The organism is Paenibacillus sp. T2-29, from assembly GCF_052921365.1.
In genome coordinates this window covers 57,672-110,704 of the sequence record NZ_JBREVE010000014.1, presented here as the reverse complement: position 1 = coordinate 110,704, position 53,033 = coordinate 57,672, and the positions used below count along the sequence as shown (strand labels likewise).

The 53,033-nt window shown below is 45.3% G+C and carries 44 protein-coding genes, 1 rRNA gene, 1 pseudogene and 3 riboswitches (1 of these 49 only partly in view); of the genes and pseudogenes, 27 read left to right on the top strand and 19 right to left on the bottom strand.

Annotated features, from left to right (window positions below; all coding sequences use genetic code 11):
- Positions 1–110: ribosomal RNA gene (gene rrf, locus ACU1JV_RS25850) — 5S ribosomal RNA — on the top strand; the annotation flags it as partial.
- Between the two features lie 173 nt (positions 111–283).
- Here the strand turns inward: rrf and ACU1JV_RS25845 are convergent.
- Entirely contained in the window at positions 284–442 is a 159-nt protein-coding gene (locus tag ACU1JV_RS25845) for a hypothetical protein (protein ID WP_013369026.1), read from the bottom strand.
- A gap of 293 nt (positions 443–735) precedes the next feature.
- On the opposite strand from ACU1JV_RS25845, the gene ACU1JV_RS25840 reads away from it, so the two are divergent.
- From ACU1JV_RS25840 to ACU1JV_RS25820, 5 genes are all read left to right on the top strand, one after another.
- Complete coding sequence (locus ACU1JV_RS25840) at positions 736–2,067, top strand: extracellular solute-binding protein (RefSeq protein ID WP_413987372.1); 1,332 nt, start codon at positions 736–738, stop codon at positions 2,065–2,067.
- Positions 2,068–2,199: 132 nt separating this feature from the next.
- Positions 2,200–3,090 (top strand): carbohydrate ABC transporter permease, encoded by an 891-nt coding sequence (locus ACU1JV_RS25835; protein ID WP_013369028.1) that lies wholly within the window; start codon positions 2,200–2,202, stop codon positions 3,088–3,090.
- Positions 3,091–3,095: 5 nt separating this feature from the next.
- Positions 3,096–3,929 carry a carbohydrate ABC transporter permease gene (locus ACU1JV_RS25830; protein WP_014599411.1) on the top strand — a complete coding sequence of 278 codons (834 nt, stop codon included), beginning with the start codon at positions 3,096–3,098 and terminating at the stop codon, positions 3,927–3,929.
- A gap of 30 nt (positions 3,930–3,959) precedes the next feature.
- The gene (locus tag ACU1JV_RS25825; RefSeq protein ID WP_413987373.1) at positions 3,960–5,756 is read left to right on the top strand and encodes a sensor histidine kinase; all 1,797 of its coding nucleotides are present in this window, start codon (positions 3,960–3,962) and stop codon (positions 5,754–5,756) included.
- On the top strand, positions 5,737–6,921 hold the full coding sequence (locus tag ACU1JV_RS25820; protein WP_413987374.1) for a response regulator transcription factor: 1,185 nt from the start codon (positions 5,737–5,739) through the stop codon (positions 6,919–6,921). Before ACU1JV_RS25825 ends, ACU1JV_RS25820 begins: the two co-directional genes overlap by 20 nt.
- Before the next feature lie 72 nt (positions 6,922–6,993).
- Here the strand turns inward: ACU1JV_RS25820 and ACU1JV_RS25815 are convergent, their stop codons facing one another.
- Positions 6,994–7,899: a LysR family transcriptional regulator gene (locus tag ACU1JV_RS25815; protein WP_413987375.1), complete on the bottom strand. Its 906-nt coding sequence runs from the start codon at positions 7,897–7,899 to the stop codon at positions 6,994–6,996.
- 160 nt (positions 7,900–8,059) lie between these two features.
- Between ACU1JV_RS25815 and ACU1JV_RS25810 the strand changes: the two genes are divergently transcribed.
- The 6 genes from ACU1JV_RS25810 to ACU1JV_RS25785 all read left to right on the top strand — a co-directional run bounded on the left by ACU1JV_RS25810 (position 8,060) and on the right by ACU1JV_RS25785 (position 14,697).
- Entirely contained in the window at positions 8,060–8,650 is a 591-nt protein-coding gene (locus tag ACU1JV_RS25810; protein WP_013369033.1) for a flavin prenyltransferase UbiX, read from the top strand.
- Positions 8,651–8,678: 28 nt separating this feature from the next.
- Positions 8,679–10,097, top strand: a complete 1,419-nt coding sequence (locus tag ACU1JV_RS25805; protein ID WP_025363806.1) for a non-oxidative hydroxyarylic acid decarboxylases subunit C — start codon at positions 8,679–8,681, stop codon at positions 10,095–10,097.
- A 41-nt stretch (positions 10,098–10,138) separates the two neighbouring features.
- Positions 10,139–10,363 (top strand): non-oxidative hydroxyarylic acid decarboxylases subunit D, encoded by a 225-nt coding sequence (locus ACU1JV_RS25800; protein ID WP_016818874.1) that lies wholly within the window; start codon positions 10,139–10,141, stop codon positions 10,361–10,363.
- A 71-nt stretch (positions 10,364–10,434) separates the two neighbouring features.
- Positions 10,435–10,896, top strand: coding sequence for a pyridoxamine 5'-phosphate oxidase family protein (locus ACU1JV_RS25795; protein WP_413987376.1), 462 nt, complete (start codon positions 10,435–10,437; stop codon positions 10,894–10,896).
- A 163-nt stretch (positions 10,897–11,059) separates the two neighbouring features.
- Entirely contained in the window at positions 11,060–12,220 is a 1,161-nt protein-coding gene (locus ACU1JV_RS25790; RefSeq protein WP_413987377.1) for a serine hydrolase domain-containing protein, read from the top strand.
- Positions 12,221–12,360: 140 nt separating this feature from the next.
- Positions 12,361–14,697 (top strand): Ig-like domain-containing protein, encoded by a 2,337-nt coding sequence (locus tag ACU1JV_RS25785; protein WP_413987378.1) that lies wholly within the window; start codon positions 12,361–12,363, stop codon positions 14,695–14,697.
- Positions 14,698–14,808: 111 nt separating this feature from the next.
- On the opposite strand, the gene sdaAA is transcribed toward ACU1JV_RS25785, so the two are convergent.
- Both sdaAA and sdaAB read right to left on the bottom strand, forming a co-directional pair.
- Entirely contained in the window at positions 14,809–15,708 is a 900-nt protein-coding gene (gene sdaAA / locus ACU1JV_RS25780) for an L-serine ammonia-lyase, iron-sulfur-dependent, subunit alpha (RefSeq protein ID WP_413987379.1), read from the bottom strand.
- A complete protein-coding gene (gene sdaAB / locus ACU1JV_RS25775) occupies positions 15,698–16,387 on the bottom strand; it encodes an L-serine ammonia-lyase, iron-sulfur-dependent subunit beta (RefSeq protein ID WP_346835081.1) in 690 nt (229 codons plus the stop codon). Before sdaAB ends, sdaAA begins: the two co-directional genes overlap by 11 nt.
- A gap of 211 nt (positions 16,388–16,598) precedes the next feature.
- Positions 16,599–16,713: riboswitch (glycine riboswitch) on the bottom strand.
- 214 nt (positions 16,714–16,927) lie between these two features.
- On the opposite strand from sdaAB, the gene ACU1JV_RS25770 reads away from it, so the two are divergent.
- The 8 genes and pseudogenes from ACU1JV_RS25770 (at position 16,928) to ACU1JV_RS25735 (ending at position 25,580) form a co-directional block, all read left to right on the top strand.
- Positions 16,928–18,532, top strand: coding sequence for a DUF6359 domain-containing protein (locus ACU1JV_RS25770; RefSeq protein WP_413987380.1), 1,605 nt, complete (start codon positions 16,928–16,930; stop codon positions 18,530–18,532).
- A 328-nt stretch (positions 18,533–18,860) separates the two neighbouring features.
- Positions 18,861–19,892, top strand: a complete 1,032-nt coding sequence (locus tag ACU1JV_RS25765; protein WP_013369043.1) for an ABC transporter ATP-binding protein — start codon at positions 18,861–18,863, stop codon at positions 19,890–19,892.
- The gene (locus tag ACU1JV_RS25760; RefSeq protein ID WP_013369044.1) at positions 19,870–20,796 is read left to right on the top strand and encodes an ABC transporter ATP-binding protein; all 927 of its coding nucleotides are present in this window, start codon (positions 19,870–19,872) and stop codon (positions 20,794–20,796) included. Before ACU1JV_RS25765 ends, ACU1JV_RS25760 begins: the two co-directional genes overlap by 23 nt.
- A 13-nt stretch (positions 20,797–20,809) precedes the next feature.
- Positions 20,810–21,778, top strand: coding sequence for an oligopeptide ABC transporter permease (gene opp4B, locus ACU1JV_RS25755; RefSeq protein WP_013369045.1), 969 nt, complete (start codon positions 20,810–20,812; stop codon positions 21,776–21,778).
- Positions 21,779–21,815: 37 nt separating this feature from the next.
- On the top strand, positions 21,816–22,715 hold the full coding sequence (locus ACU1JV_RS25750) for an ABC transporter permease (RefSeq protein WP_016818864.1): 900 nt from the start codon (positions 21,816–21,818) through the stop codon (positions 22,713–22,715).
- A 43-nt stretch (positions 22,716–22,758) separates the two neighbouring features.
- Positions 22,759–24,579, top strand: coding sequence for an oligopeptide ABC transporter substrate-binding protein (gene opp4A, locus ACU1JV_RS25745; protein WP_013369047.1), 1,821 nt, complete (start codon positions 22,759–22,761; stop codon positions 24,577–24,579).
- A gap of 80 nt (positions 24,580–24,659) precedes the next feature.
- Positions 24,660–24,818, top strand: a pseudogene (locus ACU1JV_RS25740) (LysR family transcriptional regulator); the annotation flags it as partial.
- 6 nt (positions 24,819–24,824) lie between these two features.
- Positions 24,825–25,580 carry a LysR family transcriptional regulator substrate-binding protein gene (locus ACU1JV_RS25735; RefSeq protein ID WP_413987381.1) on the top strand — a complete coding sequence of 252 codons (756 nt, stop codon included), beginning with the start codon at positions 24,825–24,827 and terminating at the stop codon, positions 25,578–25,580.
- A gap of 27 nt (positions 25,581–25,607) precedes the next feature.
- Here the strand turns inward: ACU1JV_RS25735 and ACU1JV_RS25730 are convergent, their stop codons facing one another.
- The 4 genes from ACU1JV_RS25730 to ACU1JV_RS25715 form a co-directional block, all read right to left on the bottom strand.
- Entirely contained in the window at positions 25,608–26,258 is a 651-nt protein-coding gene (locus tag ACU1JV_RS25730) for an amino acid ABC transporter permease (protein ID WP_013369049.1), read from the bottom strand.
- A 14-nt stretch (positions 26,259–26,272) separates the two neighbouring features.
- Positions 26,273–26,932: an amino acid ABC transporter permease gene (locus ACU1JV_RS25725; protein WP_040102312.1), complete on the bottom strand. Its 660-nt coding sequence runs from the start codon at positions 26,930–26,932 to the stop codon at positions 26,273–26,275.
- A 71-nt stretch (positions 26,933–27,003) separates the two neighbouring features.
- Complete coding sequence (locus tag ACU1JV_RS25720; RefSeq protein WP_413987382.1) at positions 27,004–27,834, bottom strand: transporter substrate-binding domain-containing protein; 831 nt, start codon at positions 27,832–27,834, stop codon at positions 27,004–27,006.
- Positions 27,835–27,879: 45 nt separating this feature from the next.
- Complete coding sequence (locus ACU1JV_RS25715) at positions 27,880–28,617, bottom strand: amino acid ABC transporter ATP-binding protein (protein WP_017427181.1); 738 nt, start codon at positions 28,615–28,617, stop codon at positions 27,880–27,882.
- Positions 28,618–28,946: 329 nt separating this feature from the next.
- Here ACU1JV_RS25715 and ACU1JV_RS25710 point away from each other — a divergent pair, with 329 nt between their 5' ends.
- Complete coding sequence (locus ACU1JV_RS25710) at positions 28,947–29,411, top strand: cupin domain-containing protein (RefSeq protein ID WP_013369054.1); 465 nt, start codon at positions 28,947–28,949, stop codon at positions 29,409–29,411.
- A gap of 7 nt (positions 29,412–29,418) precedes the next feature.
- Here the strand turns inward: ACU1JV_RS25710 and ACU1JV_RS25705 are convergent, their stop codons facing one another.
- The 5 genes from ACU1JV_RS25705 to ACU1JV_RS25685 form a co-directional block, all read right to left on the bottom strand.
- Positions 29,419–30,195 carry a GGDEF domain-containing protein gene (locus ACU1JV_RS25705; RefSeq protein WP_413987383.1) on the bottom strand — a complete coding sequence of 259 codons (777 nt, stop codon included), beginning with the start codon at positions 30,193–30,195 and terminating at the stop codon, positions 29,419–29,421.
- A gap of 51 nt (positions 30,196–30,246) precedes the next feature.
- The gene (locus ACU1JV_RS25700) at positions 30,247–30,897 is read right to left on the bottom strand and encodes a class D sortase (RefSeq protein ID WP_231124515.1); all 651 of its coding nucleotides are present in this window, start codon (positions 30,895–30,897) and stop codon (positions 30,247–30,249) included.
- 106 nt (positions 30,898–31,003) lie between these two features.
- The gene (locus tag ACU1JV_RS25695) at positions 31,004–34,615 is read right to left on the bottom strand and encodes a collagen binding domain-containing protein (RefSeq protein ID WP_413987384.1); all 3,612 of its coding nucleotides are present in this window, start codon (positions 34,613–34,615) and stop codon (positions 31,004–31,006) included.
- Positions 34,616–34,974: 359 nt separating this feature from the next.
- Entirely contained in the window at positions 34,975–35,784 is an 810-nt protein-coding gene (locus tag ACU1JV_RS25690; RefSeq protein ID WP_165083803.1) for a transglutaminase-like domain-containing protein, read from the bottom strand.
- A 12-nt stretch (positions 35,785–35,796) separates the two neighbouring features.
- A riboswitch (cyclic di-GMP riboswitch) is annotated at positions 35,797–35,878 on the bottom strand.
- Positions 35,879–35,918: 40 nt separating this feature from the next.
- Positions 35,919–35,997: riboswitch (cyclic di-GMP riboswitch) on the bottom strand.
- A 107-nt stretch (positions 35,998–36,104) separates the two neighbouring features.
- A complete protein-coding gene (locus tag ACU1JV_RS25685) occupies positions 36,105–36,842 on the bottom strand; it encodes a helix-turn-helix transcriptional regulator (RefSeq protein WP_434954352.1) in 738 nt (245 codons plus the stop codon).
- A 721-nt stretch (positions 36,843–37,563) separates the two neighbouring features.
- On the opposite strand from ACU1JV_RS25685, the gene ACU1JV_RS25680 reads away from it, so the two are divergent.
- A complete protein-coding gene (locus tag ACU1JV_RS25680) occupies positions 37,564–38,820 on the top strand; it encodes a DUF445 domain-containing protein (RefSeq protein WP_413987533.1) in 1,257 nt (418 codons plus the stop codon).
- A 141-nt stretch (positions 38,821–38,961) separates the two neighbouring features.
- Positions 38,962–42,024 carry a hybrid sensor histidine kinase/response regulator gene (locus tag ACU1JV_RS25675; RefSeq protein WP_413987385.1) on the top strand — a complete coding sequence of 1,021 codons (3,063 nt, stop codon included), beginning with the start codon at positions 38,962–38,964 and terminating at the stop codon, positions 42,022–42,024.
- A 108-nt stretch (positions 42,025–42,132) separates the two neighbouring features.
- Here the strand turns inward: ACU1JV_RS25675 and ACU1JV_RS25670 are convergent, their stop codons facing one another.
- Complete coding sequence (locus ACU1JV_RS25670) at positions 42,133–43,284, bottom strand: response regulator (RefSeq protein ID WP_413987386.1); 1,152 nt, start codon at positions 43,282–43,284, stop codon at positions 42,133–42,135.
- Positions 43,285–43,484: 200 nt separating this feature from the next.
- Positions 43,485–44,159, bottom strand: a complete 675-nt coding sequence (locus tag ACU1JV_RS25665) for an NAD(P)H-dependent oxidoreductase (RefSeq protein ID WP_413987387.1) — start codon at positions 44,157–44,159, stop codon at positions 43,485–43,487.
- A 187-nt stretch (positions 44,160–44,346) separates the two neighbouring features.
- Between ACU1JV_RS25665 and ACU1JV_RS25660 the strand changes: the two genes are divergently transcribed.
- A complete protein-coding gene (locus ACU1JV_RS25660) occupies positions 44,347–44,730 on the top strand; it encodes a winged helix-turn-helix transcriptional regulator (RefSeq protein ID WP_013369064.1) in 384 nt (127 codons plus the stop codon).
- A gap of 96 nt (positions 44,731–44,826) precedes the next feature.
- Here the strand turns inward: ACU1JV_RS25660 and ACU1JV_RS25655 are convergent, their stop codons facing one another.
- Positions 44,827–46,074 (bottom strand): stalk domain-containing protein, encoded by a 1,248-nt coding sequence (locus ACU1JV_RS25655; RefSeq protein ID WP_413987388.1) that lies wholly within the window; start codon positions 46,072–46,074, stop codon positions 44,827–44,829.
- A gap of 317 nt (positions 46,075–46,391) precedes the next feature.
- Here ACU1JV_RS25655 and ACU1JV_RS25650 point away from each other — a divergent pair, with 317 nt between their 5' ends.
- The 3 genes from ACU1JV_RS25650 to ACU1JV_RS25640 all read left to right on the top strand — a co-directional run bounded on the left by ACU1JV_RS25650 (position 46,392) and on the right by ACU1JV_RS25640 (position 49,419).
- A complete protein-coding gene (locus tag ACU1JV_RS25650; RefSeq protein ID WP_413987389.1) occupies positions 46,392–47,375 on the top strand; it encodes a hypothetical protein in 984 nt (327 codons plus the stop codon).
- A gap of 141 nt (positions 47,376–47,516) precedes the next feature.
- Positions 47,517–48,962, top strand: coding sequence for a hypothetical protein (locus ACU1JV_RS25645; protein ID WP_413987390.1), 1,446 nt, complete (start codon positions 47,517–47,519; stop codon positions 48,960–48,962).
- A 136-nt stretch (positions 48,963–49,098) separates the two neighbouring features.
- Positions 49,099–49,419, top strand: a complete 321-nt coding sequence (locus tag ACU1JV_RS25640) for a hypothetical protein (RefSeq protein ID WP_413987391.1) — start codon at positions 49,099–49,101, stop codon at positions 49,417–49,419.
- 153 nt (positions 49,420–49,572) lie between these two features.
- Here the strand turns inward: ACU1JV_RS25640 and ACU1JV_RS25635 are convergent, their stop codons facing one another.
- The 3 genes from ACU1JV_RS25635 to ACU1JV_RS25625 form a co-directional block, all read right to left on the bottom strand.
- Positions 49,573–50,322, bottom strand: a complete 750-nt coding sequence (locus tag ACU1JV_RS25635; RefSeq protein WP_413987392.1) for a YcnI family copper-binding membrane protein — start codon at positions 50,320–50,322, stop codon at positions 49,573–49,575.
- Positions 50,323–50,352: 30 nt separating this feature from the next.
- A complete protein-coding gene (locus tag ACU1JV_RS25630; protein WP_413987393.1) occupies positions 50,353–52,071 on the bottom strand; it encodes a copper resistance CopC/CopD family protein in 1,719 nt (572 codons plus the stop codon).
- 254 nt (positions 52,072–52,325) lie between these two features.
- A protein-coding gene (locus tag ACU1JV_RS25625) for a bifunctional diguanylate cyclase/phosphohydrolase (RefSeq protein ID WP_058831371.1) crosses the window boundary here: on the bottom strand, positions 52,326–53,033 show its 3' end. It continues 1,143 nt past the right edge of the window; only the last 708 of its 1,851 coding nucleotides appear in the window; its start codon lies off the right edge, out of view; it ends in the stop codon at positions 52,326–52,328.

Sequence of the window (53,033 nt, the reverse complement as noted above, 5' to 3'; positions counted from 1 at the left end):
GCGATAGCGGAGGGGTTCCACACGTACCCATCCCGAACACGACCGTTAAGCCCTCCAGCGCCGATGGTACTTGGACCGCAGGGTCCTGGGAGAGTAGGACGCCGCCAAGCACAAAAAAGAGCACAGCCTTAATGGCTGTGTTTTTTTGTATATCCGATTCATTTATCATTCATATGAAAGGCTCATGGCATGCCTTTGGTTAAAAGCACTACAATATTCTGGTTGTTCCTTGTATAGTGCTGCCTGACGTGCTGCTTCAACTGACATCCAGCACTGTGCGATGTTAATCTATTTCAACCTGTTCTGCCTGGAGGGCACTTAAGGCTTGAAGTTTACGGGTAATTTCCTTTTGCCACTTTGTATCTCCGACTTGTACGGCAAGATTGAGAAGATCCAAATAATCATCGATATGCAGGGAGGTTTTACTAAAAGCTTCTTTCACTGCGGTCCTGCCTCCTTTAAAGTCTATGTGTATTATCTTTTAATAATGATAATCATTATCAAACTATGATCTTATTCATATTATGCCTGTCTTCTAGATAAATTGCAAGTTATGATATGAATGAATTTTGAAGCACGCAAATGAGGGCTTAAAAAAACAAACCCTTCTCCTTAAGTTCACGCATTGTTCACGTCTTTTCTATGGAACATAATGAAAAGAACAAGCGGGCATTGAGTGTCCACCGACTAGGAGGATAAATTGCGCAATGCTTCAACCAGAGGAGGAATAGGAACATGAGCAGAATAAAGATGAAAGCGTTTGCTGTTGTGGCGGCGGGCGCCTTGGCATTGACGCTGGCAGCTTGTAATAACGGACAGAGCGCAGGTCCGGGAAATTCAGGGGAAAAGGGTGGAGGCAATGTAACGAAGGATGTGACGATTACTTTTCAAAACATCAATCCTGATCCGAGCACCCCTTCGTACAAAATGATTAAGCAGATTGTAAGTCAATACGAGCAGGATCATCCTCATGTCAAAATTGAATTGGATTCGTTAAATACAGATCAGCAAAAGCTCAAGCTAAAAACACAAGCAGCAGCGAAGGAAGTACCGGATATTACGATTGTAAATCCGGCTGCACAGATGAAGCCATTTGTAGATGCCGGGCTATTGGCACCATTAAATGATGTAGCTGATAAAGAGGGGTTAAAAGATACGTTTCAGGATGGCCTTCTTAATTACTATAGCTTCGATGATAAACTTTATGCTTTTCCGGATGGTAACAATATAGAAGTGGTCTTTTTCAACAAAGAGCTGTTCGAGCAGGCGGGAATTCAAAAGTTGCCGACTACCTTTGATGAGCTGATTACGACGGTCAAGACACTAAAAGCGAAGGGAATTACTCCAATTGCTATTGGGGAAAAGGATTCATGGACCGGTTCCCTCCTTTTTATGAATATTCTGTTGCGTACGAATGAAGGACCAAACTTCCTCAATGATGTGCTGGATGGCAAAAAGACGTTTAACGACCCGGCTTTTGTGGAAGCTGTGGATGCGTTCCAGGAATTGGTGCAGGCTGGGGCTTTCCCGGATGGAGCCACATCTATTGACTATAATGCAGGCGGTAATATTTTTAAAACAGGAAAAGCTGCGATGTATATCATGGGCACTTGGGAAACAGGTTCTATTGATGCTTCCCCGGTAGCGGGTAAGGTCGGAGCGTTTCAGTTCCCTACGGTGAATGGCAAAGGGAATGTAAATGAGTATGTCATCGCGCCAGGTAGCGCGTTTGCGGTATCTGCGAATAGTGAACATTTACAGGAGACGAAGGACTTTCTGCACTATTTTATTACAGAGATGCCCAAGATTCAGTTTGATCTGAAAAATGCAATTGGCAGTGGTCAGAAAATGAAAGGCGATCTGAAGGAAGCGGGTTATTCCGAACTAGCCATTAGTCTCAATGAGCTGTTCAAAAATGTAAAAGGAGGAGACCTCGCTTTTGATAATACGATGAATCCGGCTATTGCGCAGGCGCATCTAAGTAGCATTCAAAACCTGTTTGTGCAACAAGAAGACTCTGCGCAAGTTGCGAAGGAACACCAGAACACTTTTGAAGCCAATAAATAAGTGAGGATTTTGCAAAATCCTGAAGTAGCGGACTCTAGGGGAGGGAGCGAAGGTACTCTTCCCTGATTCGCAATCACATATGGTTAAGCATCCCCAGAAGATACTCCGAATCAACACAAAGGAGATTAGAGCATGAATGTACTGAAGGTGCCGGCACGCACAATTGCCGTTTTCGTGCTGCCCTGCCTGTTGCTGTATACCTGTATGGTATTTGTTCCGATTCTGGTATCTGTGTATTGCGGGTTGCTAGATTGGAACGGAATTGCAGAGGCGAAGTTTGTGGGGCTAGCTAATTTCAAACGAATTTTTACAGCCGATCCAGTGTTCTGGCCGTCCGTGAAGCGGACGATGATGTTCGCTGTATTTTCCATGCTGGAAATTCCACTCTGTCTGCTGCTGGCGATTTTACTCAATCGTTATGTGCGTAAGGCAAATACATTGGTAACGATGTATTTTCTGCCGGTCATTCTATCGGTGGTCATTATCGGGCAGTTGTGGAAAACGATCTATAATCCGGCCTCGATGGGTGGGATGCTGAACGGTATTTTGATGGCGGTCGGGCTGGAAAGCTGGACACGCTCTTGGCTGACGGAACCACAGATAGCGATGTATGCTCTATATTTTGTATCGTTGTGGCAATATTTTGGCTACCATTTGCTTATCCAGTTTACCGGTGTACAAAATATACCCAATGAGCTGTATGAAGCAGCTAAAATTGATGGGGCAGAAGGATTCAAAGCAGACCGTTACATTACGTTGCCACTCATTGTGCCTATTTTCAAAATATCTATTGTATTAGCCTTTATCGGGTCCTTGCAATCGTTTGATTTGATCTGGGTGATGACGGGTGGAGGACCGGCCCATGCGACGGATACAGTATCCACGTATATGTACAATATGTCCTTTTTATCTATGAAATACGGGTATGGCAGTGCATTGGCTTCGTTTCTCGTAGTAATCTGCTTGTCATTTACAATTGTGATAAATTTTGTTTTCAAACGGATCGAAAATAAGGTAAGCTAAAGGAGATGGGACTGTTGAACGCCTTGAAAAAAACGGGAGTCTTCTCCCTGTTGGCTGTCTTAGTGGTCACGCAGCTGTATCCACTCTTTTGGTTGTTGACCTATTCGTTGAAGACGAATGAAGAGATATTAAGTTCAAGCTTCTTTGCACTCCCTCAAGTGCCCCAGTGGCACAACTATCAGGAAGCCTATGAATCGGGGAGCTACTTGCGTTATTTAGGAAACAGTGTGCTGGTGACTGGGGTTACGATGATGTTCGTCATTGTATTAAGCTCGATGACTGCTTATGCAATTACACGTTTTCGCTGGCGTTTCGGGGCTGTTGTACTGACGTTGTTTTTGGTCGGGATGATGATCCCCATGCAAGCTACACTGCTACCGCTGATGGTGATGTTTAAAAACGTCCATATTCTGAATACGTATTTCTCGCTGATTTTACCCTACATTGCTTTTCAGACACCGATTGCGGTCTTCATCCTATCCGGCTTTATGCGGTCCATTCCCCACGAAATTGAAGAATCCGCCTACATTGACGGAGCGAGCATTTATCGTATCTTCCGCAGTGTAATCTTACCCATCTCGATTCCGCCTATCATGACAGTGTGTATTTTAACTTTCATTAATATCTGGAATGAATACATTATGGCTGCCACCTTTATCTCGTCCGAAAAGCTAAAAACTCTCCCTTTCGGCGTTTATACGTTTGTCAGCCAGTATTCTGTGAACTACGGCAATATTGGTGCTTTTCTAGTTATGGGAGCCTTACCGGTCATTATTATTTATTTTGCCCTGTCCGAAAAAATCACCAAGGGCATGGTTGCAGGAGCGGTTAAAGGATAGGCGGCCGATGCGAAAGGAGCGCACGGAGGTATGATGCGCCGTTTTCAATCCATTCAATACCGCTTGTTTGTTCTGTTCCTATTGAGCATGTCCAGCATTGTGCTGGCGGTCAGTCTATTATTTTACAACCGTACTACAGTGCAGTTCCATGATAAGATCAGCGAGCTTGCACGTAAAAATGTATCTCAGACAGCAGGACTGTTCGAATTGCTGCTCGACAGCTATAACAGTCTTTCCAAGTCGATCAGCAACAATATGGATTTGGTTCGTCTGCTGACGACAGATCATAGTGATTTACCTGCTGTCAATTACATCAACGAACGTACGATTACAAATATCCTTGGAGCCATCTACTATTCGCGGGAGGATCTAATCGGCATTCATGTCATCACAGACACAGGCAAGGTATACAATTATGGCAATTATATGAATGTCATTGATACTCATTACGAGCATACGGAATGGTACAGGGAAATTCGAAGATCGGCGGGCAAAATTGCATGGCTGGGTGTTTATCCTCACTCTGTCATCGACCAAGTGGAAACCAGACCTGTGTTTGCATTCGGACGGCAGCTCTATGATCTGGATGAACACAAGCCGATTGGTATTGTTCTGTTTGAGGCTGAACCACGTTCAGTATTGTCCGCTCTCCACAATTTGCGGCTGAGCACTAATAGTCAGGTATATCTGTTGGGCCATGAAAATCGAATTGTATCGGCTACTTCTTCTGATCCGCCACCAGATTTGCGAAATCTACAGCAACAGGTCCCGGAGGAGGATGTAATTGTAGATCGGAATAATGAGAGAGTTGTAATCGCTTCCAAACTTCCGTTTGCCGATTGGTCGGTGATTAGTGCGACACCCAGTGAGGATCTGAACGTAGAACTGGCGCAAAATCAAAGATACTTATTTATCGTGGCACCTATACTCATTATGGTGTCAGCGCTAATTGCGTCCATCGTCTCTAGGAGCATCTCCCATCCGCTCAAACGAGTTATTCGGGAAATGAAACGGGTAGAGACAGGCAATTTTCGTCACACGGTAAACATCGAATCCTATGAAGAAATCAACCAGTTGGCTACTTCTTTCAACCATATGGTAAGACAGATTGCAGAACTGATTGAGTTAGTGCGTATATCATCGGTCAGCGAAAAAAATGCGGAGCTGCACGCTCTACAGACGCAGGTTAATCCACATTTTCTGTACAATACGCTGGATATGATCTATTGGATGCTGGATGAAAAGGGACAGGATCAGCTCGGTGAGGTGGTTCTCTCCTTATCCCATATGTTCCGTTACAGCAGTCACTGGGAAGAGGGAGCCGATGTAAGTCTTCGAGAAGAGGTAGAGCAAGTCGGCCACTACCTCACCATTATCCAAGCTCGGCTGGAGGGCAGGGTATCTGTTGACGTCAACATTGAGGAACAATGGCTGGATATCCGTTTGCCCAAAATGACCTTACAGCCGTTAATTGAAAATGCGGTGAAACACGGGCTGGAGCCTCTTCATGCAGATACAGGTGGCAAACTGCTCGTCAGAGCGGAGGAGTATGGCGGTGTATTGAGTCTGCATATCATAGACAATGGTGTAGGGATGGAATATGAACGATGGGAGGTGGTCCAGGTCGCTTTGGCAGAACCCGGCAAACAGGCGGGCAGCGGGCAGGCGGGAGGCATCGGCCTGCAAAACCTAAATTTACGGCTACGGCACATGTTCGGAGAAGAGTACGGCCTACGGATATCCAGCACACCAGGGGCCGGAACGACAGTCACTGTAAGTGTGCCTCTGCCACAGAAGGAGGAGAAACATGAATATTCTGATAGCTGACGATGAAAATATGATTCGACAGGGGATTCGGCGTACTATTGGCCAAGCTCTACCAACCTGCGGCATTCATCTCGCTGCTTCCACCGAGGAAGCAGCAGGCATTCTGGCGGAGCATCCTGTGGATATTGTATTGACTGATATCCTGATGCCCGGTATGGATGGTCTGGAGTTCATGCGTATTTCCAAGCGAAAGCATCCTCATCTGCAGTGGGTTGTCATTTCGGCCCATTCCGACTTCCAATATGCGCAAAGAGCAGTAAAGCTGGGTGCCAAAGACTACCTGTTAAAGCCAATCGGCAAAAAGAAGCTACTGGAATGCATTGAAATGTTAGCAGCCGAAGCGCTCGTGGCCTCGCAACAGGCGAACGAGGGCAGGCTTCTTAAATCCAATATGGTTTATTTACGTGAAGCTGTTTTCCAACGTTATGCACTCGGATTGGATACGGGGAAGCTGGATATACAGCCTTTCGTCGAAAATTATCCAGAATTCCATCTTTTTATGGTTCGCATGGAACCTGATCACAAGCAGACACATTTGGAGCATTTTATGATTGAAAATGTACTGTCCGAGCTCATTGAGGCTGGAGGCAGCGGTTTTGTCGTCAGTCTAGACCGCCATAGTCTGCTGGGGATTGCAAGGCTAAGGGATGAAGCAGAGGCTGCACGGTTAGAGATGTTGCTTGAATCCCATTTGAAGCGTTATGTCAGAGTGCCTCTGCAAATTACACGTTCAGGTGTCCACCACAATTTCTCATCCATACCTGAAGAGGTGGCACGACTAAGACGAACGCCAGAAGAGATTGCAGCCGCAGCAGCGGATACAGGAGAATGTCTCCGCAAGGGCATGCATACAGTTGATGTAGCATTGCAGTATATTCGGGCTCACTTTACAGAGGAGCTGTCACTGGAAAAAGTGGCCTCAATCGTATTTTTAAATCCGGTGTATTTCAGCCAGCTATTCAAGCAAAAGACGGGACAAGGCTATAAGGATTACGTCATTTCCTTGCGTATGGAAGAGGCGAAGCGGCTGCTAAATGATCCTCATCTGCGGCTGGCTGATATTTCCGAGCGGATCGGCTATCAAGATATGAGGCATTTTACACAGGTATTTCGGCGCAAATGTGGAATGACTCCGACCGAGTATCGGCATCAGGAAGTCAAGTAAGGCGATATCAACGACTGAATGAAGGAAGTTTATCCAGCATCAGACTGTTTCAGGAGTAGAGCGGTAGGGCATCTACTCGGAAACAGTCTTTTTTGTGTTTTCAGCTTGTAGCAGTTCAACCAATTTGCGAGCTGCATTGGATAAGTAACGATCCTTGCGCCATACGACGGCAGGCCGTGTGAAGGGGAACGGCTCCTTGATGGAGAGTGTGCGAAATCTGTCCCCGTATTCTTGTCCCAAGCCAGCGTCTGGAATGATGGTAATTCCCATGCCTGTGGAAACGAGCGAGAGAATGGTCGATATTTCAGGACAGTCCAGTATGACGCGCGGAACAAGATGGTGTTCCTGAAATTTGCGTATGACGGTTTCGTATAGTCCGTGTCCTTCTGTTCGGCGTCCCAACAAGAGGTCATAGCTGGCAGCTTCCTGTAACGTAATTTCCCCACTGGGATGACGATCTGCCCATTCAGACGGAAGTACGGCAACAAAGGAGACGCCCTCCAACTCAATTGAATGGTACGATTTGTCATCTACCGGAAGCAGCAACAGGGCCAGATCCACTTTATTTTGGTGCAGCAGCTCTTCCAGATGATGTGTGTCTCCGTGTCCTATTTTAATGTATACCTCTGGATAATCCTGATGAAAGTGACTGAGTTGTTCAGTAATCAGAGACATACAGGCGGATGACGTGCCTATGGCAAGTGTGCCGGTTACTCTGTTTTCAAACTCCCCAATTTCTCTACAGGTGTCCTCCATTTCAGCCAATAATCGTTTGGCGCGTGTATACAGTGTATATCCGGCCTCGGTAACTTCCCACTTTTTTCCTTCACGGTAAATCAGCTTTACACCAAGCTCGCCCTCCATATTTTTGAGTTGTTGACTCAGTGGAGGCTGGGCCATGTTGAGCGTTCTGGCAGCCTTGGTGATTTGCCCTTCCTCCACGATGACACAGAAGTAATGCAGATGCTTCATGTCCATTGGGATTCCTCCTCATTTCTAAACACCGCTTCGATTTGAATACTTTTAAAATATGCATTACATATATTATATATATTTTTCGTGTGCAGGGAACGGGCGTATAATTTTTGACAGTAATGCATGGGTGAATATAAAACGATGGGATGGAAGGAGGGGACATATGAAGAAAATCATTGTAGGAATATCGGGAGCGACAGGGTCAATCTTTGGTATCCGTATATTGCAACAATTACGGGAGGCTGGAGTCCAAAGCCATCTGGTGCTATCCCCGTGGGCTATTGCCAACATTCCCTATGAGACAGGCTACACGGTGAAGGAAGTGGAGGCAATGGCGGATGCAGTCTACTCGTATAAGGATCAGGCCGCACGTATTTCTAGCGGCTCCTTCCGGGTAGATGGTATGGTCGTCGCTCCTTGCAGTATGAAGACTCTTGCCTCTATTCGTATCGGTATGGCGGACAACCTGCTTACCCGATCAGCGGATGTGATACTGAAGGAGCGAAAGAAGCTGCTGCTCATGACCAGAGAAACACCATTAAGCAGTATCCATCTGGAAAATATGCTGGAGCTGTCACGTATGGGCGTGATGATCCTGCCGCCGATGCCTGCCTTTTATAATCATCCTGCAAGTATCGAGGAATTAGTGGATCATATTGTTTTTCGCGCATTGGATCAGTTCGGTATTGTCACAACCGCAGCCAAACGCTGGGATGGGATGAAGCAGAATGACTCCAGGCTGCACCAGAATTGAGAAATCGAAAGACGAAGGAGAATGAATGATGGCTTATAAAGACTTTCGCGATTTTCTACACACCTTGGAAAAGGAGGGACAATTACTCACGATCAGCGATGAGGTAAAGCCGGAGCCGGACCTCGCAGCAGCTAACAGAGCATTAAACAATCTTGGAGATAAGACGCCTGCTCTCTTTTTCAACAACATCTATGGATATACGGATGCTCGTATTGCAATGAATGTGATGGGCTCCTGGCCCAATCATGCCCTCATGATGGGAATGCCCAAAAATACGCCGCTCAAGGAGCAGTTTTTTGAATTTGCCAGACGCTATGAACAATTTCCGGTGCCCGTGAAGCGGGAAGAAGCCGCTCCTTTTCATGAAGTCGAGATTACGGAGAATATTAATTTGTTTGATATTTTGCCGTTGTTTCGTTTGAATCAGGGGGACGGAGGGTTTTATTTGGATAAAGCAATTCTAATTTCACGCGATCTGGATGACCCGGACACCTACGGCAAGCAAAATGTCGGCTTATACCGGATGCAGGTGAAAGGCAAGAACCGTTTGGGCATCCAGCCTGTACCACAGCATGATATTGCGATCCATATCCGTCAGGCTGAGGAGCGTGGCGAAAATCTGAAGGTGGCTATTGCCCTCGGATGTGAGCCTGTGATTACAACGGCTGCTTCTACGCCGCTGCTGTACGATCAATCCGAATATGAGATGGCGGGCGCCATTCAGGGTGAGCCTTATCGTGTGGTCAAAGCGAAGGATGCAGATCTGGATCTGCCTTGGGGAGCCGAGGTCATTTTGGAAGGCGAAGTGTTAGCAGGTGAACGTGAGTATGAAGGTCCATTCGGTGAATTCACAGGTCACTATTCCGGCGGTCGCGCGATGCCAGTCATTCAGATTAATCGTGTATATCACCGCAAACAGCCTATCTTTGAGCATCTGTACATCGGGATGCCTTGGACGGAAACGGATTATATGATCGGTGTGAATACAAGTGTACCGTTGTTTCAGCAGCTTAAGGATGCTTTTCCTAATGAAATCGTAGCTGTTAATGCCATGTATACGCATGGGCTGGTCGCTATTATTTCCACGAAAACCCGGTATGGCGGCTTTGCGAAGGCTGTGGGAATGCGTGCGTTAACGACTCCGCATGGATTGGGGTATTGCAAGCTGGTGATTGTGGTGGACGAGGAGGTCGATCCGTTCAATCTGCCGCAAGTCATGTGGGCTTTATCCACCAAGCTTCATCCAAAGCATGATGCTGTCATTGTTCCTGGCTTGTCTATTTTACCACTTGACCCCGGCTCTGATCCGGCAGGTATGACGCACAAAATGATACTGGATGCGACGACACCTGTAGCACCGGATATTAGAGGCCATTACTCGCAGCCGCTCGATTCCCCGCTGGGTGTAGCGGAATGGGAGAAAAAGTTGAGCCAAATGCTTCGCTAAATATTTTTAAAAACAAAGAAAGATTAAAGGAGTGCTGACAGATGCATATTTGTCCCCGTTGTGAGTCCAATCGTTCAGAAGTCGTTTCCCATTCGCCGGTTAAAGGTGCCTGGGAGGTTTTGTTGTGCCCTGTATGCCTGTTCACATGGCGAACCTCAGAACCGGATAGCATTACTGATCCAGCAAAGTATAAATCGGCGTTCAAGGTAAACCCCCAAGATATTCCGGATGCTGCTCATGTTCCTCCTATTCCAGAGCGGATATAGGGTCGTTCGTAAGTAGCCGTAAATTATGGTATTTTGAAGTTATAGGCCAAATGTAAAGGGGATTATACTTCATGCAGACGCCAAGGATCGGTAAGGAGCTGTTCACGCTGCTGAACGGCAAGGAGTTGGAGCACAAGCAACAAGAAGCAATGATGCTGTTGACGGTTACAGAAGATCAGTGGCCGCACATAGCAATGATTAGCGTGGGTGAGATTGTAGCGCTGGACGAGGAAAATTTACGTCTGGCACTGTGGCCGGGTACGACCACGACTGGCAACATGATCCGTACGGGGAAGGCGACGCTTGCAGTGTTCACCGGCGGGCAGGCGCATTATGTGCGGTTGTCGCTGGAACATCTGCCCGCTTTGCGTGAAGCCAAGCATGTGCGTGAGCGATTTGCGGCACGGGTTTTCGCAGCTAGAGAAGATTCGGCTCAATATGCGGATATCTTGACAGGTGTCACAATTCGCCTCAAGGAGCCGGAATCGGTGATCCATCGCTGGAAAGAGACGGTGGCAGAGTTGTTGGTATAAAGCTATCTGAGTATGACAAATCATCTTTGTAATTACCAAGTTTACCGTTAAAATAGATGCAAGGGAATAAGCGCTTACAAGGAGTCAGGTTGAGCTTGTTGGAACAGGAATTAGAGCGTGAGGGGAAGCTTGTTTCTTTTGAAGGAAAATAGGAGGGATGAAAATGTCTCGTTTTGACAAGGTAGATCAGCTATTGCAACGATTCTTAGCAAATGGGCCGGCAGGGTGTGGTTGTGCCATTGCACAAAATGGTCAAGTGTTGTATGAAGGGTATCATGGATATGCTGATCTGGAAGCCCAAAGACCAATCACTGAGGATACAGTGTATCGCTTGTTTTCCATGACAAAAGTCGTTGTCTGTGCGGCTGCACTTATGCTGTACGAACGTGGGCAATTTTTGTTGAATGAGCCTTTATATGAATATCTTCCCGAATTTCGTAATGCGCATGTATTCAAAACCGCTCCTAACGGATACACCTACGTGGATAAGGCAGAAAAACCCATTTTAATTAAGCATATATTCAATATGAGTATAGGTCTTCCTTACGCTTCCGAGTCTTCAGAAACAGGAAAAGCTATGCAGAAGGCCATTGCAGGATTAAAGGAGAAGCAGGGGAAATATGACCTACGCGCAGAAATTAAAGCGCTTTCTGAAGTTCCGCTTGCATTTGAACCAGGAACACGATGGTTATACGGATATGGCCATGATCTTGTTGCTGGTCTTATTGAAGTCATTTCAGGTAAATCATTAGGGCAATTTTTGAAGGATGAAATCTTTGATCCGCTTGGAATGAACAATACAGGTTACCGTTATCGTGGAGATATTGAATCGCGGATGGCTTCCATGTATCAACGGACAGACGCCGGAAAACTTGAAAAAATTGAGGGTTTCCTGGATGAATATCATCAGCCAGATGCTATATATGAAGGTGGAGGCGCAGGTTTATATTCGACAGTCAAAGATTACCTCACATTTTCACAAATGATGTCAAATGGCGGCACGGTAAACGGTGTGAACTTATTGGGGAGAAAAACTATTGATTTAATGCGTACAAATCATCTGAATACAGCTCAACTATCGGATTTCACCAATTCATACCATACAGGTTATGGCTATGGACTGGGTGTACGCACGTTAATGGATAAAGCGGCTGGGCATGCAAACAGCTCGATTGGAGAATTTGGCTGGACGGGAATGGCAGGCACCTGGGTTTCTATAGATCCGAGCGAACAGTTCTCCGTCGTTTATATGCATCAGCTTGATCCCAATATGGAAGAGTACCACCATTTAAGAATTCGTGCAGCAGCTTACAGCTGTCTGTAAAAGTACCGATTCTAGTTAATAAGGACCAAATTTTCTCTAAAGTCTAAACTATTCTTTTCCATATGACGACATAAAACGTAGGTGTAGGGATTTTACGAAATCCTTAATTTTTAGCTTTGAAAATAGGAGGGAATTAGATTTTGAAGAATAGATGGTCCGGTTTTCTGGCGTTGGTCATCCTGATTTCAAGTTTTACATCATATGCAGGGTTTGCATCTGCAGCAGAAGCGGTGCTTTCCAAGATTGTCCTTTCGTCTAACGAGGTAACTTTGCAACAGGGGGATACAGCTGCGTTGACGGCAACGGCTGTTTATAGCGATGGGACAACCTCAAATGTAACCGTAAGCACGGATTGGAAAAGTGATAATACAGCTATCGCTACGGTGTATAACGGTACGGTTTCAGCCAAAGCTGAAGGGGAAGCGACCGTGGTAGCGACCTATAAAGACAAGGTACAATCCGTTCAGGTACATGTAACGAAAAAGGTTAAGGCGCTGACATCCAGTGTACAAAGCCTGAGCCTGCGTTCAAGCGGCACAGGACAGATTGATCTGACAGCGACTTACAGTGATAATACAACAGCTCAGGTTTCAGGTGATGCGACCTGGACTTCGGATAATCAGAAGGTAGCGACTGTAGTCAACGGATTAGTTACTGCTCAGGGAGCAGGTTCAGCTAATATTAAGGCTGTATATGGACAACAGACCGTAACGATTGCTGTACAGGTAGAGCAGGTTAAACGGCTGGATGCCAGTACATCAGAGGTTTCTCTTTTGTTAAAAGATACGGAGAAGGTTAAATTGACAGCCACGTTCCCGGATGGATCGACTCAGGATGTTACAGAGTCTGCCGAGTGGAGCTCCAGCAATACAGCCGTGGCAGATGTTCTGAAAGGCACTATTACCGGCTATAGCACAGGGAAGGCGACAATCACAGGTAAATATGGCACGATGTCCGCTACGATTGCGGTGGATGTGGATCAGACGAATAAGCTGAAAGCCAGCGAAACCAATATTTTTCTCCGTTTGGATGAATCAAAAAAAATACAGGTATCTGCTGTGTACCCGGATGGTACGGTAACAGATATCACAGATAAAGCTGCTTGGACATCAAGCGATGAAAAAATTGCAACAGTGAATAAAGGAACGATTATGGCCATTGGAGCGGGGTCGGCTACAGTGACCGCTAAGTACGGAGATAAGACGGTTTCGATCAAGACAGATATTGAAACCTCTAGATTTCTGGATTTAAGCGAGGACAAGCTGAGCTTGAATGCTAAGGAATCCAAAAAGCTCAAGCTGACCGCAACCTATGTAACAGGGACGGAAGAAGATATCACAAGTAAAGCAGAGTGGAAGTCCAGTAATGAAGATATCGCTTTTGTCAGCGGGGGAGAAGTCACAGGTTATAAAACAGGTGAGGCAACGATCACAGCTTCTTATGGCGGCAAAACAGCCACAGCTACCGTATCCGTAAACGTACCTGGTGATCTATCTTTGTCCTCTAAAACGGCAACGATAGATATTAATGAGGACTATACTGCGACTCTGACGGCTACTTATGCGGACGGGCGTAAGGAAGATGTTACAAAGGATGCAGAATGGACTTCAAGTGCGGAAGATATTGCTTCTGTGTCCAAGGGAACGATTACGGGTAAAGCGGCCGGTAAAGCGGTTATTACCGCAACCTATAACGGCAAAAAACTGACGATAAACGTACAAGTGGGCCTTGTAGACCGTTTGGAAACAGACTCGCGCGTAATTGCACTCGGTGCTCAGGAAACGAAGCAGCTGAAAGTATCAGGCGTTAAGAGTGGCGGTACAAAAACAGACGTAACCAAGGACGCCACTTGGACTACTAGCAATGTAAAAGTAGTTGAAGTTAGCGAAGGTTTGATCAAAGCTAATGCTAGCGGTAAGGCAACGATCACTGCTTCATATGGCAAGCAAACCATTACATTTACGGTAGAAGTAGACGTAGCGCAAAAGATTGAAGCGGATGCCATTGCGTTATCACTGAAATCCGGGGATCAAAAAACGATTGCGATTGTGGTTAAATCCAGTGATGGTAAAGAAAAGGATGTTACAACTCAAGCTGAATGGAAAACGTCCAATTATAAGGTAGCCACCGTCAAAAAGGGTCAGGTTACCGCGGTCAGCTACGGTAAAGCTAACATTCAGGCGAAGTTCGGCGGTAAGGTGATCAGCGTGCCTGTTGATGTTGATACGCTTAAATATCTGCAAACGGACGAAGTCGCCTTGACTTTGAAGGCAGGGCAGCTGGCTAAGGTTACGGCTACAGCCACGTATAAGGATGAGTCGGAGAAGGATGTTTCCAAGCCGGCTGTCTGGTCCTCATCCAGAATTATCGTTGCGACCGTCAAAGACGGTAACATTAAAGCACAGGGTAAGGGCAAAGCTGTAATTACAGTAAAATATGCTGGTAAAATGACGAAGGTACAGGTAACCGTTCAGTAATCTGTAACCGACTGAAAAGAAAAAGAGCAAGCATACGTCTAGGGACGGCATGCTTGCTCTTTTATTTTTAAGGGACGTACTCGCTTCTTAATACAGAGGAGGTTACCCCAATTATGGCTTATCCTTTTTGACCGATGTGTTGCGAGTAAGGGATTCGGTCAAACGCTTGCCAGTGGGGGTCTGGGCCAAGCCGCCTTTGGCGGTCTCGCGGTGCTTTGACGGCATTGCGCTGCCGACTTCAAGCATCACGTCAATGACTTCGTCAGACGGAATGGCGCTGCGCACACCCGCCAAAGCCATATCCGCTGCGGCAAGTGCGGTCACGGCTCCCAGCCCGTTGCGCACGATACACGGAATCTCGACGAGTCCGGCGACGGGGTCGCATATTAGGCCGAGCGTGTTCTTGAGCGCTAGGCCTACGGCGTGAACAGCCTGCTCAGGTGTGCCACCGCGTAGCTCGACCATAGCGCCAGCGGCCATCCCGATGGCTGAACCAATCTCAGCCTGACAGCCTCCCTCCGCGCCGGAAATGAAGGAATTGTTGGCGATGACGTAGCCAATGGCTCCGGCTGAGAACAAGCCGTGCACCATATGCTCATCATCCCAGCCGAACCGCTCCTGCGCACTAATGAACACACCGGGGATGACTCCGCATGAACCTGCAGTGGGCGTGGCGACAATGCGCCCCATGGACGCATTAACCTCCGACACGGAGAGCGCATAAGCCATGGCGAGCGCGGAGGCATCGCCGGAGCAGGTTTCCCCTGTCCGCAGATATTCGGCTAAGCGCTTGCCGTCGCCGCCCGTTAATCCACTGCGGGATACGGTGTCTTGCGTCTGACCACGATGAACAGCCTCTTTCATGACTTCATAATAATCAGACATTTGGCGGAAGATTTCTTCTTCCGTTGTATTCGTCTCTTGTACCTGCTCTTGAATCATCAGGCGGCCAATCGTGGTGGATTCCTCAGCGCATATAGCGCTGATTTCATGCAGATGGCTAAATCGCATCAGATTCAGCTCCTTTTTTCAAATTAATCATTTTAATTTCGTACATATGTGGTAAGGATTGTAGTTTTGCGATTAATTCAGCCGTAGGAGGACTGTCCGTTTCGATAGCTGTAAGTGCTTCTCCATCCCGACCTTTGCGATCCACGTGCATATAGGCAATGTTAATGTCAGCAGCGCCGAGCGCTGAAGTCACCGCACCTAATGTACCGGGCTTATCCGAGTGAAGAAGCACCAACGTAGACAGCTCTCCGGTCAGGTTGACTCGGAATTCGTTGAGCTGCTGGACATGGATGCTGCCACCGCCGATGGAGGAACCCAGCAGTGTACGCTGATCCTCACCCTTCCACAGCTCAAAACGGACGGTGTTCGGATGGGGGGCGGGTAGTCCGCTGACGGCAAATTCCACGATCATCCCGGCCTGCTCCGCCCATTGCTCGGCATCTGGAATTCGGTGGTCGTCTGTATCGTAATTGAGCAGTCCTGCGATGAGCGCCAGGTCTGTACCGTGTCCTTTGTATGTGTCGGCGAAGGAGCCGTACAGTGTCATGCGGGCACGGTCAGGCTGCGTCCCGAGCCAGTGACGGGCAACGCGTGCAAGCCGCACCGCGCCTGCAGTGTGTGAACTGGAAGGTCCGGTCATGGCCGGACCGATAATGGAAAATACATCTTTGAAACGCATGGTGTGGCCCCCTGTATGTTCTAGTACCATAGTATATGGTATTTCCGCGTTTTTGCGCGGCTATGACGGTTCCTAATGCTGACGTACAATGTGAGCGCAAAAAAGGACAGGATAAGGAAGTTTCCCTTATCTCTGTCCTCGTTACCTGAGAGTTTCGTGCGGTGTCCTTACCGCCTTACCCCTTGGGTGGCTTGCGCTCTCTCCAGAGTTGCGTCAGATGACGATACATGGACCTGAGAGATTATCCGCCAGCCGGGTGTTGGCGTCTTGCTCCTTCGGTGCCGCCAGCGTGTAAGCCCCTGGACAGACTCTCCCGTCATCTTCATTCGCGTATACCGTTCTACATATCTTTCTTAGCGTAATGTATGCTGTGCTCGGTGTCAATCGCAGGGTTCAATTTTTACATAAACAAGCGAGTTTCCGATAAATAAGAATAAAATTTACATAATTATGGATGAAATCAGGAAGGAATTAGAAGATTGATAGCTAATCTGATAGAGGACAATTACATTTATGAAATTATAGGAGGGATATTGACGTATGGTAAAAGGCTTGCGGTTCACAGGTTCACGCTTGAAAGGGGTGCTGCATCTGGCAGCGATCGTATCGCTGCTGATCGGGATCTTCGTTCCATTCGGTCAGGTCAAAGCGGAGGGAGCACTGACAGTAGCCGAGGCACTCCAGCGCCAAGGCAGTGGAGGCACAGTGACGGTGGAAGGTTACATCGTCGGACATGCTACCGGATCGAAAACGGCTAATTTTTCTTCTCCGTTTGCGAATGATTTTAACGTACTGATTGCCGACCAGGCCAATGAACGAAGCACGTCTAATCTATTGGATGTACAGCTGACATCAGCGTACAGAGGGCAATTTGGGCTAACAGGCCATCCTGAGCTGATTGGCAGCAAAATCCGTGTGACGGGTACACTTGGCACCTACAATAATTTTGGTGGAGTGAAAAGTCCAAGCACTGTTGAACTGGTGAACGGAAGCGAGCCGGGGGAACCAGGTGAACCTGGCGAACCTGAACCTGGAAACCCGGGTCAACCCGGTACTACACTGCCGGATGGCAAAGGCAAAAAGGTGCTGTTCGATAATACACACGCACAGACGGCTGGGGCAGCAGATTGGGTCATTGAAGGCGCCTTCTCCGACTTTGCCAATGGATTGCGTAATGTAGGTTTTACAGTGGACCAACTGAACCGTCCCATTCCTTTTACTTATGGAGAACAGGCCATAACCTATGATAAGCTGCGCCAATATGATGTGTTCATCATCGGTGAGGCGAATGTTGCCTTTAAGGCATCCGAGCAGGCTGCCCTGCTGCAATATGTGAATAACGGGGGAAGTGTCTTCTTCATCTCCGACCACTATAATGCGGACCGTAACAAAAACCGTTGGGATTCCTCTGAGGTTATGAATGGCTACCGTCGTGGAGCCTATACTAATCCGGCCAAAGGGATGACTACAGAAGAAGCAGCATCACCGGCGATGCAGGGGTTAACTAGCTCCGATTGGCTGGCAACCAACTTTGGTGTTCGTTTCCGTTATAATGCGCTTGGCGACGTGAATGCTACGGACATTGTAACCGCAGATCAATCCTTTGGCATTACCAAGGGTGTACGCTCGATTGCCATGCATGCGGGATCTACGCTGGCTATTATTGATCCTACCAAAGCCAAAGGAATTGCCTATATCCCTACAGGTACGAAAAAATGGGGTAATGCTGTAGACCAAGGTGTCTATAACGGTGGAGGCCGTGCGGAAGGGCCTTATGCTGCGATCTCCAAGGTGGGTCAAGGCAAGGCAGCATTTATCGGTGATTCATCCCCTGTAGAAGATGCTACACCGAAATATGCGCGTGAAGAAAACGGACAGTCGAAAAAGACATATGATGGTTTCAAGGAAGTGGACGATGCCACCTTCCTGGTGCAAACGGTCCAATGGCTTGCGTGGAAGCAGGACTACACCAAATTATCCGATGTGGCAGGTTTAACGCTGGATCAACCGACGAAGCTTCTGCCGTTTGAGGAGCCTGCGGCTTCCACAGAACCGCAACCCGAGCCTTGGTCTGCTCCAGCAGCAGGCTACAAATGGTACGATCCAAAAACGTTCAAGTCGGGCTCTTATGGAGCGGCTTCGTAATAAACGTAAAGAATTCAGTGTGAGTGGTTGGGTGCTAGTTAGCCGTTTGATCCTCTGTAGGGGATCAAACGGCTTTTTTGTGATGAAAATTAACCTGTGGTTGGTTATTTGATTACATTTTGTGCCAGGAAAGTCGCGCTACTGCTGGATCATTGATTTTTTAAATGATGTTGATAGCATAATCTTAATTGATATATCCATATACTGGTGATAGGATGTATTCAAATTATTCCGACAAAAACGGTATGTAATGTTCATGAGAGGTTTTAAACATCAAACATGGTGAGAATAAGCGGGACAAGACCATGGAGAATGGAGGAAGCGCGCATTGAATATCAAACCCGTGTTGGAGATTAAAGGATTATCCGTATCTTTTCGCATCAAGGATCAATATCACCCCGCAGTCGACCATCTGGATCTGACGGTCAATCCCAATGAAGTGCTGGCTGTAGTCGGAGAATCCGGTTGTGGCAAAAGCGCGCTGGCGCTTTCGATCCCACAACTGCATGACATGGAGCGAACACGTGTCGAAGGAAAGGTTCTTTTTAAAGGCACGGATCTGATCCGTCTCTCCTCAGGGCAAATGAATAAAATCCGCGGAGCGGGCATTGGCATGATCTTTCAGGACCCGCTGACAGCACTTAACCCGTTAATGTGCATTGGTAAGCAGATCGAGGAAAATCTCGATTATCATACGTCCCTATCTACGAAGCAAAAAAGGGAACGTGTACTGGAGTTACTGGAAAGCGTGGATATACCCAACCCCGTACGTGTGTATGAACAGTATCCGCATGAACTTTCAGGAGGGATGCGCCAGCGTGTGATGATCGCGATTGCCATAGCTTGCCGACCCTCTCTTATTATTGCAGATGAGCCGACGACTGCGCTCGATGTAACCATTCAATCGCAAATTCTTGACTTGCTCAAACAGCTTCAACAGGAGACCGGAAGCGGAATTATTCTGATTACGCACGATCTTGGCGTTGTGGCCGAAGTAGCCGACCGTGTGGTGGTCATGTATGCCGGAGAAATCGTGGAAAGCGCAGATGTTTTTGAATTATTTCGGCATCCACAGCATCCGTATACGCGTTCCTTGCTAGCCTCCATGCCGGGATCGCATACCAAGGGAGAACCGCTGCATGTCATCGGTGGTATTGTTCCCTCATTGCAAGATATTCCTCGCAATAGCTGTCGCTTTGCTTCGCGTATTCCTTGGATTCAGCAGAGAATGCATGAAGACCATCCCCGATTAAGTGAAATTTCTCCCGGCCATTGGGTCCGCTGTACATGTTACCAGCATTTTCATTTTGAAGATGAGACAAAGGGAGAGGCTGCTCATGGCACTACTAGAGATAAATGATTTGAAGGTTCATTATCCGGTGCGCGGCGGTTTTTTCCAGCGTGTCGTTGACCAGGTAAAAGCAGTGGATGGCGTGTCGATCAGCATAGAGGCAGGCCAAACATACGGGCTAGTAGGAGAATCCGGCTGTGGAAAGACGACGACAGGAAGAACGATTATCGGCCTGAATAAGTTGACGAGCGGACAGATTCTTTTTAATGGCAAGGATCTTACGGCTCTGAGTCGTAATAACCGCCATCCGCTGCGTAGAGACATTCAGATGATTTTTCAGGACCCCTATTCTTCGCTTAACCCGCGCAAGCGCGTATTGGATGTCATTGCTGAACCACTGCGAAACTTTGAAAGGCTGAGTAATGAGGAAGAACGGCGGAAAGTACAGATGCTGCTGGAAAAGGTTGGCTTGAACGCTGATGCGGCCTACAAATATCCGCATGAATTTTCCGGGGGACAGCGGCAAAGGATCGGGATTGCGCGTGCGCTGACATTAAACCCAAAACTGATTATTGCAGATGAGCCCGTATCAGCGCTTGACGTTTCTGTGCAGGCACAGGTGCTTAATTTTATGAAGGATGTGCAGCGGGAGTTCAAATTGACGTATTTGTTCATTAGTCATGACCTGGGGATTATCCGCCATATGTGTGACCAAATCGGCATCATGTACCGAGGTCGCTTAGTGGAACAGGGGAGCGAGCAAGATATATATGAGTGTCCACAGCATTTGTATACCCAGCGGCTTATTGCCACCATTCCCAGTATCGATCCTGCGAAACGGCTGGAAAATGCTCAAAAAAGGCAAAAGCTTTTATCCTCTTACAAGTCAGAGCTGCCCAAACATCTAGATGCGAGTGGAAAGCCGTTTGCACTAAAGTCAGTAAGTTCATCCCATCAAGTCGCGCTACCATAAGGGGGGACAGAATATGTGGAAATTTACAATGCGCCGGCTGCTGGTTATGATCCCTCAACTTTTTGCACTGAGTGTGCTTATATTTTTCCTAGCTAAGGCTATGCCAGGGGATGCCCTGACAGGGCTCATCACTTCAACTCCCAATCTAAATCCGGCTGCACTGGAAGAACAGCGGCAAAGACTGGGATTGAATGACCCGGTGTGGGTGCAGTATGGGAACTGGCTCGTCCAGCTTGCTCATGGGGATCTGGGCAAATCTTATGTACATAAAATTAGCGTTACTGATTTGATTGGCAGTCGTTTGGGGAACACGTTCTTTCTGGGTGTTGTGATTCTGGTTCTAACGTATCTGATCGCCATTCCGCTGGGAGTACTCAGCGGTCGTTATCAGCATAGTCTGCTGGATAAAACCGTGGTCGGGTATACCTATCTCAGCTTTGCGACACCTCTATTTATACTCGCATTGCTGTTGTTGTACGTGTTTGGGTTCAGGCTTGGCTGGTTTCCAACCAGCGGCAGTGTGGATGTAGGTGTAGAGCCGGGGACATGGTCATATTACGTGAATAAGTCATATCACCTCATTCTACCGGCGGTTACAGGCGCATTACTCAGTACAACGGCTACGATTCAGTATTTGCGCAATGAGGTCATTGACACACGTCTGAAGGATTTTGTGAAAACGGCGCGTTCCAAGGGGGTACCCGAAGGAAAGATCTATTCCCGTCATATTTTCAAAAACTCTTTATTACCCATTGCTGCTTTCTTGGGCTACGACCTGACGGGTGTGATTGCGGGCAACGTTTTCCTAGAATCTATTTTTGGTTATCCGGGGTTGGGCCAGCTATTTCTTCAGTCCATCACCCAACGGGACTTTTCAGTTGTGAACGCACTGGTCATGATCTCCGGCTTCTTGGCACTATTAGGGACCCTTTTATCTGATGTCATCCTAAGCAAGGTCGATCCCCGCATTCGAATTGAATAGAGAACAAGTCTAGAGAAAAGGAGGGATTATGGTGTCTATGCAGGTGGAGGAAGTCTTCTCGCCGGAAATCATTCGTAAATCACCGTCTAGCTGGTCTGTACTGCGTCGTGAACTCGTACGTGACAAAATGGCCTTGATTTCCATTGGATTTGTGGCTCTGTTCTTGATTTTTATATATGCCTCTGTCCTGTTTGTCAATCAGGATGTAGTCACGACGGTCGATTTGGGTGCGATCCGCGAAGCTCCCGGTTCGGTGCATTGGCTGGGTACGGACCGAGCGGGCAGGGATATATTCGGCCAGCTGGTCATTGGGGCCCGCAATTCCTTTACCATTGGCTTTACGATTACTTTGTTATCCGCCGCCATCGGCTTGACGCTGGGCTTACTGGCTGGGTTTTATGGAGGACTGGTTGATAACATCATCATGCGAATCATTGATTTTATCCTGGTGCTTCCATTCTTGATGCTGGTTATCGTATTTGTCAGCATTGTGCCCAAAAGCGGCATAGGTTCCTTTATTTTTATTATGACTGCCTTTTTATGGATTGGAAAAGCGCGCCTGATCCGGGCCAAGGTGCTGTCTGAGCGGGAACTGGACTACGTGCAGGCTTCCAAAACCCTTGGCACACCCAATTGGAAGATCATCTGGTTGGGTGTGCTGCCCAATCTCAGCTCTGTTGTGATTGTTAATCTGACGCTCAGTCTTGCGGGAAATATCGGGATCGAGACCGGGCTTTCCTATCTCGGCTTTGGCTTGCCGGAATCTACTCCGAGCTTGGGGACACTGGTGAGTTATGCGAATGACCCGGATGTATTGCAGAACAACTGGTGGATGTGGTTGCCTGCCTCACTGCTTATATTGGTGCTAATGCTGGCAATCAACTTTATCGGTCAGGCGCTCAAACGTGCCACGGATGCCAAACAACGATTGGGTTAAACCGAAATTCAAGGATAAGGACAACAACAAGGAGGGGTTTACAATGGTTAAACGCTGGAAAAAAGGAATTCTGCCTGTTCTATCTGCCATTTTGGTGCTTTCTTTGGCTGCATGCAGCGGCTCGCCTTCCGCTTCGAATGGAGCAAAATCGTCTGACGGTACAGGTGGATCAGGGGCAGACAGCAAGCAGGTGAATGCGACTGCGCTGGCAAAGGCGGTCAAGAACGATAACCCCCCGATTAAGGGCGGCATCATCAATTATGCACTCGTGTCCGATACCCCTTTTGAAGGTATTCTGAATCCTGTATTTTATGATGGAAATCCGGATTTTGAAGTCTTCCAGTTTTTCTACCCTTCCCTGTTTTCGATTGATTCCAATCTGAATATTGACGATAAAGGAGCGGCGACGATTTCCTTTTCCGCAGACAATAAGGCGGTGACTGTCAAAATTGATCCCAAACTGAACTGGACGGATGGTAATCCCGTAACGGCAGAAGACTATGCTTTTTCCTATGAAGTGATCGGCCACAAAGACTATGAAGGTCCACGTTATGATAGTTTTATGACCAACATTGTAGGTATGGAAGATTATCACGCCGGCAAGGCCAAAACCATTTCTGGCATCAAGGTGCTGAATGAGAAAGAGGTTACCATTCATTTTAAGGAACCTAATCCTTCGGTAAAGTCGGGACTTTGGTCCACACCACTGGAGAAGAAGGTATTCCGCAACATTCCCGTAAAGGATATGGCTGGATCTGACCCTGTCCGTAAAAATCCGATTGGCTATGGGCCATTCAAAATTAAATCTATGGTCACAGGTGAATCTGTGGAATTCGTCAAAAATGAAGATTATTTCCGCGGTGCGCCCAAGTTGGATGGCCTTCATCTGAAGGTTGTGAATCCGAATGTCATTACTGAGGCGTTGAAAAGCGGAGAAATCGATTGGGCCAGCTATCCGACTACCCGTTACAATGAGGCCAGTAATCCGAAAAATGTACAGTTTCTCGGTCAGGAGGAATTATCTTATAGTTATGTAGGCTTTAAGCTGGGCAAATTCGATCAGGCCAAGAGTCTAAATATTATGGACCCGAACGCCAAGTTGGCGAACAAGTCATTGCGTCAGGCCCTTGGCTACGCGCTGAATAATGAGCAGGTTGGCAAGCAGCTCTATCATGGGCTTCGGACTCCTGCGACATCCCTGATCCCGCCCGCCTTCAAGGGATACCATGATGTGAATGCGAAGGGCATTGCGTATGATCCAGACAAGGCGAAAAAGCTGCTGGACGAGGCAGGATATGTGGATACCAATGGAGATGGATACCGTGAAGACCCTAAGGGCAAGGAACTGGTGCTCCATTATGCAGCAATGAGCGGGGATGCGACGGCCGAATCGCTGGCTAAGTTTTATTTGCAAAATTGGAAGGATGTCGGGCTTCATGTCGAACTGGTGGACGGTCGTCTGCTTGAGTTCAATTCTTTCTATGACCGTGTGCAGAAGGATGACCCGGGCATTGATATTTTTGGCGGCGCATGGAGTACAGGTACAGATGTAAACCCTAGTGGGCTGTATGGACGCGGAGCCAGCTTTAACTACTCGCGCTTTACCAGTGAAGAGAATGATAAGCTGTTGCAGGAAGGGGTGTCTGTGAAAGCCTTTGACGACAATTATCGTAAAGATATATACAATCAGTGGCAGGCGTATATGAGCGAGGAGGCGCCGATTGTACCGACGTTATTCCGTTACTCATTGGAGGCAGTAAATAATCGGGTAGCCAATTACGATATTACCCGCGGCAAGGAGTACGATGCAGACGCGTTTGCGAATATTACGTTAACTGCGGAAAAAGCAGAAGTAGCCCAATAATCTAAAAAAGCGCAATAACCTGAAGAAGCGCGAACCGGATTGATCCGATCTCGCGCTTCTTTTGACCTGTTCATGCAAACATTTCTGGGGATTCTCGAAGGGAGAGAAGGAAGACGGAAATACGCCAGCTTCAATACTTCATAGCCGTATGCGAGGAACTGCATTTTACGAAGGCTTCGGAAAAGATCGGTATCTCTCAACCCACACTTAGCTTGCAAATTAAGGCGCTGGAAGAGGAACTGGGCATGACGCTCTTTGACCGTGCAGGCAAGAAAATCAAAATGACAGATGCCGGGAAACTGCTGCTGCAACACAGTGCGCATGCGCTCAAAGATTTACAGCAAGCGAAGGCTTCTATTGAGGAACTGCGTACCGAGCAACGCGGCAGTTTACGGATTGGTATCGCATTACCGGAGCTAGAGGAGTCGTTGCAAGAGATGTTTGCCCACTTTCATCGGTCATTTCCTAAAATCAGCTTGCACATCTGTCCATCCTTTGATGTAACAGAACAGCTGCTGGATAACCGTGTGGACGTTGGCATCACCCTACATTCGGGTACAGATGAAAGGCTTGTCCAGCTTCCTCTTCGCACAGAGAACTACTGTCTTATTGTCCCCGTAAATCATGCATTTTCCAATCGTTCTTCCCTTATGCTGGACGAATTGAGGCATGTACCCTGGGCGATGCAGCCAGAGTGCCATCCCGGCAGGAAGCTGATTGAGAAATGCTTCCGTGATCGCGGGTATGCCTTTGCAACCGTCCTGGAAACAAATTCTATACCTTCAATCCTGCGCTGGGTGCAGGAGGGACTTGCCGTAACCCTACAGACGAAGTCCCTTGCGGCCGAACTGGATCGTTCACTTTTTTGCACGGTACCTATTTTGCGTGGCGTGCCCCAAGGTCAGCTAGAGTTGATTTATCGGTCTGACCGTTACCAGGGAGAAGCAGTGAAGCGATTGATTGAAAAGATACAAGCTGTACTAACAGAGTGTTCCAACTAGTGGCAACCCTGATGAGTACTACGTGCTTTAATGTGTACGAACTTCTAGCCTGCGTGCAATCAGTGACATACTGTAATTAACGGCAAAGTACAGGAAAGCGGCGAACAGCAGAGCTGGAATGACAAAAGATTGATTTTGTCCACCGACGATCTGAATGTTATGCGTCAGCTCCGGCAAACTGATAATGACAGCCAGTGAGGTATCCTTGAATAGGGAAATGAACTGGCTGACAATAGGAGGTACCATGCGACGAAGCGCTTGGGGTAGAATGATATGCCATAAGGTTTGAGAATAGCTTAGACCGGAGGAGCGTGCGGCTTCCAGCTGTCCTTTATGAACCGAATTGAGACCGCTGCGTACAATTTCGGCAATCATGGCTCCCTCGAAGATCGACAGTCCTGTAATGGCTGCCCACTTGAGGGAAATCGATAATCCGATGGATGGCAAAACCATGCCGATGAAGAAAATAATGAGCAATAAGGGCAGGTTGCGAATCAGATCAATGATAAAGGCTGCAACCTGTGAAAGGACAGGTATACGGGTATAGCGCAGGATGCCGAACACAATACCGAGAGCGAAGCTGAATATGATAGAGTAAATAGCGACCTCCAGCGTGAGCAGGAAGCCCTCCAGTATAAAACGCACATTAGGCCATGCAAACAATCCACCGAAATCCATGCGGGCTTCCCTCCTTAGGATGTTTTGGACAAGCGTCGCTCCATATATAGCACAAGAAAGCTGAGCGGAACCGTCAATACAAGATACAGCAGCGCCGTGATCGCATAGACTGTGATGGGCAGGAAGGTATCTGAGTTAATGAGATCCGAGTAATACATGAGATCCAGTCCAGCTACAATGGCCAGCACCGAAGAGTTTTTAACCAGATTGATGAATTGATTGCCGATTGCAGGCAGTACAATTTTAATGGCTTGCGGTAAAATAATGCTGATCATCGTCTGGTTGTAATTCAACCCGGAGGACCTTGCCGCCTCAAATTGTCCCTTGGGTACAGATTGAATGCCGGCACGTATAGCTTCTGCAATAAAAGAGGCGGTGTACACAGTCAATCCAAGCGTTCCAGATACAAAGCCGTCCAAGGGGATGCCCAGAGTGGGAAGACCGAGATAAAAAAACAGTACAACAATCAGCAATGGAATATTGCGGATGACCTCTACATAGACAGTACCGATCCAGTTTAGCCATTTAAAAGGCGCAATTCGGAAGATGGCAATGATAGCCCCCAGAATAAAGCTTCCGATCAAGGCAATAACACTAGCTTGAACAGTATGAAGCAAGCCTTCTCTGAAACGGTCGCCATGATCGAAAAGTACGTTGATATCAAAAGTTAGCATCTACGGGTATACCTCCTTATCCAGAGCTAAGAAAGGAAGGAGCGCGCAATCGCGGCTCCTTCACAAGATCATTATTCGGGTTTAACCCCAAGCCATTGCTCATGCAGCTTATCGTATTCACCATTGCTTTTCAGTTCCTTGATCGTATCATTAATGGCTTGCAGTAGTTCGGTCTGACCCTTTTTCACTGCAATACCGTAAGGTTCCTCTGTGAAGTTCCCGCCTACTAGGGTATAATTCGGATCTTGCTGTTGCATGCCAAGCAGAATAGAGTTATCGGTCGTCAGCGCTTGCCCTTTACCTGCCTTGAGGGCGTTGAAGGCATCTTGATAGTTTTCGAACTCTAAAATCGTTGCTTTGGGCGCTTTTTCGCGGATATTTTTTGCGGAGGTAGAGCCTTTAACAGCGAGTACCTTGGTATCGGGGGTCAGGGACTCCAGACCGGTGATCGGGCTTCCTTTTTTCACGAGTAGGGATTGCCCTGCATTAAAGTAGACATCGCTGAAATCGACCTGTTTTTTGCGTTCATCCGAAATGGTCATCGTGGCGATAATAGCGTCGATGTCCCCATTTTGCAGTAAGGTGATTCGTGTTTTGGACGTGACTTCCTTGAGTTCGAGCTTGGTTTCATCACCAAAAATATGCTTGGCTACAGCCTTGGCGATGTCGATATCAAAGCCCTCGACTTTCCCGCTAGCCGGATCTTTTAGTCCGAATAACTTGGTGTCGTACTTCACCCCAACGACCAGTTTGCCACGCTGTTTGATGGCTTCCAGCCCGTTGGGAGCTGCTGCCTCATTCCCCGACGTTGCTGCTTCTTGTTTGCCTCCACAACCTGCCAAGACGAGCAGACAGGATAATACAACCAGCACCAAAGTACTCCACTGAAATCTTTTTCTCATCAAAATGATCCCCTTTCAATTTTTATTCCATTAATAATAGTCCGTTTAATGATGAATCAGACGGCTCAGGAACAAACGAGCCCGTTCTTCACCCGGATTCTGAAAAAACTCAGCAGGCTGGCTGTCTTCCAAGATCTGTCCTTTGTCCATAAAAATCACGCGGTCAGCCACTTCACGAGCAAAGCCCATTTCATGAGTGACGATGACCATCGTGATGCCTTGATGGGCAAGCGAGCGCATGACATCCAGCACCTCTCCGATCGTTTCGGGGTCCAGAGCTGAAGTCGGCTCGTCAAACAGCATAATTTTCGGATTCATTGCGAGTCCACGGGCAATTGCAACCCGCTGCTGCTGTCCACCGGACAATTGGGCGGGGTAGCTCTGTGCCTTTTCTTCAATTCCGACACGCTTCAGATAGGTGAGGGCAGTTTGAATAGCTTCTTCTTTCGGGATGCCCAGTACCTTCATCGGTGCCAGTACAATGTTCTCAATCACCTTTTTGTGGGGATACAGGTTGAAATGTTGAAATACCATCCCGATATTGCGACGGAAGGCGTTAATATCAATCTTTTTGTCATGCACGGGGACATCGTTAACGATTAGCTCCCCATCAGATATCGTTTCCAGACGATTGATGCAGCGAAGCAGGGTGCTTTTACCTGAGCCGGAGGGACCGATGATGACAACGACCTCGCCCTCCTTAATCTGAAGATTGATGTCTTTAAGTACATGAAAGTGACCGTAATGCTTGTTGACATTGCGAAAATGGATCAGAGAGCTCACCCCTTTTTTTGACTTGAATACATCGCTTAGTAGACGGAATGACAAGATGCAGTTCTATTAGAATTTCGAAATTTCTCTCATGATACTATAAGCTTACAATAAAAAACAAGATTTTATGTCAATAAACTTTACGTGAAAAGTGTTTTTGGCTGTTTTTATACTAGTTATTTGTTATTTATATGATGAAAATGAATATATATCCACAATTTAATGTTATTTAGTTTGACATAAACTATGAAACCTCGACATGCAGAGGGAGAAACGTGACAAAAGCAGCGCTATGTTTTACAGTAGGGAAGAAGGAATTTAGGGTAAAGGAAGGATAGACAATGACGAAAGCTATTTCACCGCTAGTCACGGCATTGGGCATGGAGCCCCATCCAGAAGGCGGCTGGTACAAAGAGATGTGGAAGGCCAATTTTCAAATTCCGAAGCCTGTACTGCCGGATGTGTATTCCGGTCCGCGCTTTGCAGCTTCGTCTACGTATTTCTTGCTGCATCCGGGTGAGTTCTCCGAGTGGCATGTGGTCCATTCTGACGAGCTGTGGTTGTACCATAGTGGAAGCCCTATAGAGTTAAAATTGGGTGGAAGCGGAGAAGAACCTGGCGAAGAAACGGTCATTATCGTTGGTGCAGATGTGGAGGCAGGACAACATCCACAAGCACTCGTACCAGGAACTGTATGGCAAACGGCACGTCCGCTGGGGGATGAGCCTGTGCTGGTAACCTGTGTTGTTGCACCAGGATTCCACTTTGATGATTTCAAGCTGATTGCCAAGGGTAAGGTGGAGTAGGAGTATTTTATCGGCGGGTATAATCCTGGATAAACAGGACCTTACCCGCCTGATTTGTTGTTACGGGTATTTTTGTTAGTGTTAGAGAGTTGCCATTTGTTGTATACTTTGGATCTTTGTTTTTTTTTCGAAAACCAGCTGCAAACTTTATCACTCGTGCAGTACCATACGATCTGAAGTTTGACCTCTGTTTGATCCTCTGGTATACAGCATAGCGGTTTCTCCCCATTCCTTTCGCTTGGTACATGGCGATATCGGCCTCTTTCAGTAAAGAAGGCAGGGGCTTCTTCGGAGAAGGATGCATAGTAATCCCGATGCTACCTGTAACTTGAAGATTGATTCCCTGGATGTTATAAGGAACGCTGATTCTTTGCAGCAGCAGTTCTGCCAGAACTGTGACCTGATCGGCATCATAATCCTTCATAATGAGTAGAAATTCGTCACCACCGATTCGAAAAGCTTTCTGATGGGAGTTTGTTACCTGGAGTAAATGATCGCTTACCCGTCTGAGCAACTTATCACCGATTTGATGTCCATATGTGTCATTAATGGCTTTGAATCCATCCAGATCAAGATACATAATAGCAAAGCCTTCCTTGCCGTTGCTTCGTTTCCAAAATAGCTCAAGTGCATTCCGATTGAATAGACCCGTTACAGGGTCCTGATAGGCAAGTTTCCGCAGCAAATTTCTTTCCATCATCACAGAATGTAAAAAAATTAACGTATATATCCACAGCGCCAAAGTTAGACCGATTAGAAGTAAGGCTGTTAAAGATATACCCAATGGGGTCACCACCAATATAGTTTATAGGTTATTCCGCTTCTATTAGCGGCATTAGGTTAGTTGTCTGGCATGAACGATGAGTCGATGTGTCGGATTTACAAGAGGGTCACAGGTAATTAGTGTGAGAAGCTTTTGTTTCTTGATGCTTTTTAAAACGGAGACATTTGAAGGAGTGACGACTGAAATGTTGTAGACCTTGTATACGTATTTTTCACCCCGAGTGTGAATTAGAATCTGATCTCCGATTTTCACCTCATTAAGCCGGTTAAATAAACGTCCAGTTGTTCGTGAGCGATGAGCGGCTATGGCAGCATTCCCCACCTGGCCGAGTGTCGCAGTTTCCGACATATGTACGGCTGCATATCTCATATGCTGTTGGGTTGCACCTTCGAGTACAGGAAGTTCCAGCCCGATACGATCAATCTGGATTGTAGCGATTGGGGCTTGCTCTGAAGCCGACGATGGGGGAGTGGCTTGTGACAATTGTGGCCCATCCGCTGCTGCAGTATTTGTCAGCCAATTGGATAAATTTGTATATCCTTTCATCATTTCGGGAGTCAGTGTCGATGTATCTGTATTTGATAATGATTCAGCTTCCTGTAATAGCTCTTTTTGCTTTTGATCTTCCAACCATTCATTAGCGGTAGGAAATAACATGATGATGATTCCTAACATGATGCTCACGTATGCCAGCTTACGCAATTGAAAAGCCTCCTAATACAGTAATCCATAGATCGGACATGTAAAATAATTCCCCTTCTCGCTAGTGATGAGCTGAGAAGGGGGATTTTTGATTATAAAATGTTATTTATTTTTTATGCGTTCGTCTATAACCCAGATAGGCACCCAGAAGAATTAAGAACATGCCACTTACATAGAAGGGAGCAGGACTGTTTTCTCCTGTCTTTGGCAAAGTATCCACCTTGGGTGTATGACCCGGATCACTTGGATTCTCTGGTTTTTCTGCTGGTAGGCGGATTACACCCTTAGGTACTGGGTCTTCTTCAATCTTCACGGGCGGAGAAGGCTCCTGGTGAGGATCGGCTTCCGGTGTCTCAGGTTGCACCCCTGGTTCAGTGGATGGTTGCGCCTCTGGTTCTACAGGTGGCTGTTCAATAACCGGAACGCCCAACGGAACATCCTCATCCTCGATAATTTTCGGATCTTCGGTTGTTACGGGCGTAACAGGCGTCGCCGGAGGTTCAGTTATTTCAGGGTCCTTATCATGTTTTTTGCCTGAGCCCGGACTCGTAGGTGTACCCGGATCGGTAGGCGTACCTGGGTTTGTAGGCGTACCTGGATCAGTAGGTGTACCCGGACCCGGATCAACAGGAGTGTCTTTTTTGTTGGTGATTACAATTTGTTTAATGCCTGAACTTTGTTTGATAGTTGTATCTATTTTGATTTCTGTTTTTGGCGCTGTTATTTTGTAGCCTTCAGGAGCAGTAAGCTCCTCCAGGATGTAGTCATCATAACTCAATGAAGAAAATACGATTTTCCCGTCCGAATTGGTAGTTTGGACAAGAGGTGCTCTTTTCTGATTCTTGTCATAGAGTGCAAAACGTGCCCCGGATAGAACCTTATTGTGATCGTCCTCATCAACTTTGGTAATCTCCAGACTTCCCGTAACTCCTCCTCCTGATCCTGAACCAGAGGATGTGCGCACGGTAATTTCCTTACTTGTTTCCCTGATTTCGGTGGTCAAACGGTCGCCCTCGAAATTAACCTTATTGCTCACTTTTGCCTTGTCTTCAGCTTGAAGAAAGGATTGATATTGCAAAATATAACTTGATGATATAGCCTTCGCAAAGGCAAGCTCAAAGGATTGCTGACCTTGAGCAGTCGTTGTTATTTTTAGCTTATAATCCTGATCCTTGACTAACTCAGTGTCCCTAACAGCTTCTCCGTTGGCAGACACTTTGGTGGAGTATAGATGAAAGGAATCTTCAATCAGAATTTGATTATTGCTGGGCGTATCCACGATCTTCGCGTTGGAGACATGGGATTGCCCTTCATTGATATGGATGTTCCAGTCGATTTTATTTCCATTCTGAGCACCGGACTTTGTCACGTATTCTCCACCGTGGGGCACAGTCACTTTGGCAGTCCATTCCGAATCTACATTTTTTCCATCCATAAGCAGAGCGTTATTGTTAATCTCTTTATCAATAAGCTCTCCTTCCAATGTTGTTTGGAAAGTAACCCAGTAAGGAGAGTTGATGGACTGGTTAAACTGGATGCTCAGCTCGTTGTTGTTAGCGGCGGAAGGTAAAACCAGAGTATATTGGCTCGAAGGCACTTCGCCCCCTTTTTGTACGCCATTCCACCACCCGAGCAGGGTCATATCGTACACTTTAACTGAATTTGGGACCAGTTTTTGCCCTTGTAACAAGGTATCCCTAATTTCAGCATGATTCAGAGTTTTGCGGTTATAGTTGGCCTTAATGTCCCATGTAATTTGCTTGGAGCTGGCATTGTAACTACCTGACTTCGCCCCATTTTGCTGGGTCATATTGTCCGGCCATAATCGAGCTTCGGCCTCAGCAGTTTGTGTTGTTCCGTTGTATAACCAAGTGATAGAGGCTTTATTCCAAAAGTCCGGCTTGGTTTTGTCGATTTTCCATTCATTGTTAAAGGTAGTTGTATAGTTGATAGTATACGTGTCTTGAATCTTTTTATGAAAACGTATAGTGAACCCTTTTTTGTAATCCAGCGTAAGAGGGATCAGTTCGTAGTCTGTCGGTGATGTTAGTGTTGTTTTTCCGTCCGCGCTTTGGATCTTCAATGTGTTCGGCAATAAGGCCAGACCGCCATTCGGAAAGGCATCGTCGATAACGATTTGATCCATTGTATACTTATCCGCATTAATAGAAATGACCCAAGGAATTGTTTTGGTGTTATAGTTCGGTTCCTTATAGCCTTTGGTGATAATTATACTTTTCAGTTCGGTGGTTGTTTCTTTTGTTACCCCATCAGAAGTTACACTGTTCGTTATTTTACTATTTTTAACTACACGATCTATAGCCTTTGTTTGATAACGGATGGTATATGGGGCTTCAATATCCGTATTGAAAAGCAGATTGAAACCATTGGTACCATGATCGTCAGTAACTGGAGTGACGCTGTATTGGGATGCAGGGAGCTCATCCTGTGTATCCCCTTTATACACTTTAAGTGAATTTATGATGAGTTGTTGGCTGTTATTAAAACGGTCACTTAACGCGGCTTTAGCTGCGGGAATTTTTTTGTTGGCAAAATTATATTTGATTGCCCATGAGATCGTTTGTGTGACTGGGTCGTATTTCTCCACTTTTTTGCCTAAAAAATCCCCGCGTTGAACAGTGACTGTAGCTGTTGCGGAGGTATCCTTCACATCGTCCCCTGAAAAAGTGGCTGTGTTGGAGAAACGAGTATCCTCGCTTGTTATGTTTGTGGAGTATTGAATTCGGTAGGCGCTGTTAATACTCTCCTCGTTAAAACGGATTCTGAAGCCCGGCACAACCGGATCAGCCTCTACTGTATACTTATCTGCGCTAACAGTGTCCCCCAGCACGGTGGTTCCGTTCACACTAATTTGTAAATGGTTTACCCGGATGGAGTCCTTGACTAGTTCTAGTCCTTGGGGAGTTGGGTCGGTTACTACAGCGTGTTTGATAGGATCCAAGTGTTTATTTACGTCAACTGTCCAATGAATTTGGTCTTTTCCATCAAACTTTCCTTGTTTCTCCATTGTAGGACCAGCTGCAGGCTTAATATTTACGATAGCCGTTTGCTCGCCGCCTTTGATCGGGATCGCAATAATAACTTGTGTACTGCCTTTTTCTATTTGTGTGCTAAATTCAGTTTTGATCTCTAGCTTACCGCTGACATTAGAGTGGCTTTCTACGTAATCATTAAATGTCATAACCACTTTACCTTGACGGTCTACGGTAAAATGACCTACTTCTCCATCTGTATTCGTCAAAGGAGACGTAATATCTGTGTAAATTTGGAATTGCTCAGGTAATTGAAAGGTAAAGGTGTCTCCAGCTTTATACGTATGGTTCGGCAGTTCCCATTCATAGCCTAAATGGATGGCGGAACCAATATCAATACGGCTATCGGGATTATACACTGCATCAATAACACTTCCAGTAGAATCTGTAAGGGTTAGCTTGGTTAAAATACTTTCTTGAGTTGCCCTAACTTCAGAAGTTGAGCCAGCAGTTGGTTCAGGGACTGGAGCCGGGACAGCAGGTGGGATGTTAATTGGCTCTGAGGGCATTGGATAAACATCGTTAGTCACACTCTGAACCGGATCGGTTCCTGGGGTCACTGGCAGAGTAGAGTCGGGATTTTGTGCATAAGCTTGTGTTGTGCTGAACAAACACTGCAAAAAGAGCAATAGCGCAACCGTTGCTGTATTCCATTTTTTTCTCATACGGTAAACAAATCTCCTATTCTTAAAATACTCTTATTTAACGGCTAATGGTTATTCCTTCGAGGTCGAGAGAACTGTATTTATATATTCATCATTCATTCATATGATGCTATGTTAGCCGCATTAATTACTTGTTCAGAATTTATGAAAATTCATGTTCGGGATGAACCTCCTCCTTTTGACTCGAAATTAGATAATGGTTGGAAATCTCATTGTCTTCCTGGACTAGAATACATGCCACATCTCAACAATTTCTCAACAAGGATAGAAAAAGAGCCTTGATCATGTGATCAAGGCTCTTCAAGAAATGTAGTTCTATTTTTTCATTTTTTAAAAAATATGAATTAAAAACATTGATATTAATATTGCTTTGTTTTAATGTATTTGGAGGGATCTTTGACCATTTCGAATTTCTGTTTACCCATATACAGTGCTGCATCTACTGTAGTGTCTACGACCACCCACTGATTATCGATGTAGACCTCATTCCAGGCATGATAAGTGTCCACGTAGGAAGATTTGCCCATAACCAGCTTGGTTGGTACATCTACACTTCGTAACATAGCAGCCATCAGTGAAGCATAACCATAACAAATATCTTTTTGAGAGCTTAGCGTATGATCAATTTGTGGCAGATAGTCAGTCGTTAAGGCAAAGGCCTGATTGGAGTCATACTTGATATGACTAATTACGTAGTCATAGATTTTTTGCAGCTTCTCGCGATCCGTTGTTGCACCTTGGGTTAACTCACGGGCTTTTTGAATCGCTTGATTAGTACTACTCCAGTTAATATTTTGAACGGAATTAAGATACACCGCTTTGCTATCGTTTAGCTTTAACTCGATCGTATCTTGTCCTATCACTTTATATTGATTACCACTAAGCTGTTCTAAAATACTGATGTTATAGTTCCCATTACCCATTTGGAGAGGAAATACTTCTTCGGATTTCCCGGGTGTTAAATTATAAGAGTATTTTTGTGCATCTTTGGTAACCAAAATCTTGGTTTTAACGTTAGGTTTAACAGGGTAGCGCACACTGACCGTCCCATGATTTACATTGTTTTGGTCCAACCATGCAACACTATCAGCAGCGTAAATTGTCGAATTTAAGAGAATTGCGGACAGCATGAAAAATAGGAGAAGTGTGGAAAGTATCATTTTCCCCATAAAAAACTTCCTTTCGGTGGCCAGGCTGCCATCATCAATAGAAGGCCCTATAGCTTTGCGTCCCTGCCTTTCGACAGGTTTGCCATTTCGTATAAAGTTTTCGGGAAAAATAAGCACGACAAAAAGCCACTTCAACCGGTAGCTGGCTGCCATCATACAGAAGGCCCTGTAGCTTTGCGTCCTTGCCTTTCGACAAGTTTGCCATTTATCCTGAATAGCTTGTACTATTATTCTATCAGTTAGGTACTCTATTAGGCAAGTTTAAATCTCAGATTTTCGCTATTTATCGACAAAGAAAGCTTGCAGATTATACATAAGACCTATTTTATACGGTTTCCCCATTTTTTGCGATAGGAATGAGGCGTTTCTCCAATGTGCTCTTTGAACAGATTGATAAAATGACTTGTGTTGGGAATGCCCACATATTGTGCGATGTCCACAATAGCTACATCACTAGTTTTAAGCCAGCTTTGAGCAGCCGTGATACGAACATTAATAAGATACTCAATAGGGGAAAAGCCAATCTGTTTTTTAAAGTTTTTAGCCAGGTTGAACTTGTTTAGACCAAACATTTCTGCTAGCGAATCCAGCGTGATCCGCTCACAATAGGATTGATCCAGATATTGCTTTACCTTGCGCACCTCTGCAGTTCCATCTGAATTTGCATTGGGATTGGTGTAAGGGTGCTGTAAAATAATCGTTAACAAGTCAACGATTATCCTGGATGAGAGCAGCTCAGATGATAAGCTTCGTTCTGGCTGTACATGTAATAAGGTGCGCAGCTTGTCCAGTACTGTACTTGAATCCTTTAGTGAGATTACGGGCTTATTGTGTTTATCGAATTGTTCGTAGAAATGGTCAATAAGATTGCCATATAGATTCACACTAATAAACTCCCATGTCTTCTGACAGGAAGTTTTGTACTGTACATATTCTTCGCAATTAATAAAAAGCATATCATGAGGTTTCAATATATAATCCTTGCCCCGGTATTGTAATTCCCCTCTCCCAGACAGAGTAAAAAGGAGCAAAAAAGAGGTGAGCTTTTGCCGTTCCATTACATAAGCATCTGTTTTGAAATAGCCTATTTCCTGTATATAAAAGAGGGATTTTTTAGCAAAAGCAGAGGGTGTACATATAATTGCAACTGGATCATCGCTCCAGACATACTGGGCATTTTTTTGGTTTGTTGTCATATCCAATTCCTTTACAAAAGAACAATTTTAGTAAGACAATTGTAGTTTGTTTCATGAATATCCTTTTAGAACCGGAGTTCCCATTTACAAAGGTTATTTTATCACATTAAAGTATATTCATGTATCGATTTGGGGTTATACATCATATAACAAAATTAACCAGAAGGCACCTATTTGAAAAGGATAAGGTCATTCTGGAATTTATTCCTTAAATTGATGGAATAAAGAATGAGGTTGGAAATAATTAATTTCCTCAATGAATATATCGTAATCTTGCAATTCCACTTTTTGAGGCATTTATCCTTTAGGTTGCAAGAAAAATGGGACCATAATTCGACAAAATGATTCAAAGGGCTCATTTTGTTAGAAAATAGTTGTAACTTAATTGTTGTGATTTTGTTCACGAAAATGTATGGATAAGTGTGGTTATGCGAACTCAATTTAAGCTAATGTGCAAATTTTAAATATCATGCAATTTGTTGACAATAGAGTATGGTTACCTTTGGTATCTGCACAGGCAATGATATGATGGTACTACAGATGTAATGAAACAAATTTTACTGTTAGTTTGGAGGACTACATGATGGGAAAAACAAAAAACACAAAAACCGCAGCAGCTTGGTCACTTGTTATGATGGGAGCGGGCTTTGCTGCTACGTTACCTTTTCAACAATTTGGCTGGGCCCGTCTTTTGGCCGGATCTTTTGAAGCCGGACTTGTAGGAGGGTTGGCAGACTGGTTTGCCGTAACCGCGTTATTCCGTCATCCGCTGGGCATTCCGATTCCACACACAGCGCTTCTCCCTAAAAATCGGGGAAAGCTGACCGATGCCTTGGTTAACACGGTCGAGAATAATTTGCTTCATAAAGAAAGTATTGCATCTAAAATTGCCGAGATTAGACTGGCAGAGCTGGTGCTGAAAAGTGTGGAAAAAGGAATACGTACGCCCGAAGCGGTTACTTTTATAGATGTTCTTGCCAAGCAACTTGTCCGTTCGATTCCGCTGGCAGAGCTGGCCCCGGCCATCGCAATCGGGGTTAAGCGACAGGCGACTGAATTCGATATAGGACCATTGCTAGAGGTGCTCGCCCGGCAAGCTGGCGAGCGAAAGTATGACCAACGGGCGTTGGATTATGCGCTGGAGCAGACGGAGTCCTGGCTAATGCGGTCAGACACCGGGGTTACGCTAGGCACCTTGGGGATGCAGGCTGTTAGCGGCTTGCAGGTCAGCGGGCTTATGCAGTTTGCCCTGAACGCTTTCCTTGGCTATTTGAATGAGGAGCGTATGGGCGAGATGATTCGTCACTTTTTGCTGGACCGCGTAGCGGAGCTTCGAGATGAAGGACATCCGCGTCGTCAGGCCGTCCTGGATGGGTTCAACACACAGCTGATTCATCTGGCAGCCAAAGATACGGTCAGGGAGGGGCTAAATCACTGGAAAAACACCTTTATTGATTCTTGGGAAGGTGATGCAGCTATATCCGATAAGCTCGAAGAGCTTCGTCGTAATCTGCTGGATTACATGGAAGATGCCAGTTATGTAACGGTGTACATTGTACCTTTGCTGGATCAAATGCTGTCTGATTTATGGAGAAATACGGAGCTGCTGGACAAGATCAATTCGTGGATCGTAGCAGGTGTTACCGGAGTAGTGGAAGCAAACCATAGCCAAATTGGTAATCTGGTTCGAGAAAATGTAAATCGAATGGATGATACCTCACTGATCGCTTTAATGGAGGACAAGCTGGGGCAGGATTTACAATGGATTCGGATTAACGGTGCGCTTACAGGTTTTCTGATTGGAATTGTGCTTACTGGGGTTCGTATGTTGCTTGAGTAGCACGGACAATCTGAGGAACGATAAATGAAATTTGTGTAGATAAGGTTGTGAAACTATGAGGATTGGTCACCATCTAATGCTGCTGGTTCAGATGAGAGCCCGGCAACGGTACGTTGATATATGGTGCCGGATCACCAGTAGATGAATAAGCAGAACTTTTTTTTAATTACGCTGTCATTTCTGATCGTGATTATCGGCTTGCGTTTATTGTGGTTTGATTATTACCACAATCAGGATTATCCCCGGGCCAAGGCGGGAATTCTGGATCTGAGGGGCTTGAATCTGCAGGAGATAAAGACCCTGCCATTAAATGGGGAGTGGGAATTTTATCCTGGAACTTTATCTTCTCCTGCCGAACTGAAATCCTTACTTATGCAGAAGCAGCGCCAGACCATTCAGGTACCAGGATTATGGAGTGAGTCAGTATCTCCTGTGGATCATAAGGCATATGGTGTTGGAACCTATCGGCTGCTTATTTTGAGTGACAGGTCTGAGGACACTCTATACGGACTTCGGATTGGAAAAATCAGTACGGCATCCAACATATTTGTGAACGGTCGTTTAATTAGTCATAGTGGTCAGGTCTCTAGCAAGGTCGAACAGCATATAGGATCGACTGTTCCATTCTCTGCTATGTTTGATGCGAACAGGCAGACCATTGAGATTGTCATCCAAGTATCCAATTTTGATTTCTCTGCTAGTGGAGGAATTATGAAGCCTATCATTTTTGGAAGCGCGGATGCTGTGAATAGCCGAACCAACTTCACGATCGCAATGCAGATTATGGTATGTATTATTTTGCTGCTTCACGGATTATATATAGTCGTTATATTTTTTATGAATCCACAAAAGAAGGCGCTTCTGTATTTTGCGGGAATTGTAATCTGCACGGTATTATCCATCCTGACAGACGATGACAAGCTTTTATTGGACTGGTTCCCCATTAATCTGGGTCTTTCGTTAAAGATAACCACCCTTTCCTACATTGGAATAGGCATGTGTGTACTGAAGCTGGCGCAGTCTCTGTTGGTTCGATCCCGAATCATTCAGATTGTTTTTATAGGCCACTGTTGTTTTGCGATTTTGGTGTTACTTGCACCTGCATCCAGCCTGTATGCATTTCTTATGGTTCTTATCGCATTACCGGCTATTACTCTATGTGCTACAGTTCCCTCCCTTGCTTTTCTTAGAACATTCAGAGGGCAAAAAGAGGCTATTTTTCTGTTGCTAGCATCCATTAGCATCGCATCCAGCATGCTGTGGGGCATTTTCAAGACGAATGACCTCCCCTATTACCCTTGGGATATTGTGCTGGCTTTTGTGGCATTTGCATCCTATTGGTTCAAACGATTTTTTAATACGAATGCTGAACTGAGAAGGCTGTCGGACAGATTGCAGCGCGCTGATCAGGTGAAAAATGAATTTTTAGCCAACACCTCTCATGAGCTGCGAAATCCACTGCATGGGATGATCAATATAGCACAGACTGTGCTGGAGAACCGGGGCGGCGCCCTGGATGAACCCAACAGGAGAAACATGCAATTGCTTGTTACGGTCGGCCGCCGTATGTCCTTATTATTGAATGATTTGCTGGATGTTACACGTCTACGTGAAAAGGATATTATTCTGGAAAAAAGAAGCCTGAAGCCCAAGGCTGTAGCCTCGGGTGTATTGGATATGCTTCAATTCATGACAGATGGGAAACCTTTAAACATGGTAGTTAACATCCCTGCTGATTTTCCGAATGTATTAGCGGATGAAAACCGAGTAATCCAAATCCTGTTCAATCTCCTTCACAATGCTGTTAAACATACTGCTGAGGGGACTATTTCCGTTCACGCACACATCCAAGGCGAAATGGCCAGTATTCAGGTGCGTGACACTGGCGTTGGGATAGATGAGGAGACGCAAAAGCGAATATTTCGTCCATATGAACAAGGAAATTCTCATTTGACGGTTATTGGGGATGGGCTTGGACTTGGGTTGAGTATCAGCAAGCAATTGGTGGAGCTTCATGGAGGATCTTTGAGTGTAAGTTCTGAACTTGGTCAAGGCTCAACCTTTTCTTTCACACTACCGCTCGATCCCTCACCTACCCCAGACGAATCACGAGATAACGAGCAGGTATGTATGGATGAAGAAGCAGATACTAATTTTATAGCTCTACAGAACGAAGCTGTGATGCAAGTTGCAGCAGGCTCTGCACGATCTGCCATACTCGCAGTAGATGATGATCCGGTCAATTTAAGGGTGTTAGAGGGCATTCTCGCCTCGGAGTCGGAGCCTTACGACCTTGTCACTGTAACCAGTGCCCAGGATGCCTTGCATAGGCTGGATCATCGGGAATGGGATTTAATAATAGCCGATGTCATGATGCCCCAAATGTCGGGTTATGAGTTAACTCGGCGTGTGAGGGAATACTTTAGCATTTCCGAGCTGCCTGTGTTGCTGTTGACTGCACGTAGTCAGCAGGAGGACTTATATACGGGATTTCTTGCAGGGGCCAACGATTATATTATGAAGCCTGTGGATTCCATGGAATTAAAATCAAGGGTCCGTGCCTTGACTGATGTTAAAAAGTCCGCAAGGGAGAGGCTTTGGATGGAGGCTGCGTGGTTACAGGCACAAATCAAACCTCATTTTTTGTTTAACACCTTGAATACCATTGCATCTTTAAGTCATGTGGATCACACCAGAATGGTGAATCTTATTGAGGAATTCGGCAAATATTTAAGATCAAGCTTTAACCCTCAAAATCTGGATAGAGTCGTATCACTGGAATATGAGCTTGCTCTCCTGAAATCTTATCTTTATATAGAGAAGGAACGCTTTGGCAATAGACTAGATATTGTATGGGAAGTAGACGAACAGATAAACTTGCTATTGCCACCGTTATCGATTCAGCCACTTGCAGAAAATGCAATCAGGCATGGTATCATGAATCGGATAGATGGAGGAACATTGTGTATTCGTATTCAGCAGCGGGAGGATGGAACAGAAATAGCGATCATTGATGATGGTGTGGGCATGAGTCAAGAGGAACTGGACCGTCTGCTGAGTCCTCATCAAGAACAGGATAGCGGGATTGGATTACGGAATACAGATCGACGTTTGAAGCAAGTATACGGTAAAGGATTATCTATTAGCAGTCTTCCCAACCAGGGTACAACGGTAAGCTTCCATGTTCCCCAGGTACAAAGATAAGGAACATAATATCTCTGTCCCGTAGGTCCTCTATACAGAACGAGGCGAAGTAAGTGACGCTTCTAATGGGGACTCTACGGGTACGGAGAAGGATTCCCAGTCGTGAAATTAGGCATGAGCCATTTGCCACTCTTTAAACCAATTTGTAATTTGTTCATTGGGCTTCTCATGAAGCTCTTCCCATAAGACGGATGATAATAAATCATACCATTTGATCACTAAGCTATTTTTATTCATCTCAGCATAAGTCTTCATTAATCCCCAGTAGGCTTCCTCTTCTTGGGGGTGACGACTACAGATGCCCTCATAAATAGAGATCGCCTCTTCAGGCTGGGAGTTCCCTCTATACCATTCTGCCATTTTTAATGATACGGATAACCACATTTTATGCAGCCTTTGGCGTTCACTTTCAACCCACCAAAAATCATATTCTTGTAAATAGTCCCCTTTGTAAAGTTCCATCATTTTTACATAATATGGGATTGATTCCTTGTTCATCTGTGGAGCGGATGCCAGGAGAGACTCCCATCTTTCTGTATCTAACAGAACGTTTTGCGTGTGCAAAATATAACCGCCATTAGTATTGGAAATCTCTAAAAAGGAATGATACGGCGCTATCGTTTTTCTAATGTAATAAGCGGCTGTATATAAAAGAGAGTAGGCCTTATCTTCTTCATATTCTGGCCATAGTAATTCAATCAAGGCTGATTTGCGAACCCATTGGTCATGATTCTGGAGCAAGTACAAAAACAACTCCTGGGTCTTTTTAGTCCTCCACTGAATAACAGTGGGTTGCTGATCCGGTAATGTAAAGACGACATATTGAAAAACCTGTAACTGGAGAACAGAAGGCTGATTCTCAGGCATGGAGGCAGCTTGATCGTCACGCTTCAGAATGCGATTCATGGTTTTGATAAGGCGTTCTGTCGTGACCGGCTTGAGCAGATAATCCAGTGCGTTAAGCTCGAAGGCCTGAATAGCGTACTTATCGTAAGCTGTAACAAAAACGATCTGAATATGGGGCTTGTGCTCCAAAATTTGATGTGCTAATTCAATTCCGCTGATCCCTGGAAGTCTTACATCCAAAAAAGCTATATCTATATCATCAAGTAGAATATAGTCCTTAGCCACGAATGGATTCGTAAAAGCTCCTGCAATATGTATGCCTTGTAACTCGCCAAGCAGACGCTTCATATAATCCAAAGCTAACTCTTCATCATCGACAATAACAATCCTTGTCAATATCTCTGATCTTTCCACGTGTACTGTACTCCTTTGTAGGCAGATACATCTTATTATATAGGATAACTTGACTACGGCTATAAGCAAACAGTTGTAGAAGAAAAAAATTTAAATAAAGAGGCGGGCTGCGATGGGCCATCGTTAAGATGAGTGATCGCAAGCCCGCCTGTTCAAATTGTGTCAAACTTAAAGATTGACTAACAGTATTGGACGAATATTTACAGGACCCAGCGTGTGACCTTCTCCAGGGGTTGTCTGGATTTTTCCCGCTTGGGTTCATGAGCACGATAACCGAAGGCGGCTATGACTGAAATATCCAGCAGCCCGTTCTCAAGCAATCCTTCTTCCTCTAAAATGGCATGTACCTGATCATAGTTAAAGCCTTCAATCGGGCAGGAATCGATGCCGATCTGAGCTGCCGCTGTCATCATATTGCCTAAGGCAATATAGGTTTGCTTGGAGGCCCAGTCAAATAACGTGCGTTCGTTTTCCAGCAGACGTTGGTTTTCACCTTGGAAAATCTTATAGCGGCCTGGTAGGGAGGCAAAGTCTTCGTCAGACATCCCCTTAACCTCTTTATACATGTACTCCACGTAAGGAGAATCATAACGAACATCCTTACGTGCCAAAATCAGAACGACGTGGCTGGCCGCAGGAATTTGCTTTTGACCACCACTGGAAACCGCCGCCAGCTTTTCTCTCAATGCCTGATTTTGTACGACCACAAACTGCCACGGTTCAAATCCTACGGAGCTTGGGGAAAGTCGTCCGGTTTCGAGAATAAATTGAAAATCCTCCTCAGGTATGATGCGATCGGGGGCGAATTCCTTCGTGGCATGTCTGAATAAAAAGGCATCCAGAATTTCCCGCTTTTTAGCTGATGTATTGGACATAAAATGTACTCCTTTTGATATGGGTTTAGTTGGTACTCTATGGGTTTTCTGCTACTATAATGAGAGCTAATATCGAATATATAGTTATCATATAGAAAGTTTTTGTAGGGAACAAGTACGCACATATTTGTTCCTTGTTATAGGTCTGAGGCTATTAGCCTACATCCTGTAGAAAGAAGGGGAATACATGGCACAGGAGATGGAACATACAGTTAGCGTTAATTTTGGATGTCCGGTAGCCAAAACTGTCGGGGTGATTGGAGGCAAGTGGAAGGGAGTCATTTTATATCATTTGACCACAGGACCGCGGCGCTATAATGAAATTCGACGGACCTTGCCTAATATTACACAGCGGATGCTAACCTTGCAGTTGCGCGAATTGGAGCGTGATGGCATTGTGCACCGTGAAATTTATAACGAGAACCCACCGCGTGTGGAATACTCGCTTACCCCGTTGGGAGATACGTTAAGACCGTTGCTGGATTTTATGAGAGACTGGGGGATCTTCTACGGAGAACAGGGATGCGAGCCTGTGGAGACAATTTCCAAGTCAGGCAAGCATTTTTGCTAAGATAGACATGAGAAAAGCCCACCGATGATTTCATAGAAAACACATGAAAATCATTAGCGGGCGGAATAAGGACGGATTCCTTTTACAAAATGGACACTATTTAAACTCGATCGATTCGTTCATCTTCGCCCAGGCCGTTTCTCCAATAATACCCAGACGCCAGATGGCGATTCCCTTGAGGTCATAACGTTTGGCTAAACCGATCTTGGCGTTAACGGTACTGTCTTTTTCGCTACCCATTGAAATTCCCAAAATGAGCTTGTCCCGCGAGGTTTCCTTCAACGCCAGCTTTATGGCTTCATCCACTTTATCCAGTGGCTCAGGCGTAGATTTTTGTCCGTAATCATAGGCCATGATGATCAGATCGTCCGCCAGATTGCCCAGCGTCTTGTAATCATAGCCAGTGTAAGAGCTATTCAGCGGATGCAGAACGACGGTAAGCTTGAGCCCGGCTTGATGCGCTTTGGCTGATAACTTTTTAATAAAGGCGTTGTAATCGGAGCGAGCTTTGGCCTTATCGCCGCTCCAGCCTAATCCTTCAAGATCTAACGTAATGCCCTTGAACTGCTTATCGGTGGCAGTGCTGACGATTTGGGAAATGGTCTGTTCTTGAAGCTGCGCGTTTTCCAAAATCTTGGTTAGCTCATGATTACCGTCGACAGAATAAACCATCAGGTAAGGGGAGGTCCCCTGGCTATCTGCCTCCTGTAGAATAGACTCGGGAGTTACAGCTCCAGCAGCTTGAGGCCATTTATATTCTTTGCCGGTCATTGTGAACTGTCCGTTCGTATCAATTCGGCTCCAGCCGAAGGCAACGGCATTAAAATTCGGTATTTTGGATTTTTGGTCAAAGGAAGACAGTGCATAGAAGCCTACAGTGTACATAGCTTCACGTGGCGATGTGATAGAGACCGTCCGTGTTCCCTGGTTCCAGTTCACTGTGGCTCCAAACTGTTGCCCGAAAAAGCCCAGCGGAATCATCGTGCTGCCGCGTACGGTTTGCGGTGATGCAGTTAATTGAACCGTTTGTCCATCTACTGTGGCATTGCGGCTCCCCATTTTGAGAACCACCTGCTTGGTTGCATTGCCTTGCGCTTTGGTAGCGGTGATGCTTTGGTTGGCTTGATCCCATTTCACTGTAATGCCCAGAGCCTCAGAAATAGCGCGAAAGGGAACCATCGTCGTGCCGTTCATCATGGCAGGCTGTACAGGGAACGGCAATGGATATCCGTCCAGCATGATGCTGACCTTACCCGCCTCCGCTTGTGCCAAGGGACTATAGATGCCCGCTGCGGTACTCAGAAAGATAACGCTAGATAACAGAGCCTTATTTACGATTTTCATCCTATGATCTCCTATGCTTAATAGATTGCAATGCTATCATGTTAGAATCGTGAGGTTTCTATCATTTTACCAAAAAAAATGATAGATAGGTGAATGTTAAGCTGGTAGCCCATTATTGGTACAACTTTGAGATGTGTTTCTTACTAGATTTACTTCCTCAAAATGAAAATTATATTTTTTTGTCCGACATTTTTCTACAACATAAGACAGTTGTTGTTTGGTACTATTTTACTATGAATAACAACTGAATTAGTGTAATTATACCTAATTTTAAATTGAATAGCCTTTTTACCGGGGAAGAGAATTGAAAGGAGCACATGATGTACGTATTAAATAGACACTATAAAAAAGAATCTTTAGATGGTGCCTTTTGGAGGGAAATAGGAGTTCGTTATGATGCAATTATGGAACAGGAGTCTCTCCTTGTTCATAAGAAGCTGTCGGGAATATTAGTATCATTACGAATCTCAGCTTTAAAAGAGTTATGTCAAATGTATGGATTAGATTGTAGTAATAGTAATGAAGAGGGGATTAAAGAAAGCCTCTTGAAACTTGGTTTAGAAGAGAGAAGATTACTTTTACTATTACACGATTTATCTAATCGAAAGAAAAAAACAATTGAAAGATATTATAACGGTTTAACATTTGAGGAGACACGTTTTGAGTGTTCAACATTAGCAAAACTCTTACATTTATATAGGTTATCACCTATTCATCTTGTAGAGATATTTACTTGTTTTGTTTGGGATAGTAAGTCATCCGGTAAGAAATATATTTTTAGTAATAAAATATCGGTTACTGAGACTAGGAAGATTGCAAACGAAGGATCTTACAACAAAGAACTCAAAGAGACGCTTTTTAAAGGAACAGGGAGTAAAAATTACTACCGTGTTTTTTCTTACTCAATGCACTCTAAGAAAGTCCTTATATTACTATATAGGCAAATTAGTGATGCACCCAAACCAGATTTTGTATCTGCTCCAAGAAACCGAGAAGTATCACAAGCTCTCTTTTTAATAGATGCAGAAACGAACACAGTTGAAATTAAATCGTTAGTTATGGAAGAAAGTTCTATTAAGGCATACCTTGATAAAACCTTGGGTGCTTTATCACCGATTGAGTCGGAAGTATTTAGTGCATATGAGACAGACACTTTTATAAACAGTATTGTTAATGGTTCCACAATTACAGCATCAGGTAAACCAGTAACTGATTTTATGGTATACAAGATAAAATTTCGCGGTAGCCCATTAAGAAACTCTCCACAAATCACACTAGAATTAGACTGTTTAGATATTTGATCTTCTGTAGAAGAGGCTTATTCAAACGGAACAATTAACTTAGCAAGCGTTAAGGATGTGGAAAGTCTATATTTTAAATCTAGCTTAGGTAACAGAAGTATTAGATCTACCATTTTGGGGAATGGAAATATAATCTTTACTATGGATGATAGTAATTTAAGTGTTGATAACAAAAAAATACTAACTTCTAAATTCTTTGAAAAGTTTGGTATCCCTCTATTCGCAGAAATCTCAAATGAACACTTTGAAGAAGGAAAAGCAGATAAAATTGATTATTTACTTAGCATCTCTAAAATAGAGAGCCCTAGCTCATTTGTCAGATCCATGCTGGGAGAACTTCGTGACCATAATATTATTCAGGATAAAACTACTAGGTTTTATTATTGTGACAATTGTAAAATCGAGTACACCTATGAAAAGGATGAAGAGGTCCCGATTTTATGTATGGATTGTGAAGGGGATAGAATACGTAGGCGTTCTAATGATGTATTGACTGTAAATATTGAAGCTATTTATCTGTTTGTAAAAAATAAGTGTAAAACTGAGGGGGCCCCTTGGAAGATAGTTAGAGAGAATCATGTTAAGGTAGGTTCTTCTGAATTTAAATGTTTGCATTTATGGGATGAAGAGAATGAAAAAGGAATACAAGTTCTTGTTACTGAAAAGGCATTGCATAAAGCTGTTCTAAAGAATCTAAATAGGCTTTTAAAGCCTACCTTATTAATTCTTGTTGGGCAAATAGAAAAACTAATAGATTATAGTAGTTATAGTTGCGTTGAACCTATCAATTTTGGTAAAATGTATATAGGAGGGGAACGTAAGTTCTCTTCTATGCTTAAAGATTTTTCGGACAAGATATACAGACGTTCCAAAACGTATCTATCAGCTGCCGCAAATGATGCCCACACTGAACTTACAACTATTACAACAGAGAAAATTAATGATAAGAAATATTCAGATAAAAATTTTGAAGATGATGTGTTCGTTATACTAAAGGATATATTTCCTAATGCTGAAAAGTGGGGGAAAGAACTCTCTGGTAAAGCGGTCCCAGAAGGTATATTTACTCTCTCTTATAAAGATAGGGGGAATAGCAGACCGAAACAGTATGTATTTTCTTATGATTGTAAACTGAATACTAATGGTCAAGGTTATAATCTTAACAAAGGAGAGCAACGAAAAGCGCTTGAATATGTAAATACTCTGAACGCGAATGATTATATAAAGTATTTTAGTGACAAACAACAATTGAATGGACATATTTTTATAAGTAATAAGTTTAATGAAAATAATTTTAAAACTATGACTGAGCATTTTTACAAGCATTTAGATGATCAATATGATACTAAGGCAATTTTCTTAGATGTTGATGTTCTGGTTTATCTACACAGTATTTATCTTGAATATTATGAATTATTAAGGAATTCGCGTAATTTATTTTATAAAGGTTTATTTGAACTATTCTCGTATGAGCATATTACTAGGGAATCAGTAGACAAGGCTCTTAAAAAAGCACTTGATGAGAAAATTTCGGAATATCAGCATTTAGAAATGCATAAAATAACGGAGGAACTAAAGACTATTTAAAGAGGGGGCGGAGCTTATTAAATACAATATTCGTAACTCCGCCTTGTTGGCTTATTGCCATTTACATTATGAGGACTTGCAAGAGTCAATTTTACAACTGTGTAATTCAGAGCATATTGTAAACATGGAGTGGGGAGTGTCTAGACTTAACTTTTTTGATACGCATATTACAAGTGTAATTGTGAATGATGTGGAAGTTGTTGATATTAAAGAAATTTCATACAATGAATTTATTCCTGATAACTTTATTTATCAGTTTGAATTGATTGACAATCTTCCAGCAAGAATCGAACGGTTTCTTCGATTAGGACCTATTCGTTTTCGTGAAGAACTAAAAAATGCCCTACAAGCTAATCGAATAGTTACGACCAAAGAACAAAATGACTTATTTATTTGGGAAGATTACAACATGACATTCGAATTTAAGGAGAAAAGTTTCGTTAGAGTGATTGTATAGCGATAGTGTAGAAACACTACTTAATTGGTTATAGTTCTGTATACGAAAGTATTATAAAGAAGCTGGCACATTTTATACAGGTGCCAGCTTCTTTGCTTTTCACTCATATCATTAGTAAGCTCATACCTAGCTTCAATAGGCTAGTAACTCAGATTACTTGCGACGCTTGAGTGCAATGCCTACTGCTGCGGCACCAAGCACGACTGCGATGATCGAGAGGACAAGTGCTGTTGTTTGTGCAGCAGAGCTGGCTGGAGCAGAAGCGGCAGGCGTAGCCTCAGCAGCATTGTCCGAGGTCGGCGCTGCACTGCTGTTATCTTTGGCCGTATCTGTGCTCGCATGGCCCTCTGCGGTGCCTGCCGAATCATGTCCGCTGTCTGCGGCAGGAGCAGAAGTTTCGGGTGTGGCATCTGCCGTAATTTTGGTAATGGAATGAGGATTGTTACTTCCTTCATCGCCTGTCCATTCCACAATACTTCCGTCACTGTAATATTGGAAGGCGTCCCAGGCTGCCGCGGTATTCTGGCCTGCATTTTGTGCTACAAAGCTGAAGCGTTGGTACTGTCCCGCTTGAATGCCGTCTTTTTCAGACGTCCATGTGACGGTGGTTATTTTGCCAGAGCTGTCTTTTTCGGTGGCTACCTTCCAATCCGGTACAGGCTCGTATTGTTTGAAAACGACCTCTTTAGGAACTTTTAAAGCGACTTTGGTGGTTGGAATGTTTTTTTCCACAGGCACTTTCAACGTGTACGTTTCCCACGCATTAGGTTGTGAAACGGAAGGCTTGACCGTCACATGCGCACTGGCCATACCTGCAAAAAGCAAGGCACCAGCCGCAATTAAACCTATAGAGGTTGTGAACCTGGAAAACCTGGATTTTGCTGTTTGAATCGTTATATTCATCTTCATTTCGCTCCTTGTTAGATAAAATAATTATTTTTTACCGCCTACATGCAGAGTAAATTCAGCATCAACCGCATCGAGTGATGCCGTCAGGGCATGTACTTTTACCGCCCATGTTCCTTCGGAGGTTATCAATTCCTGACTGCGGAAGGGCTGTTGCTGCTTCACGGGCAGAACAAATTCCTGTTGATCTTGGTCAGGATCAGCTGGGGTAAGCGTCAATGTGACTTGCTGGATACCTGAAACGGCATTACCCTTGCTATCCTGAACGGATACCTTAAATTCATTGCTGCCCACAGCATTCGGGCTGACTGCCAGTGTAACGCTGTATTCGCCAGTAGTGTGAGTCTCCTCAAACGGTACAGCAGGTGCCTGGCCAGGTGACATGTGAGTGAGCACCGCTGCCAACAGCATCACGAGCAGGCCGACGGACAGCTCGACACGCAATCCTCCGGCGGCTCGTTTGCTCGCTGCCGCTTGTCGAGCGCTGCGGAACTGGCTGGCTGCAAAGACCAGCATAACTAGCAGTAGCGCTGCTTTACCGAGCAGAACGAGTCCATAGGACGTGTTCAGCAGCATGGAGGGAGCCGGAAGGTACAGCACCGCTCCATAAATACCAGTGGCGAGTAGCGCCGCCACCATAGCAATGCCCCAGCCAGCAAAGCGGCGCAGGGCGATTTGTCGCAGAGCTGTCTGCTCGGATACAGGCAGCTCCGGTCCGGCAACAGGCAGGCACACCACCATGACGGTAAGTGAGCCGATCCAAAAGGCTGACGCTGCAAGGTGGACGAAATCTGCCACAATGGCTGGAGCCGGATGGGTAGCTGCTGCCGGATGCCCAACAAAAGCCTTGGACAGCATGAGGCTCAGCGTTAGTAGAACGGAGCTGTAGCCCCATGCACGGCGCTGGCGATCAGAAATGCTGGGATCAATCGCATAAATTAACGTTACGCTCAGAAGCAGCACGAGAATCATCTGGATAAACCAGATTTTCCCTGATCCAGTAAATTGAAGCGCTTCTCCCAGAATGGGGAGTGAGAAGCCCTCCCTGATGGAAACTCCGGCATCCCAAGACGCCTGAAGCGGTAGGCTGATTAAAATGGCAGCAGACGTTATGCCATAGCCGCTCCATAGCAGCTTAGTCCAACGGGGGAATGTGTCAGAGGGCTGCTGACTAAGCATCTTCTGCTCACTGCGATTCTTGTCTCGGTTTATGGTCGGTAAGAGGAACAGTCTGAAACAAATCGCTCCAAAAAGCAGCGATAGCCCTATGTAAAGGAGCCAACGGACAGCGATTAAGTCAATTCGTGATGTCCCAGAGCTTTCAGAAGGGGTAGCTTGATCGGTATACGCATTGGAACCGCTACCTACTTGAAATGGAATCACTCCATTGACTGGATGTCCATCTGCGGACAAAGCTCTCCAAGTGATGGTGTAAATTCCATTTTTCATCCCCGGAATCAATTGGATTTCCATGGTGGATGGGTGCTCTGGGTTGAGCTGTGCTTTTCCTGTGTCGACCCGCTTGCCTGTTTCATCGGTCACTTTGATGGACATGAAGGCAGATTGCAAATCTTCGTTGAAAGTGATAGTCACCTGAGAAGGAGACTTGTCCAAAACCTGATTTTCGGTCGGACTGGATTCAACGACAAATGCATGAGCCCACGATGAGTGAGGAAACAGGAGCAGAAGAGGGAGACACAGCAATAAAAGACAAGCCGCACGGGCTGGTCTGGACAGGTACAACATGCCTGTGAAGTCACCTTCTCTCGATTACTTGAAGCGAGGATATCCTCATTTGTAGCATTTTATACGGACAAACCAATTCCTATCTTAATCATAGTGCATATAGCGTGAATAGATGGAACGAATTATGACATTTATATGAAATTTGAAATAATAAGCATCATGCAGAACGCGAATCCTATGAAAAATCCCTACTGCGAATGAAATCGCCTGGATTTCATTCGCGGTAGGGATAAAGAGGAATAGTGTATGAGACATTAGAGGCCTGCTTCTATAGACTGCGTGAAAGCAGGTTGCTTATGTTGAATATATTGGATAAAAATAGCCGTTAGTTCGGGATCGAATTGGCTTCCCGAACAAGTACGCAATTCTTCGATGGCCTCCTCGAATGTTTTGGTCGGTTGATAGGGACGCTCGGTTGTCATCGCATCAAAAGAGTCGATGATTGTCAGCATCCGACACAGCCTTGGGATTTGCTCGCCCTTGAAGCCAAACGGATAGCCTCCCCCGTCATAACGTTCATGATGCAGCTCCACAAAAGGAACTAAATCTATGAATCTTTCGTTGGCTTCGACAATACGTTTGCCCCACATGACATGAGCTTGTACCATCCGCCATTCCTCGCTGGACAGCTTCTCTTTTTTATTAAGAATATTCCAGGGAATTTCCAGTTTTCCGATATCGTGAATGAGGGCTCCCAGTAAAAAACGCCGTTTATCCTTTGGACCGAGCTGAAGCACATCGCTCATGTCCGCTGCATATCTGAATACCCGTTTGGAATGCTTGAAGGTGTTAATATCCTTGTACAAGAACAGATTGAGCTGCTGCTCAAGATCACGGATATCTTGTCCCAGATCGACCTCGCGTTCCACTTCATTTAGACTGCCGTGTGTATGAACGATATTTTTGCCCTGTTTCTTGGCGTAGTACAGTGCTTTATCCGCCAGATCGACCAGCTGTGATTT

What these genes read in the sequence shown, in the direction of transcription:
- ACU1JV_RS25840 (WP_413987372.1), top strand. Translation starts at nt 736, where the DNA reads ATGAGCAGAATAAAGATGAAAGCGTTTGCTGTTGTGGCGGCGGGCGCC.
- ACU1JV_RS25835 (WP_013369028.1), top strand. Translation starts at nt 2,200, where the DNA reads ATGAATGTACTGAAGGTGCCGGCACGCACAATTGCCGTTTTCGTGCTG.
- ACU1JV_RS25830 (WP_014599411.1), top strand. Translation starts at nt 3,096, where the DNA reads ATGGGACTGTTGAACGCCTTGAAAAAAACGGGAGTCTTCTCCCTGTTG.
- ACU1JV_RS25825 (WP_413987373.1), top strand. Translation starts at nt 3,960, where the DNA reads ATGATGCGCCGTTTTCAATCCATTCAATACCGCTTGTTTGTTCTGTTC.
- ACU1JV_RS25820 (WP_413987374.1), top strand. Translation starts at nt 5,737, where the DNA reads ATGAATATTCTGATAGCTGACGATGAAAATATGATTCGACAGGGGATT.
- ACU1JV_RS25815 (WP_413987375.1), bottom strand. Translation starts at nt 7,899, where the DNA reads ATGGACATGAAGCATCTGCATTACTTCTGTGTCATCGTGGAGGAAGGG.
- ACU1JV_RS25810 (WP_013369033.1), top strand. Translation starts at nt 8,060, where the DNA reads ATGAAGAAAATCATTGTAGGAATATCGGGAGCGACAGGGTCAATCTTT.
- ACU1JV_RS25805 (WP_025363806.1), top strand. Translation starts at nt 8,679, where the DNA reads ATGGCTTATAAAGACTTTCGCGATTTTCTACACACCTTGGAAAAGGAG.
- ACU1JV_RS25800 (WP_016818874.1), top strand. Translation starts at nt 10,139, where the DNA reads ATGCATATTTGTCCCCGTTGTGAGTCCAATCGTTCAGAAGTCGTTTCC.
- ACU1JV_RS25795 (WP_413987376.1), top strand. Translation starts at nt 10,435, where the DNA reads ATGCAGACGCCAAGGATCGGTAAGGAGCTGTTCACGCTGCTGAACGGC.
- ACU1JV_RS25790 (WP_413987377.1), top strand. Translation starts at nt 11,060, where the DNA reads ATGTCTCGTTTTGACAAGGTAGATCAGCTATTGCAACGATTCTTAGCA.
- sdaAA (WP_413987379.1), bottom strand. Translation starts at nt 15,708, where the DNA reads ATGCGATTTAGCCATCTGCATGAAATCAGCGCTATATGCGCTGAGGAA.
- sdaAB (WP_346835081.1), bottom strand. Translation starts at nt 16,387, where the DNA reads ATGCGTTTCAAAGATGTATTTTCCATTATCGGTCCGGCCATGACCGGA.
- ACU1JV_RS25770 (WP_413987380.1), top strand. Translation starts at nt 16,928, where the DNA reads ATGGTAAAAGGCTTGCGGTTCACAGGTTCACGCTTGAAAGGGGTGCTG.
- ACU1JV_RS25760 (WP_013369044.1), top strand. Translation starts at nt 19,870, where the DNA reads ATGGCACTACTAGAGATAAATGATTTGAAGGTTCATTATCCGGTGCGC.
- opp4B (WP_013369045.1), top strand. Translation starts at nt 20,810, where the DNA reads ATGTGGAAATTTACAATGCGCCGGCTGCTGGTTATGATCCCTCAACTT.
- ACU1JV_RS25750 (WP_016818864.1), top strand. Translation starts at nt 21,816, where the DNA reads ATGCAGGTGGAGGAAGTCTTCTCGCCGGAAATCATTCGTAAATCACCG.
- opp4A (WP_013369047.1), top strand. Translation starts at nt 22,759, where the DNA reads ATGGTTAAACGCTGGAAAAAAGGAATTCTGCCTGTTCTATCTGCCATT.
- ACU1JV_RS25735 (WP_413987381.1), top strand. Translation starts at nt 24,825, where the DNA reads ATGACGCTCTTTGACCGTGCAGGCAAGAAAATCAAAATGACAGATGCC.
- ACU1JV_RS25730 (WP_013369049.1), bottom strand. Translation starts at nt 26,258, where the DNA reads ATGGATTTCGGTGGATTGTTTGCATGGCCTAATGTGCGTTTTATACTG.
- ACU1JV_RS25725 (WP_040102312.1), bottom strand. Translation starts at nt 26,932, where the DNA reads ATGCTAACTTTTGATATCAACGTACTTTTCGATCATGGCGACCGTTTC.
- ACU1JV_RS25720 (WP_413987382.1), bottom strand. Translation starts at nt 27,834, where the DNA reads ATGAGAAAAAGATTTCAGTGGAGTACTTTGGTGCTGGTTGTATTATCC.
- ACU1JV_RS25710 (WP_013369054.1), top strand. Translation starts at nt 28,947, where the DNA reads ATGACGAAAGCTATTTCACCGCTAGTCACGGCATTGGGCATGGAGCCC.
- ACU1JV_RS25695 (WP_413987384.1), bottom strand. Translation starts at nt 34,615, where the DNA reads ATGAGAAAAAAATGGAATACAGCAACGGTTGCGCTATTGCTCTTTTTG.
- ACU1JV_RS25690 (WP_165083803.1), bottom strand. Translation starts at nt 35,784, where the DNA reads ATGGGGAAAATGATACTTTCCACACTTCTCCTATTTTTCATGCTGTCC.
- ACU1JV_RS25685 (WP_434954352.1), bottom strand. Translation starts at nt 36,842, where the DNA reads ATGGAACGGCAAAAGCTCACCTCTTTTTTGCTCCTTTTTACTCTGTCT.
- ACU1JV_RS25680 (WP_413987533.1), top strand. Translation starts at nt 37,564, where the DNA reads ATGGGAAAAACAAAAAACACAAAAACCGCAGCAGCTTGGTCACTTGTT.
- ACU1JV_RS25675 (WP_413987385.1), top strand. Translation starts at nt 38,962, where the DNA reads ATGAATAAGCAGAACTTTTTTTTAATTACGCTGTCATTTCTGATCGTG.
- ACU1JV_RS25665 (WP_413987387.1), bottom strand. Translation starts at nt 44,159, where the DNA reads ATGTCCAATACATCAGCTAAAAAGCGGGAAATTCTGGATGCCTTTTTA.
- ACU1JV_RS25660 (WP_013369064.1), top strand. Translation starts at nt 44,347, where the DNA reads ATGGCACAGGAGATGGAACATACAGTTAGCGTTAATTTTGGATGTCCG.
- ACU1JV_RS25655 (WP_413987388.1), bottom strand. Translation starts at nt 46,074, where the DNA reads ATGAAAATCGTAAATAAGGCTCTGTTATCTAGCGTTATCTTTCTGAGT.
- ACU1JV_RS25650 (WP_413987389.1), top strand. Translation starts at nt 46,392, where the DNA reads ATGATGTACGTATTAAATAGACACTATAAAAAAGAATCTTTAGATGGT.
- ACU1JV_RS25645 (WP_413987390.1), top strand. Translation starts at nt 47,517, where the DNA reads ATGGATGATAGTAATTTAAGTGTTGATAACAAAAAAATACTAACTTCT.
- ACU1JV_RS25635 (WP_413987392.1), bottom strand. Translation starts at nt 50,322, where the DNA reads ATGAATATAACGATTCAAACAGCAAAATCCAGGTTTTCCAGGTTCACA.
- ACU1JV_RS25630 (WP_413987393.1), bottom strand. Translation starts at nt 52,071, where the DNA reads ATGTTGTACCTGTCCAGACCAGCCCGTGCGGCTTGTCTTTTATTGCTG.